Raw genomic sequence first — 57,671 nt, forward strand, 5'->3', positions numbered from 1 at the left:
CTATCCAGATGCGGGAGAAGCTGCCGAAGTGCAAGATTCTGCTGTTCTCCGGGCAGGCCGCCACGGCTGATCTGCTGGAGCGCGCTCGTTCGCAGGGACACGAGTTCGAGATTCTCGCCAAGCCGGTGCATCCGACGGATCTGCTGGCCAAGCTGCGTGGCTAGGGCGTTCAGGAGCTTGAACGCTTGAGGCCCTCGATCATCCTGCTGGCTTTCAACTCCGCCGATTCATTGCCGGCAACGCTGGCAAGCGTGGATGGATTGAGCGACGACGTGGTCGTCGTCGATTCGGGCAGTACGGATGATACGGTGGCCCTGGCCGAGAGGGCAGGCGCCAGGGTCCTGCACCACCCCTTCAAAAACTATGGGGACCAGCGCAACTGGGCGATCGACAACGCTTCTATTCGTTATGCGTGGCAGCTTCACCTGGATGCCGACGAACGATTGACGCCTGAGCTACGTGACGAGATCGCTGCGTTGCCGGAGCAGACCGAGTTGAGCGGCTTCTATCTTCCCCGGCTGCTGCAGTTCATGAATCGTATTTTGCGGCACGGGGGGATGTCCCCTACCTGGCATATGCGCCTGTTCCGGAACGGCGCAGGCCGTTGTGAGATGCGCGAGTACGATCAGCATTTTCTGTGCACAGGCGCTACAGCGCAGTTGCGGAACGTGATGATCGACGATCTGCGCATGCCTCTTACCGAATGGACGGCACGGCACAACCGCTGGGCCGATGCCGAGGTGCGCGAGCTGATGCGCGGCGAGAATGAAGGCCGGATACAGGGCAAGGCGACGGGAAACGTTCTGGAGAAGAAGCGCTATCTGCGCGGGCTTTATAACGACGCGCCGTACTTTGTGCGGCCTATCTGCCTGTTCTTCTACCGGTATATTGTGCGGGCGGGCTTTCTGGATGGGATGGAAGGCCTGATCTTCTATACGCTGCAGACGTTCTGGTTCCGGTTTTTGATCGATGCGAAGCTGTATGAGGCGCGTAAGCGGCTGGGGTAGAGCTTCGAGCAAATACCGAGGGTAGTCGCAGAACCCGAGCCCCGAAGGGGAGGTATATCCCAGGCTGGGATACGCCGCCCCTTCGGGGCTTGGAGCCGTCGCCTGTTCCGACTGAGATTCCCTCCATGCAGCTCTGAGGCCTGGACTTTCGTGGTGGAAAAGGTCCTAACGTTGTGGGCGAGGTCGAGTCCCTCGGGGTCCTTCGACTGCGCACCTCGCAAAAGCGCGAGGCGCTTCGCTCAGGATGACGATTCTGTGGGGGGAACTGAAAGAACATATATCTAAACTGACGCTGCAGGATGACGCTTACGCTCGCGCACAGGGACGGCAGGGTGGCCTCCGTAGACCGTCCAGGGGGCCAGGTCGCGTGTGGCGACTGAAGCGAGCCCCAGGACCGCTCCATCGCCTACGTTGACGCCGGGTCCGACGGAGGCCCGTGCGCAGATCCATGAATACTGGCCGAACGTCATGCGGTAGGAGATCAAGGGGAAATCAGGGTCGTCGTAGTCGTGCGTCGCTCCGCACAGGTAGCAGTCCTGCGAGAGGATGACGTGCGTCGCAAAGTGCATGGGGGAGGGGTTGTAGATCTCGGCTCCGTCGCCTGCGGCAACGTGATCGGCGCAGATGAGGTTCCATGGCGCCCAGACCTTCGACCCGGGGTAGAAGTGACAGTCAGGCCCCATCGTCGCGCCGAAGAGGCGCAGCAGAAGGCTGCGCCAGCCATGAAAGGGCCGTGGCGAAGGGCGGTAGAGCAGGAGCCAGCAGATGTTCCAGACCAGCCGCCGGGCACGATTGCCCACGGAGAAGGCGGGACGAGTGTAGGCATCACTGTGCTTTTCAGCGGAGATGTGTTCGGAGGCGCGATAGTCGGCGGTACGAGGCATAGTCAGCGATTCTCCCTTCGATCTTGAGATTGTGGCGATTGCTCGAAGACGCGGAGGATGATTTCGGCATTGCGGCGCATGTCGTAGCGTCCGGCAAAGGTGCGGCTGGCCTGGGTGCTCATGGCTTCGCGCTCGGGAGGTGAGAGTTCGAACCAGCGGGTCAACAGGTTTTGCGTGCCTTCAGGGGTGTCGGGCTCGACCAGGGCACAGCCATCGGCTGCAACGTCAGGCGCGATGTTGATCTGATTGGAGAGGAGCACGGGACGGCCGCAGGCGAGCGCCTCCGCCACCGCGATGCCGAAGTTCTCCTGGTGCGACGGAAGGATGAAGGCCTCACAGCCTTCAAGCGCTCCCCATTTGGCTTCTCCTGTCAGCATTCCAGGCCAATGGACACGGTCGGCGATGCCTCCACGCGCGGCGGCTGCTTGTAGGTCGAGGCCCCAATTGGAGGCATCGGGGCCGGCCATCACGAGATGCAGATCGGGGTCGCGGTCTCGAAGCGCAGCGAAGGCGTCGATGAGGAGATCGCAGCCTTTCTTGCGGTCGATGCGGCCGAGAAAGAGCAGGAACCGGTGGCCTTTCACTTCCGGGCAGATCTCGAAAAAGGCAGGCAGGGAAGACCCTGGCGCATACGGTGGCGGCTCTGCGCCGAGGGCTACGACCATCGGCTTCCATTGCGAGAGCCAGAAGCTTTGGCGAGCCAGATCACGCTCTACGGCTGTGGTGAACAGGACCCGAAAGGCGCTGCGCAGCACCCAGAACTCCACGAACAACCAGTACACCCACTTCTTGAGATGTTTGGCTGGGAAGGCACGCTTGAAGTAGGGGTCCAGCATGCCGTGAGCGAACACGACATACGGCTTGTGGCCGGAGAAGGCACGCCGCGCGGCGACGCTGTTGTAGCCCCAGAGTCCGTGGACCATGACTCCATCAAAGCGATCGCGATTGGCTTTGAGCCAGCTCACAAGTTTGGCTGAGTACCATCCGCCCGTACCCAGGGCGTGAACGGGAACGGAAAGCGCGCCAAGATAGGGCGCAGTGGGTTCATCGAGAGTTGCGATCTCGTTGGTATAGCCCGGGGGAGTGTAGCGAATCAGCATACGAACCGCCTCGGTGGTGCCTCCGGCTTCCGGACTGATGCTGCCGATGATATGCAGAATGCGCATGCTTTTGAAGAAACCTGAAGAGCTAAGAGTAGCAGCGGGTTGGAGCGCGAATGGGGGCGGCATCAGGCCCGGAGTTTGCGTGTGGTGTAGGCCAGGGCATGGCGCAAACCCTGGACATCTTCCTCAAAGCTCCAGCCTGCGATACTCCGTTGTGCGGCTTTTCCCATGGCTGCGGCTGTCTCGGGACTGGCCAGGACGCGGCTCAGTGCCGCGGTGAGGGCCAGGATGTCGCCGACAGGATAGCTGTAGCCTTCGACGCCGTTGGTTACGAGGTCAGGACCGGAACCGACATCGCTCGAGACGATGACCGGGCAGCTGGCAGCCATAGCCTCGTTTACGATCAGTCCCCAGGGTTCATGCCGTGAGGGAAGAACGAAGACATCGGCGAGATGGAAGTAGCGGGGAAGCACCGATTGGTTCTGGAACCCGGCAAAACGAACGTTGGTCAGGCCAAGATCGCGGCAGCGGGCTTCGAGGTTGGCGCGCTCCTCTCCGTCTCCGACGATGACGAGGTAAGGCTTATAGCCGCTGCTGTCGTGATCGCGAAGCAGTGCCGCGTAGGCTTCCACGAGATGGTCGCAGTGTTTGCGCTGTTGTAGCTTGGAGGCGAAGAGAATCACGGGATGGCCGGTTTCAATGCCGAGTTCCGACCGCAGTTGTTCTTCTCCGGCAACTGCTTCTTGCGCGCGACGGGCGAAGAAGGCGTTGTCGACGGCGTAGGGCATGAGGAACTGGGGCATCGCATGGCCGAGATAGTGACGCCAATAGCGAGCGTTGGCCGTGCCGATGGGAAGAGTCGCCGCGATGAGAGGTCGGAGGTCGCTAAAGAAAAGACTCTTGGCGAGGAGCTTCAACGGGCTGCGGCTGCGGTCCGCAAGCCAGGACTCCGCGCGTAGAAGAACGGGGATGCCGAGAGCGTTGGCCGCAAGGATCGCCTGCAGAGCATTGATGCTGGCATAGCCATGAACCCAGAGCGCGTCGAAGGCTGGGCTGCCATCGGCGTTGCGGAGACGCCTGTAGATGCCCCGGCTGATGGGACTAAGGGGAGAGACTCCGCCGGTGTCGCGTAGCTTGGGCAGAAACTCATAGCGGTAGCCTTCGAGCAGGGGAGTGTCCCACTCGACCTCCACGCCGAAGCCCTCATCCTTATAGCCGCGCACGGAGAAGTCAGAGCCGAACAGGACGGTTAGATCGATGTCCGGCTCCTGCGCGATACGGCGCAACAAAGGGGCCTGGTACTGGATCGGGTGGCTCACGACATAGGCGAGGCGGACTTTGCCCGAGGTTGTGAGCATAGATCGGAACCTCCAGATTACCGGTAAGCGATAGAGATCACGAGGCCAACGACTCCGAGCAAGGTCCCAAGGCTGCCATTTCCGATGGACGCCTTGAGGGCACTGTTGGGCAGGAAGACAATGTCGTTGGGTTGAAGGATGGGATCCGGAGCCTGCCCATAGAGGACCTTTTTCATGTCCAGCTTGACGACGGTGCGCTCGTTGCCGACGGTGCGGATAAGTCGCAGGTCGTTATATTTCGCCTCAAAAGCAGGGCCTCCGCTGAGCGAGGCGGCTTCCAGTAGCGTGAGCGGTGTGTTCTGCACCAGGGGAATCGAGTTGGGAGTCTTGAAGGCTCCGATTATATAAACGACCCCGACTCTGGAGATCACGATGGTATCTCCAGCGAAGACGGGAATATCGGCCAGGGAACTATGCGCCGGGTCTGTACCAAGATCGACGACGAGTGGCTCGTACAGGCCGGGACGATTGATTGTAATGACGTGGTTGGCGGTTGGAGGCAGGCCACCGGCTGCCGAAAGAACATCGAATAATCGACGCGATCCCTGGACAGGAATGGTTCCGTGAGCTTCTCCGATGACGGTAACGACAGCATTTGGCCCTTCCGTGACCTGTATCGTTACCTGCGGATTTTCGAACATGCCGGCGTCTTCAAGTCTCCGGGCAATCAACTCTTCGGCCGTCGTGATGGTCAACCCATCCAGGGAGACGACACCGATGAGTGGAAGCATCACTTTTCCGTCGGTTCCGATGCGGACAATGGGGTTATAGTCCGTTTGTCCGAAGATGTGGAGGGTGAGCAGATCTCCTGTGCCCAGTTGCTGATCGTGCGTGGCGGGATAGAGCAGAGCTCTGTCCGTGGTGATCGTCGTGGGCTTGTTGATGTCGGCCCCGCTAACAATTCCCGGCCCATTGAATTGGGCAACAGAAGGAAGCGCGAGAGTGCAGAGCAGAACGGCCAAGCCACCGCGGAGAAGAGACGAAATTTTCATTATTTTTGTCCTTTCCCGGTGGACTTGCCGGACTGAGATTCCCAACCGGCGGCATCCATGCCTGCGGAGCCGTATCCGGAATATCCGGAGTATCCGTAATAGCCGTAATACTCAGGCGAGTTGAGATCGATGGCATTGAGAGCGATGCCTGTGATGTGCACTCCGGCACGCAGCAGAAGGTCGCGAGCCCGGCGAATGGTGTGCTTGTTGGACTTGCCATGCCGCACGATCAGAACAACGGCATCCGCATCGCGGCCGAGAATGATGCCATCGGTGACCGAGAGCAGGGGCGGCGAGTCGATCAGGATGTGGGTGTAGATACCGCGGCACTTCTCAAGCAGCTCCGCCATCGTCTCCGAACTGAGCATTTCAGTCGGGAAGGGCGGAACCGGGCCGCTGACCAGAATGTCGAGACTCGGCATCTCAGGCACATTTTGGATAGCTTGTTCGAGGGTATGGCTGCCGGTGAGCACCGAGGTGAGACCGACTTTGCCGTTGAGGCCGAGACGATGATGCACAGTCGGCCGCCGCAGATCGGCATCGATCAGGAGGACGCGAACGTCACGCTGTGCGAACACGCAGGCAAGGTTGGTCGAAACGGTGGTCTTGCCTTCCGAGGGGGTCGCGCTGGTGAGGAGGATGACCTTGGGAAGTTTGCCTGCGGTGGAGAGCAGCAGCGAGGTTCGGAGTCCGCGGAACGCTTCGGTGAACTGTGATTTCGGACTCGAAAGTGTCGCCAGATTTCGTTGGATGACGCTGAGGTTCGACGTATCGATTCCGGTACGCCGCGCCCTGGGGATCAGGGCCAGCGAGTGCAGTCCGGAGACCGCCTCGATCTCGGCGACACTGTGCAGGTTGGTATCCAGGCTCTCCAGGATGAAACCGAGGATTGCTCCAAGCACGATGCCGATGATCGTATTGAGCATCATGATCGAGGATTTCGACTTGAGCGAGGGCTGTGCGGGAGGCACGGCCTGATCGATGATGTCGATCTCGGTGGAGTCCAGACCTGCCTGGACCCTGGCTGTCTGCAACTTCTCCAGGAGCCCTTCATACAAGGTGCGGTTGGATTCGAAGTCGCGCTGGAGAAGCGTATATTGCACGAGATCGTCGCGCAGTTTGTAGGCTTCCGACTTTTGATCTTCCAGGGCAGCCCTGGTCTGCTGCTCGTTCGCCTGTGCAGCAATGAAGGTCTGCTTGGCCTGGGCGATGACTCTGTCCTGCTCCTGCTTGATCGCCTTGTCGAGCTCCTCGATCTGTGCGTGGGCAGCCTTTACCTGGGGGTGGTTGGGGCCGAGATTTCCAGGTGCGGTCAACTTGGCATAGTTGGCCATATCTGTTTCACGCTGCGAGCGGAGGGTGGCAAGCTGGGTTGCCGCCACATTGTTCGTAGTGTTGGCGACGGTCTGGTCCAGGGAGTTGGGATCCATGCCGCTCAGTACGCGATAGCGCGATTCGGCGAGGATGCGTGCGATCTGCGCCGTACCGGCGGCGGTCGTCAACTCTTCCAGGCTGGAAGAGATTTGATTATGCGTGGGATCGATGGAAAGAACACCGATACGCTTCTGTAGATCGATGACCTGGTTCTGTGAGGTCTCGACCTGGTGCTTCAGTTCGTCCAGTTGACTGGTGAGCCAGCCCGAGGCACGTTGTGTCGAGGAGACGCGTGAAGTAAAGCTGCGCTTGATGTACGCGTCGATCAGCTTGTTGATGATGTCGGCTGATAACTTCGCGTTGAAGGTGCTGCAACTGATGCGGATAATGTCGGTTTTGGGAATGTTCGCAACCGAAACAATGGCCTGCATGCGGCCGATCGTCGCCTGACGAACGTTCGGGTCTTCGATGTTTACGTGGGGCGGCCGTTGGGTCATTCCCAGGAAGTCCTGGTTGTTGGCCAGATCGAGATCTTCCGCAACGGTAAGAAGAAGGGTGTCGCTCTTGAGGATTGCGACCTCGGTGGGAAGGCGATTCCCTCCGGCGCCGGTCGATCCTGCGATACGGTACTGGTCGGAGGAGCCGCTGCGGATCTCTATGTCACCGTAGGATTCAAAGAGATGGGGCTGCGTAGATCCCTTATAAAACCCATAGATCATGCCCAGCAAGGCGGCGGCCAGAATGACGTACTTGCGCTTCCTGATCGTCATCAAGGCTTCGGACAGAGTCGCGTCCGTAGCAGCGGGCCCCGCAGACGCGGCACGGCTGTCCGGTTCAGCGGAGAAGTTCTCGGGTCTCGAAGGAATCATCGTTTTCAGTCTACGCGAACAGTGGTTTATATCGCCATCATCTGCTATGAGAATAGGTTTGCCACAAACGGTTGCCCTCGGAAGCTCTACAATGACAGAAATACCTGATCGCTTCGATCCCTTTCAGGAAACCATTTTTACGGGCTATCTCACTATCCTTATGAGTCATTCCATTCAAATAGCAGTTGTCGGTTCCGGTTATGTTGGCCTTGTTGCGGCCATGTGTTTTGCGGAGATGGGCCACCAGGTCATCTGCGTCGATAACGACGAGCGCAAGGTTGCCGCGCTGCAGGGCGGCGATACGCTGATCCACGAGCACCACCTGCCTGAACTGCTGGAGCGTTACCGCAACACGCGGGTGCGTTTCACCACCGATCTGGCGGAGGCCACGAACGAGTGCTCGGCGATCTTTATCGCGGTGGGAACGCCTCAATCCGATAGCGGCGACGCCGACCTGTCGTATGTGGAGGCTGTTGCCAGCGAGATTGCTCGCCACATCACCAGCTACAAGGTGATCGTGGAAAAGAGCACCGTTCCGGTCTACACGAATGAGTGGATCCGGCGTGTTATCGAGCGCAATGGGGTCAATCGGGAGATGTTCGATGTTGTGTCGAACCCGGAGTTTTTGCGCGAAGGCACGGCGGTCGCCGACTTCCTGCATCCGGATCGCATCGTCGTCGGCGCCGATAGCGAACGTGCTGCGGCCTTGCTGAGCGCGATCTATGCTCCTTTGACCGAGGGCGACTACTACAAGAATGAAGGCGCTATCGCAGGCTGCTGCTCGACCTCGGCTCCGCCGCCGCTCCTGCAGACCTCAACGAAGAGCGCCGAGATCATCAAGCACGCGTCCAACGCATTCCTGGCACTGAAGATCTCCTTTATTAATGCGGTATCGAATCTTTGTGAGGCTGCTGATGCGAATGTCGAGCAGGTTGCTCGCGGCATTGGACTAGACTCGCGCATTGGGCCGAAGTTCCTGCGCCCGGGCATCGGTTATGGCGGATCGTGCTTCCCGAAGGACGTTGCTGCCTTCCGTTCCGTGGCGGAACAGATGGGCGTCGATTTCAGCCTGCTGAGCGAAGTTGAGAAGATCAACGTCGGCCAGAAGAAGCGTTTCCTGAGCAAGGTGCGTTCGGCTCTCTGGACGTTGCGTGGCAAAAAGCTTGCTGTGCTCGGGCTTGCCTTCAAGGGCGATACCGACGATATCCGCGAATCCCCGGCGATCGACCTTGTCGAGATGCTGCTGGCTGAAGGTTGTTCGGTGGTGGCTTACGATCCCGCAGCCATGAAGAGGGCGGAGGCTGAGCTGCCGGCAAGCGCGCAGATGCGTTATGCCTCGAATATCGATGAGGCGGCGGCAGATGCCGACGCGTTGCTCATCCTGACCGACTGGCCGGAGTTTGCCCAGCTCGATCTGCGCAAGCTGAACGCGACGCTGCGGTATCCGATCGTGATTGATGGACGCAACCTCTATGACCCGAATGTCATGTTCGATCATGGGTTCACGTATATGAGCGTTGGCCGTCCTACGATCACGCAAACCCATACCCGGGAGCAGTCCAAGGTTCCGACCTCAGCCGGTTCACAAAAATAAAAGCACTTGGAAGGAAAAGGGAAGGCCGGATGGCGTCTCAGACGATTCTTGTAACCGGAGCCGCGGGTTTTCTCGGCTCTCACTTGTGCGATGCTCTCCTGGCTGAAGGCAACGACGTGCTGGGTGTCGATAACCTGTGCACCGGCAACCCCGCGAACCTGGAGCACCTTGCAGGCGAGACTCGTTTTCGCTTTGAAGAACTGGATATCTGCAAGCCTTTCGACCTGGGGCGAGTTGATTTTGTGTTCAACTTCGCCTCACCGGCCTCTCCCGTGGACTATATGCGGTTGGGGATCGAGACACTGCTGGTGGGTTCGGCCGGTACGCTGAACACACTGGAACTTGCGAAGAAGTATGGCGCGGGCTATCTGCATGCGTCGACATCAGAGTGCTACGGCGACCCCGAGGTGCATCCCCAGGTGGAAAGCTACTGGGGGAACGTGAACCCTATCGGACCGCGTTCGGTGTATGACGAGGCCAAGCGCTTCTCCGAGGCTGCGGTGGCGGCGTATCACCGCTATCACGGCGTGAATACGCACCTGGTACGCATCTTCAATACCTATGGGCCGCGCCTGCAGGCGAATGATGGGCGTGTCATCTCCAACCTGATGATGCAGGCGCTGCGTGGTGAGGCCCTGACGATCTATGGAGATGGTTCGCAGACACGCAGCTTCTGCTACTGCTCGGACCTTATCGAAGGCATCGTGCGGCTGGCGAAGTCGGACGAACACCTGCCGACGAACATTGGTAATCCCGTGGAGTGGACGATCCTGGAGTGCGCGAAGGAGATCCAGGCCTTAGTGGGTTCGCACTGCGAGATCGCGTTTCAGCCCTTGCCGCAGGACGATCCAAAGCAGCGCAAGCCGGATATCACGAAGGCGAGGACGCTGCTGGGATGGGAGCCCAAGGTGCCGCTTCGCGAGGGTCTGGCGAAGTCACTGGATTACTTCAAGGCGTGTGTGGAGCGGGAGAAGCAATAGAGCGCAGCGAGCGAACCTGCTTCCTCCCGTTTTTAACTCGTGCTGGTACGAGCTAAACTTCTTGGCTCTACTCACTATGCGAGTAATCCGAACGAAGAACGGGAGACAGCAGGTTCGCTCGCTGCGCTCGGAATGACAACCAGAAAAGCAAAAGCAAAAGCAAAAGCAAGAGCAAGAGCAAGAGCAAGAGCAGATTGCCTGCGGGAATGACAACAAGAAAAGCAACAGCAGGAAAAACGCACCGCATTGCGGTTGCTGTATCTCCCCTCATAATTCATTCAATATTCTCCATTCTGATATCGACGGTTGTGCCGTTCCCCATATAAAAATGCCTAACCATCCATTTCAGGTTGTCAGGCTTCGCAGTGGATGGTTTCAGCTTTAACGCATGAATCCTTTAGAGAGAGCGTTGAGCGTCCGTAATTTCCCGGGTGTTCCGTAATCAATCTCAAAATAGAGGATTTTATGAATCGATTGGATAGGAAGTTCTGTTTCGGTCTGGCGCTTTTCGCGTCGGCGTTTCCAGCCTTTGCACAGACGCATACCCGCGGTGCAAAGATGACAGTCGACACGGCCGATCAAGCCTGTGTTCAGTTGCACGACAACAATAAGTGGACCTCCAGCATCACCGATCTTGACGGTGTTGGCACGAACTACACTTTGAGCACGTTTGTCGCGAATGGTCATCTCACCCTCGCTGCGCCGACGATCTCTTCGTCGGACCATCCGCATGCGACGGGCTACGGCAATGGCTTCAAATGGGATTCAACCGACGAGACGACGGGGAGCTGGTCTCCGCAGGGCTTCACCATCGGTTCGGTGAATGGCGACGAGATGGGTTTCGCTAGCTGGAACTGGAGTGGGGCAAGTCCGAGCCACGGAACCCGCCTGTCGATCGTCGATGTCGCCGACCTGAGCAATGTTGTCTATCGCGATATCCAGATGGTTCTGCCTACTGGCCCAGGGACCTATGAGGCGATCGCCGAGCATGCGGGCGGTATCGCGGCCTTTACGGGCGGGCGCTATCTCTACGTCACGGAAGGCTCCGGTTTCCACGTCTTCGACCTCAACAACATTCGCAAGGTAAACACGACCGCCTGCACCGCATCGGACGGCACTCCGATCTTTGGCAAGAACAGTGCCGGAGACTACTGCGCGGGCGGCTATGAGTTCATGGTGCCCCAGGTCGCTGAGTACTCTGTGCCCAGCACAACGGAGAGCGGTACTGCGATCTCGGCTACGTGCAATCCGAAGTTCTCGTGGGGCGGGTATGACTGGCGTCGCGCGACCAACTACCTGCTTTCGGGCGAGTACTGCGGAGCGGCTGCGGATGGCTCGGCCTGCAATGGCGACTCGAGCTTCCTGAACGGGCGCATGTACATGTGGCCGGTTGCGAGTACGGGTGAGTTAGCGGTCGATACGGCAGGCTATGTCTCTCCCTTCCGTGTGTACTACATGAACGAAAGCGACGTGCAGGGGATAGCTTCGGACAATAATCTGGACTCCGACGGGGTCTCCTACCCGACCGATACTTACTATCTTGCGTCAACGTATGAAAACGGCTTCATCTACCGTGTTGGCGAGAATGTTGCTACCGAAAGCTGGAGCTACGACGCCGGAACGGCGCCGTATCATCCGGAGGGCATGTATGCCACCAGTACTCCTAACATGTGGGTGCTTACCGAAGGCGGTGGCGGCAGCAGCGATCCGGCAGGGGAAGGCCGCTCGGTCTTCTATCTCCATCAGGGCGACATTCGATAAATGCATGTTGCGGCGGAACAGAGATGTTCCGCCGCAACGATTCGTGTTGATGGCCAGGCTTGTTCGTCCCCACCGAAGAAGGCAATTCAGTCGTTCCGGCTGCGCCTCCACTCTAGCCTCCGGCAGAGCGGTACAAGCTTTCAGTTCGACGTTTTACGGCACGGTTGAAACCGTGCCCTTCCGGTTCATGACATGGCAAAGTATTTGCATGCTAAGAGAGAGAATTTGTTGATGTGCTCTAGTAAACCGGTTGTCTGAGTGGTCTCAACTTCAGTCAGGCAACAAATTAATAAACAGTTTGAGCTTGCAACTTCTCCAAATGTGCGCGTATTGTGGTGCCGCTTCGAGCTTTAACCTGTCCATGATTTGAACTTCATGGCAGCACAGAAGCGAGAGCGTTCAGTGTCCTGGGCCCGGGACGCTGCGCCGCACCGTCTCACCAATCCATTTAGGAGAAGCACATGCAATCCATCTTTGGAACTAAGGTCTCTGCAATCGAACCTGCAACGCGCAGACGTTCGTACACTCGTCTCTTTCTTCTGCTAGGGGCAGCCGCGGCCATGCCTCTGTCTGTCTACGCTCTGAACCCGAGCGTGCCACCGGGAAGCAACTTCAATATGACCTATTGGGAGCTTCAGCTTCCTATCGGTTCCACTGGAAACCCCACCACCGAATCAAGCTCGGCGCTGCAGAATGGCTATGAGAATTTCTCGTACTTCTTCACCGAGAGCGGCGATGGAGCAATGGTCTTCAAGGACCCAGGAGTCAACTGTGTCACCACGCCTAACTCCGCGCATTGCCGCACAGAGCTGCGTGAGGTAAACCCCAGTAACGGCAGTGCCGCGAGCTGGAGCCCGAACGCCGCGACCAACCGTCTCAAGGCGACGCTTGCTGTCGAAAACGCTGGCGGCAAGACCGTTATTGGACAGATCCACATCGACGACAGCATCTCTTCCAAGCCCGTCTGCGAGCTGTACTACGACTCCAGTGGCAATATCAGCATTGGTGTTGAGCAGACTCGCTCGGGGGGCGATGAGGTTCTCACCTCACTCGGCAATGTCCCGGTTGGTACCCAGTTCAGCTATGAGATTGAATACTCTGGCAACCTGCTGAAGGTCGCTATCAATGGCAACTTTAAAACTCTTAGCACTTACTCGCTCGATGCTCCTAACAGCTACTTCAAAGCCGGTGATTATGGGCAGGATGCGGAAGCGTCTGATGTTCATTTTTTCGCTTTGACCATCGAGCACTAGAAGATAAGGCCTCGGGCTCAAACGCCCGAGGCCTTTTATCTCTATGCCTGGTTCGGGAATAAACCATGCAGTTGCGTGTTTCTCCATCAGAAGGTGGTCGTAATTACCTGCATCTGACGGGAAGAAGATGATTCTTCCTATCGGTCTAGATATGTTAGTCGTGGCTTTGAGTGGATCATTCCAGGAACCGGTTCGTTTTTACTGCTGTTCAGGGTTGATCTGACAAGACTCCGGCTTCGCCGATCGGGCTCTGATGCTTGGCTAAGTCGCCGTTTAAGCTGCGAAAGCCTGTAATCTTTTTATATCCGGCATCCCGCCGGTTTGAGCAAGTGGTGAGGACGGCGATGAGCGAGAGCGAAGGCGGATTTGAAGCTGAAAAGCTCTCGAACACTCCAAAGCTGAGATCGGGTGCCGCCCTTCGATGTCAGGGCCTGTTTTTAGAGGAATTTCATAGCGGCGTCGATGCCGTCCTGCCTTCTTCCGTAGATAAGCATGTAATCTTCCAGCTTAAGTCCGGTCCGACAAGGGGCGAGCGTCGCCTGGGGCGAGGAACGGTTGTCCCCTTTACGAAGAAACCTAAGACGATCACCCTCGTTCCCGCCGGACCTGTTCCAGCAGTCTCCCTGTTTACGCCTGCCGACTTCATCTACTGCGCGTTGGACCTGGAATTCATCGGTTCAATCGCCGAGGAGATGGACTGCCATTGTTCCGCCATTCCTTCCTTTCAATCCGGCGTTCATGAGGCCTCCATCGAAGCCATCCTCCAATTACTGAGCGAGGAGTTGCAAACAGGAGCTCCCTCAGGAGCTCTCTATGCTGACTCTCTTGCGCACGCGCTCGGGGTACGATTTTTGCTCGTCGATTGCGTTGTGGGGACGTCCGGTGTTGCGACCACCTCCGGTCTACCGCCCCATATCCTCACTCGGGTACAGGATCGAATCGAAGCCGAGCTTGGACACACTCTGACATTGGAAGTGCTTTCGCAGGAGAGTGGATACAGCAAATCTCATTTTCTTCGGATGTTCCAATTGGCAGTGGGAAAAACGCCGCATCAATATCTACTGGGGAGGCGGTTACACCGTGCTCAACAACTTCTGAAGCAGAAGCAGCTCCCCGTCGCGGAAGTTGCACTCTTGTGTGGTTTTTCAAGCCAGGGTCATATGACTGACACCTTCCGAAAGCAGCTTCAGACAACACCTGGCGAGTACCGTCGCAATTCATAGCAGGATTCTGGAACGACGGCACTTTGCCGGAAGATTCATCCACCCCTCTTTTCTATCTTCGGAACAGTTCGAGCAAGGGACTTTTCGTAAGTCATCTCAGCCTGCCCGAACGGAAGAGGATTGATGAATTACGAAACAATAAACCGCACCACAGGGGCGCATCCTGCAAACCGCTCGGCGCACGCTGATTCGAAAGTGGAGGAAGCAGTTGATAGAGCTCAGAGCCCATCGGTCGTTCGTGAGCTTGGATCGCTTGAGCGCTGGTTTTATCTGATGAACCAGAATCGCTCGAATCATTATTCGATTACTGCTGAAGTCTCGGGTTCAACAACCCCCGCTATGTGGCGAGAGGCTTTGAATCAGCTTCAGCTGCGGCATCCGCTCCTGAATGTCTTCATCGCCGAACGTGAGCGCTCGCAAATAAGCTTCATGCGAGACGATATTCAATCCATTCCGCTGACGGTGTTCGAACGTAGCACACCTCAACAATGGCAGGGCATTGCTGCCCAGGATTTGAGTGAACCCTTTGATGCCTCGAAGGCTCCCCTTATCCGGGCGACCTTACTCCACGGCAATGACCGTTGCGAGATCATGCTTTCCGTCCATCACTCCATTGCCGATGGGATGTCAGTCGCGTTTCTTCTGCGTGACCTCGTCTCCGCTGTTGCGGGCAAGGCCCTTGAAACACACCTGGTCCCGGCATCGCAGGGGGATCTGTTTGCCGACCCAGAGACAATGCCGGCTCCCAGTTCCGGATCGGCGGCTACACCGAGACCTGTGAGCTTCCAGGTGGTCGAGTCCTTTTACCCTCAGGTTGACGCTGTTCAATTCACGCAACAAGAGACACAGGCACTGATCGAAGCTGCAAGGCGGCAAGACACAACGCTTCATGCGGGAATCGCAGCTGCAGCCGTACTTGCGGGCCGCGCCCTCTCTCCGGTCTGGAGGCAAGACCCAGTTCGCGTCTTTTCTCCGATCAATCTCCGCAATATGCTCGGCTTGCAGGACGATTGCGTCGTAGCTCTCAGTGCGGGAATAACGGCGATGGATCCTTTACCTGACGACGATCTTTGGGCTTTGGCCCGCACCATCAAGCAAGAGCTGACACCTCAGCAAAGTCCTCAAGGAATCGCCTATGGTCTAGGATTCTTCGATATGGCCACGGCAAATGGTGCAGATTCCGCTGCGGTCTCATCGATATCAGCCGCGTCGATCGGTTTTGAGTTGATGGTGTCAAACCTTGGCAGGGTACCCTTCCAGGCTGATTTTGGGGATCTCACGATCGAAGCGCTTTGGGGGCCTGTTATCAATCAGGGCTACGAGGGAGAGCAAACCATTAGCGCTGCCACTGTAAACGGTTCGTTATGTCTCGTTCATACCAGTGCTTCTCCGATTGAGTCGTTGCTCGCGGCGTCAATAAAACTGCTTAGAGACGGATGTGGTTCCTTGCCTCAGGGCGGTGAGTAATTGAACGCGGTGGGTCGTTGGATTAGGAACAGCGACTTAGCTTTGACGATTGAATTCTAAGAGAAAACATAAATGCTCTCGGGCTTAATAGCTCGAGAGCATTTATGTTTCACAGCCCGGTCCTGTTGTTTTGCTCGATCAGGCGATGGGTTAATACAAATATCGGGAAAAATCTTTATCCCTTTTACGTATCCTGCATGGCGTAGCGCTTCAATCGATCAACGCCCTGCGAGATTCGGCTCGGTGTGCAGCCTGGGATGCCATGTAAGCTGCACGGCGATGGCCGTATCGTTTTGCGGGCCTGGGAGATATTGCGGTGGTCCGACGATGTAGAGAGGCGCCCCTGGAAGGACGAGCGGCACAGGAGCTTTCCAGCGCTCGTACTGTAGCCATGCGTTCAGTTCAATATCGTGGGGAAGCCGCTTTACGACATCGACCTTGAACTGGTTCTGTGTCGTTCCGCCGGGGATGAAGTCTTTCGGCGTCTTCTTGTTCAGATACTCAAGCTGCACCCACTCATTTCCGGAGAGGTGATAGGTGAGCCACGCCTGACCGCCTTTGGCCTCGCGCCCAATCCAGTCACCCATGATGAAGCCCTTGTTGGTGTAGCCCTGGGGCTGTTGACCTTCGTAGTAATTGAACTGGCCGGTCAGACTACGCAGGGTAGAGGTATCGGTACTGACACCTTCGATGCGGAAGTCGAGCTTCGGCATATGGGGGAATTGGGAGATGTAGACTCCAGGTCTGTAGGCAGCGCGGCGCGGGGCGCTGGGTGGGGTCACGTCGTCGTGCGATTCGGAATCCGTATAAAGCGTGACGTATTTGCGCAGGTAGGGAAGACGCCAGGAGAAATTGAAGGCAGAGAAGCGCGCTCCCGGATCGGCCGCGGAGTTTTTTTCCGCGACGGTCGTATCACTGATACTGAAGAAGCTTCTGAGGAAGGTGTGAATGTTGACAGGTTCGTGGCCCTCGCCACCCCAGATGACGGACCGTTGGAAGCCGATCTCGACATTTTTTGTGGGGCGGAACGAGAACATCTCCGAGTGGACCCACGGTGAGTTGTGATCGGTGTGCCCTTTCAGAGATCCCACAAAGAAGTCGTAGCGGATGGGACCCAGAAGGTCCGAAACCAAAGGTATATGCAATGGTTCGACCCGATTGATGCGGAAGGAATAGATGTTTTCGGCGTTATTGCTCCAGGCCATCGCGCCGCCCATGCCGGGCCCCAGCCAGGCGTCGGATTTGCCGCCGGAGATCTCATGGCCAAGCACATGGAAGGAGAGGGCGGCTTCCTGCAGGCGGAAGGGATTTTGTGCAGCGATCGGGCCCGTGGGAATCGTCGCCTGGTTCAGATTGAAGTCGGCGAGGGTAAGGTTGTTGTTATTGCTACAGCCTGAGTCAGGATAGGGAATCTCATCGATGCAGGAGAGTTCGCCTGTGAGAGCTGTGGAGTATCCGGCGCCGGAAGGAGCGTGCTGATACTCACCGCGCACGTAGAGCGAGAAGCGGCCCATCTCGTTTACGGAGGAGAAGCCCGTAATGTTGTTGAAGCCGGGCTCATAGGGCCGGCCATAGTCGTTCACGATCGTCTGGCCCAGGTGGAAGCTGTCGCGCAGAGACTGCCCGCTGATGCCCAGGAACCGCGTGTAGGCGGTCTCAAGGCCGTAGACGCGGCCACGGGTAAAGTTTCCGCCGGGAACCTCCGCGGCCAACTCTGCGTTCAGTTTGGCGAGGATCTCCGTGGCCTGGTCGTTGCCGTCGGCCATGATCTCAGGGGTCGATTTCTCGAGCATGTGGAGCAGGCTGCGCCGCGTCCAGGGACGCATGGAGATAAACGCTGAGTCGAGGTAGCCCATGGAGTAAAGACGCAGTGCCATGGGATAGACCGGGCTATCGACAGGGATGTAGGTCGAGCCCAGAGCGTCGATGAACTGTTTCTGTTTGGGCGGGGTGAGGAAGTCGTACGCCTCTATCGACGGCAGGGAGGCAACGGCGGCGGGGGCAGGCAATGCGACTTCGACGGGGAGCTGGGCGGCAGGGGCTTCAGAGGAAGCTGCTGCGGGAACTGCAAATGGTTGATCTGGTGCCGGGGCAGTCGACGTCGGGGCCGGGACCGTCAGGGTCGGAGAGGGCGAAGAAGGTACGGGAGCGCTTGCCGGAGCGGGTGGCGCAGGTACCGGGACGAGCGGCGTCGTTACGGACGGACTCTGAGGAGCCGGTGCGGAGGGCTGCGGCTGGTCTCCAAGGTTCTTCACCGGGATCGGCGCAGGCATGGAGGGAAGGCTGCTTGCAGGAGCAGGAACCGGCACGGGCACAACCGGGACGGACTGCGTTTGGGCGTGCGCGGAGGTGACTGCAATGAAAGCTATCAGCAGCCAGGCGAGCAGGCTCACCCGTCCCTGGAACCTTGGAAGAGACATGCTGTCAGTGTACCCGGAACGCACGAGTTTTCACCCTGAAGAGAGTTCGAACGAAGATTCAGGAGCGCGGTTTCTTCGCTGGCTTTGCCGGAAATAACCCGCGTGCCGCGAGGTAGCTCTCCATGCGTGCGATCGGCTGCATGGAACGGCTCTGCTTCGCGCCTTTGGGAGTGAGCACGCTCCAGATCACGGCCGGGCCGTCGCCGACGCGGGCCCGGATGGCGGACTCCTGCACGACACGATAGACCGCAACCGCGTCTTCGCCATCGACTGACAGCACGGGAAAGTGCAGCTTCTTTGCCAGCTTCGATACGGTCTGCCAGTTGAGCGCCGACGCGCCCTTACGGGCGGGGCGGCCTGCCGTGGTGTCTGAGCAGACCAGCAGCAGCGGCAGACGGGCGAGATGGGCATACTCCAGGGCCGCGGCCCAACCGGCTTCGGCAGAGCCCGCCGTGGCAAGCGCCATGACCATGCCATCCGAGCCTGCCGTCTGCAAACCCAGCGCTGCGGCGGCACAGAGGGTCAGCCTCGATCCCTTGGGCAGACGAAGATCTCCCTTCGGCTTGCCCATTGACTTTCCGGTGGCAGTGGCATTCGGCCTGGGCAGAGGAGCAAGAGCTTCGACGGTAGCATCGATGCCTTCGCCGGAGAGCAGGTCGCCGGGCTGCAGATGGATCGTTGCAGCCGCCAGCAGCGCCTCACGCGCCGGGCTGTCTTTGTGACGACGATCAAACTCGTTGCAGCGCAACATCAGCGCGTGCAACTCTTTCAACCTGCGATGGGGGAGGAGCGGATTTTCAGACAAACAGTGAGCCTCGTACGAAGGTTGAATCTCAAGTAAGACAGTATTACCAGATCGCAGTCAGGTTCAGGCGTGTGCGGCGCCTGAACCTTCTGTATTCAAGCCGAGTTCCGCGAAAGCCTTCTCCGCTACCTTTGGCTTCACGACGCCCTCGCGGGCCAGCTTCGACAGTGCGGCGGCGACGATGGACTCGGCGTCGACCTCGAAGTGGCGGCGCAGGTGCTCGCGGTTATCCGAGCGTCCGAAGCCGTCGGTGCCTAGCGAAACCAGGCGGGAGCCTAGCCACGGGGAGAGAGAGTCGGGCAGCGACTTCATGTAGTCGCTGGCGGCAACGATGGGGCCTGCGGCCTTGCCCAATGCCTGCACGATGTAGGGGGTCTTCTCCTTCTCGGAGGGATGCAGGCGGTTGAAGCGCTCGGTGTCGAGGCAGTCGCGGCGGAGCTCGTTGTAGCTGGTGACGCTCCAGACGTCGGCGGCGATGTTGTACTTCTCCGCGAGGATCTGCTGTGCGCGGACGGCCTCGTTGAGGATGGGGCCGGAGCCGAAGAGCTGAACCTGAGCGGTCTTCTCAGCCGCCTTGAACTTGTAGATGCCGCGCAGGATGCCCTCGCGAACGCCCTCGCCCTCGGGCATGGCGGGCATCGCGTAGTCCTCGTTGTACATCGTGATGTAGTAGTAGCAGTCTTCGCCGGCCTCATACATGCGGCGCAGGCCATCCTGCAGGACTACGGCCATCTCGAAGGCGTAGGCCGGATCATAGGTGAGGCAGGTGGGGATCGTGCCGGAGATCACGGGCGAGTGGCCGTCCTGATGCTGCAGGCCTTCGCCGAGCATCGTGGTGCGGCCGGCGGTGCCTCCCATCAGGAAGCCCTTGCCGCGTGAGTCCGCAAAGGCCCAGGCCATGTCGCCGATGCGCTGGAAGCCGAACATCGAGTAGTACATGTAGAACGGCACCATCGGAATCTTGTAGTTGGTGTAGGCCGTTCCGGCAGCGGTGAAGCTGGCCATGGAGCCTGCTTCCGTGATGCCTTCTTCGAGGATCTGGCCGCTCTTCTCCTCGCGATACTTGAGCAGCATGTCGGAGTCGTGTGGGGTGTACTTCTGGCCCTCGGGAGCGTAGATGCCCACCTGCGAGATCACGGACTCCATGCCGAAGGTGCGGCCTTCGTCGGGGACGATGGGCACGATCAGCTTGCCGATGGTCGGCTCCTTGAGCATGGCGCGCAGCATGCCGCCGACAAAGGCGGTGGTGGTGGAGACAGCGCGTCCCTTGGAGCCGCCCAGCCACTCCTTGAAGAAGTCAATTTTGGGGGCGACGAATGTGGACTTCGGTACTTCACGGGCAGGCAGATAGCCGCCCAGCGCTGAGCGCCGCGACTGCATGTACTGGATAGCCGGATCGCTGGGATCGGGGCGATAGAAGGTGGCGTCTTTGGCCGCAGCTTCGGGGATTGGAATATCGAAGCGCTGAACGAAGGCCGCGAGGCCCTCGTCGGTGAGCTTCTTCTCAGAGTGCGTCGCGTTGCGTGCCTGCGCGGCGGCAATGCCGTATCCCTTGACGGTCTTGGCGAGGATGACCGTGGGGCCGCCCTTGTGCTCCAACGCGCGCTTGTAGGCGTTGTAGATCTTTGCGGGGTCATGGCCGCCGCGGTGCAGCTTGCCGAGTTCCTCGTCGGTCTTGTCTTCGACGAGCTTCACCAGCTCCGGATACTTGCCGAAGAAGTGCTGGCGCAGATACGCGCCACCCTTGGCCTTGTAGGCCTGGAAGTCGCCGTCGACACACTCTTCCATGCGCTTGAGCAGCAGACCCTGATGGTCGCGCTCGAAGAGCTCGTCCCAGTCCGAACCCCAGATGACCTTGATGACGTTCCATCCTGCGCCGCGGAACATGCCTTCGAGCTCGTCGATGATGCGCTTGTTGCCGCGGACAGGGCCGTCGAGGCGCTGCAGGTTGCAGTTGACGACGAAGATCAGGTTGTCGAGGTGCTCGCGGGAGCCAAGCGAGATTGCGCCGAGCGTGTCGACCTCGTCCGTCTCGCCGTCGCCGACGAAGGCCCAGACCTTGCGGTCGGTCTTCTCGATGAGGCTGCGGTTCTCGAGATACTTCATGAAGCGGGCCTGGTAGATGGCGTTCAGCGGGCCGATGCCCATCGATACCGTGGGGAACTGCCAGAAGTCCTGCATGAGCCAGGGGTGGGGGTAGCTCGAGAGGCCGGGTTCGCCGCGAAGTTCGTGGCGGAAGTTCTTGAGGCGGGCATCGTCGAAGCGGCCTTCGAGATAGGCGCGCGCGTAGACTCCGGGCGAGGCATGGCCCTGGAAGTAGATGAAGTCGCCGGGCTGTTCGCCGTTGGCGCTGGGGTACTTGGCATGGAAGAAGTGGTTGAACCCGACTTCGAGCAGCGTGGCGAGCGAGGAGTAGGTGGAGATGTGGCCGCCGATGCCGGCGTCGTACTTGTTCTGCTTGTGCACCATCGCCATGGCGTTCCAGCGGATGAGGGCTTCGACGCGGCGCTCGAGCGAGCGGTCACCGGGGTAGGGGACTTCGTCGTGCTTGGGGATGGTGTTGTGATAGGGCGTCGTGACATCGCCGGTGGCGGAGACTCCCGCCTCGCGGGCGCGAGTGCGGAGAGCGGAGAGCAACGCGGCGCCTTGTTCCCAATCCTGGGCGACGACTTCGTCGAATGCTTCAATCCACTCTGCGACCTCTGCGGTCATGTCTGTCTTTACGGCCTCATCGACGTTTGTCGGCATTTATACAGTCCCCTTGTATGCAAACTTCCACTGTTACGATAAATGTTCCTTATGGGGATGCGCTAGGGAGTGGGGTCCTGGCGGGGCTGGAAGAGCCGGTATTCGCGCGTTAAGGTGGGGTTGGCTTCTGGCATTTGTCTTTTTTGTTGTCATTTCCGCAGGGAATCTGCTTAATGGCCTCCCCATGGCGCTAGACACTGACTGGCATGGCTGATGCTTCAGCCATGCCAGTTAGTTTTTGCTCGAGATTGAGATGTTGCCGGTGCGAGCAGACAGCAGATTCCCTGCGGGAATGACAACAAGAAAGACAACGACAACAAGAAAAGCAAAGCCAAGAACGTTCTAGGTCGAGTAGTCGGCGTTGATGCTGACGTACTCGTGGGTGAGGTCGCAGGTGATGAACTTCGACTTGCCCTCGGCCTGGCCTAGATCGAGATGGATGGTGTACTCGCGGTTGCTCATGGCGGCGTGGGTAGCGTCCTCGTCGAAGGCTGCATCCCGTGTGCCGTGGGCGAAGACCGGCAGGCCGCCGATGGTGACAGTGACGGTCGCGGGGTCGAAGGCAACACCGGCACGGCCAGCGGCTGCGAGCAGGCGGCCCCAGTTCGGATCGGCGCTGGACCAGGCTGTTTTGCAGAGCGGTGAGGTGGCGATGGTGCGCGCGATCTGCTGGGCCTCGGCGTTGGAGCGTGCGCCGGTGATCTCCAGTGTGACGACGTGGGTGACGCCTTCGCCGTCGTCGACGATGGCGTGGGCGAGGGAGTCGCAGACACTCCTGAGGGCTGCTTCAAAGGCGGGAACGGCTTCGCCTTTGGCTTCCACTTCGCTCTTTCCGCTGGCGAGCAGTAGCACGGTGTCGTTGGTGGACATATCGCCGTCGATTGAGATCGAGTTGAAGCTGCCTTCAACCGCCGGGGTCAGCATGGCGGCAAGATGCTCCGAGTTCGCTGCGAGGTCGGTGAAGAGGTAGACCAGCATCGTCGCGTGCGGCACGAGCTGCGGGCCGATCATGCCCGCTCCCTTGGCGCAGCCGAAGAGATTGACGGTGCGGTCCTCGATCTCGAAACTCGCATGGGCGACTTTGAGCTTGGTGTCGGTGGTCAGAATCGCGGTGGCGAAGGCTTCGGCGTGCTCGGGGGTGTCGCCGAGCAAGGCCTTTGCGGCGGGGACGGCGGCGATGAGTTTTTCTACAGGCAGCGGAACGCCGATGATGCCGGTGGAGGAGGGGAAGATCTCGTCGAAGACGCAGCCGAACTGCTCGGCGACGGCGATGCAGCTCTTGCGGCAGGCGTCGATGCCGGGCTCTCCGGTGGCGCAGTTGGCATTGCCTGCGTTGACGAGGACTGCCGAGACGCGGCCGCCGGTTGTGACCAGGTGTCTGCGTCCGACGGTCACGGGGGCGGCGACGACCTGATTGCTGGTGAACATGGCAGCTGCGCTGGCTCCGCCGTCGCAGACCGCGAGCGCGACGTCGGGCTTGCCGCTGGCTTTGATACCGGCTTTGACGGAGGACCAGCGGAAGCCGAGGGGGAGGGGATGGGAGATCGTGCTCATCGATATCACTGTATCAAGGGCGATGGCGGTGTTCGATGACGGTGATTGCAGTGGTAGAACTGGTGGGCCAGGAGTTGCGAGTCGCGAGATGCGAGTAACGAGGAGAACCATGCCCCGGCGTATACTCATTCGATAACACCGGGAATAGCGTGCCGCGGACGAATACGCGCGTTTCCGAGGGAGATTGGGACACATGAGCACCAACGGCAATGGGCACAGCAATGGCAATGGGCACTCACACGGCAACGATTACACCGTACCGATGCCGCGCAGGGATTGGGTCGTCAAGCGCAAGGAAGAGGCGGCGCGCACCGACGACTGGAACATGAGCCAGATGCACTTCGCGCGCAAGGGCATGATTACCGAAGAGATGGCCTACGTTGCGCACAAGGAAAAGATTGCGGCGGAGCTGGTGCGGAGCGAGATCGCCAAGGGGACGATGATTATCCCGGCGAACATCAACCACCCGGAGCTGGAGCCGATGGCGATCGGCGTCGAGAGCCTGTGCAAGATCAATGCGAACATCGGCAACTCGGCGCTGAGTTCGAATGTGGATGAAGAGCTGCGCAAGCTGCATACCGCTGTTCACTACGGCGCGGACACGGTCATGGATCTTTCGACCGGCGGGGATATCCCGATGATTCGCGAGGCGATCATTCGCCACTCGCCCGTGCCGATTGGAACGGTTCCGCTGTATGAGGCGCTCTCGCGGGTGAAGAAGGTCGAAGACCTCAACATCGACCTGTACCTCGAAGTGATCGAAGAGCAGGCGCAGCAGGGTGTGGACTACTTCACGATCCATGCAGGCGTGCTGATTCAGTATGTGCCGATGGTGTCCAAGCGCATCACGGGCATCGTGAGCCGTGGCGGCGCGATCCTGGCGCAGTGGATGACCGCGAACCATAAGCAGAACTTCCTGTATGAGAACTTCGACCGCATCACCAAGGTCATGGCGAAGTACGATGTCAGCTACTCGCTGGGCGACGGTCTGCGTCCCGGTTCTGTGGCCGATGCCAGCGACGAAGCCCAGTTTGCGGAGCTGAAGACGCTCGGCGAGTTGACCCGTCAGGCCTGGAAGGACGACGTGCAGGTGATGATCGAAGGCCCCGGCCATGTGCCGATGGACAAGATCAAGGAGCAGGTCGACAAGGAAGTGGAGCTTTGCGACGGTGCGCCCTTCTATGTGCTCGGGCCGCTGGTTACGGATATCGCTCCGGGCTACGATCACATTACCTCGGCGATCGGTGCGGCGATGATCGGCTGGCACGGCGCGGCGATGCTCTGCTACGTGACTCCGAAGGAGCACCTCGGCCTGCCGAACGAGAAGGATGTGAAGGACGGCATCATCGCGTACAAGATCGCGGCCCACGCGGCGGATATTGCACGGCATCGTCCGGGCGCTCGCGACCGCGACGACGCGATCTCGCATGCACGCTATACCTTCGATTGGGACAAGCAGTTTGCGTTGTCGCTCGATCCGGAGACGGCGCGCAGCATGCACGATGAGACGCTGCCGGACGACTACTACAAGGAAGCGGCGTTCTGCTCGATGTGCGGGCCGAAGTTCTGCTCCATGAACTGGTCCAGCAAGGTGGACAAGTTCAACGAAGAGGTGCATGGCTTGAAGAAGCCGGACCTGACGCAGATTGTTACGGAACAGATGGCGCTGCGGTAGTGAGGCAGAGTGTAGAGAAAACAGAGGCCCACGAGTCATATCGTGGGCCTTTTGCTTGCCTTTACCCTTCTTCTTGTCATTCCGAGCGGAGCGAGTGAACCTGCTGTCTCCCGCTTTTTGCTTGTGCTGCCACAGATGATATGCGGCAACAAGAACTGTGCCCTGCCAGATGCTTTCTGGGTCGTACGAAGGAAGAGCGGGAGGAAGCAGGTTCACTCGCTCCGCTCGGAATGACAACAAGAAAAGCAAGAGCAAAGTGACAACTGCAACAGCAAAGACAGAGGCACGCCTCAGCCGTGCTCGTAGTGGAAGAGCAGTTCCTGCTCGCTGTCTACCGGAACGCCATTGCGTGTTGCCGGTTGGAAGGTCCACTGCTGGATCACTGCGAGGACCGTCTCGTCGATGCCGTGTCCAAGTCCGCGAGCCAGCGATGACTTCGCGATTCGTCCTGTCTTATCGATGACCACGTCCACGACCACATCTCCGCGCGTACCCGAGGGAAGCTGCGACAGGTCCGGTTTCGGCGAAGGATGGACAACCACCAGGGCGAGGGTCGTATCGCCCTCTCCGAGGGCATCGGCTCCCGTAGACGAGCCTGCGCTCGTCGAGGCGGAGGTCGGGGCTGGTGTAACCGGGGCTGGGGTAGGCAAGGGGGTGGGACGTGGAATCACGGGTTTGTTCGTGGGCCGTTTAGGTGTCTTGAGTGCGGAGGGTGGAGCGCTGATGCCGGGGGAGTAGGTGAGCAGCAATCGGTGGCCGCTAGGATCGCCGGGCAGTTGAACAGGTTTGAGGTGCGGTGGACGGGTATAAAACAGCACGCCGAGAACGGACAGGTGAAACGCGACCGACGCTACCGCCCAATAGCTGTGCCGACGGCCCTGGAGCGGCAGTTCACCCTGTTGCAGCAGTGTCTTGCTGTACGGTTTCGTGTCCATTCCACCCCTCGAAGGTAGGGTACACCTGACGGCAGTGTTTGTAAGACTCCAGTAACAGCAGATCGTCAGCAGGGGATCGGGGTAAAACTGGGCAATAACATAGGGCCAACGGCCCGGCTTATCCCAGCCTGGGGCAAAACCCCAGGCTGGGATAAGCCGGACTGTCAACCCTCTAACGAGACACGGTTTCAGCGCTACGTGGCTTTCAGAGCCCTGCGGCTCCTTCGAGAATCGCCGCTGAGCGATTCAGTGCTGCTGCCAGTGCGTCGAGTTGTGCTTGCGTGCGGGCGTTGTCGGCTTCGTCGATGCCTTCGTTGACGCCGGGGATGACTACTGCTGCGTAGCCGGTGAACTCACCCGGAGCATAGATGGTGTGCTTGAACCACGGACGTTTCGGAAGGCCCGCGTCGTTGAGCAGGGCGGATTCGGCATTCCGGAGGGCTGCGTTCAACGGTGCGGCATCGACGCCCTGGGTGGGTGCGGATTGCAGCCGGTAGGCACGTTCGCCAGCCGCGGCAAAGCGTTTGGCTGCCGTGGCGGCGGCGCTGAAGTCCACCTGCATCTTTGCTTCTGTGGCACGGGTTCTTGCTTCGGTGAGATAGCTTCCGATCTCGCTGCCATAGAGCTTGTAGTCGTAGGGCAGGACGTCGGCGTCGGCCATGTGCAGCACTTCAAGGCCGAAGACGCGGGCCTGTTGCTGTTCGTAGACGAAGGTGGGATCGGCGTTGCGGATGAACCAGTTGTAGTCGTCGAAGGTCGAGTGGTAGACGCCGTAAGGGCCTTGCGAACCGATGTCGGTGGAGGGAACGCCCAGGTGCTGGATGAAGGGCGTGTAGTCGGAGCCGGAGCCCAGCGTGCCGATCTGTACGTCCTCAGCGTTTGCATCATGCCTGTTGCGGGCGGGGGCTTTGCGGCGGCCGGCACCCTCATGCTGATCGTTCAGCCATTGATCGTAGACGGTGCCGCCCTTGGGGCTGGGAACTTCGCGCGTGACCTCGCGGACGAACTCCTTGAGCGAGGGCACAGCTGAGGCGTCGAAGTTTGGGCCGGCGACGCCGACGTCCGTGTTGAAGTAGGCGACGGCGTGGGAGAGTTCAGCGGCGTGCATCTCGGCCCACTCGGTCGAGCCCATCAGGCCCTCTTCCTCGGCATCCCAGCTTCCGAAGACGATCGTCCGCTTCGGCTTCCAGCCCTGCTTGAGCAGTACGCCTAAGCCGTGCACGGTTTCGAGCATCGCGGCTGTGCCGCTGTTGGGATCGACCGCGCCGTAGACCCAGGCGTCGCGATGATTGCCCGCGACGACCCAGGCATTGGGATCGTCGCCGGGAATCTTGCCGATGACGTCCCAGATGGTGCGCAGCTTGTAGTCCTGTTCGAGATGCATGTGCACCTTCACCGATGCCGTTCCGCCGAGGTGATAGGTGAAGGGAAGCGCGCCTTGCCACTCGCGCGGCGAGAGCGGGCCGTCGAGATGCTGCAGGATGGGTGCGGCGTCCTGATAAGACAGCGGATTGGAGGGGATCGACGGCTGATTCATCTTGGCCGGATCGGTGATGCGCTGCGAATCGGGCAGGTCGGGGGTCGAGGCGATGCCGGGAGTCTCCGGATCGCCCGGATAGAGGGGGAGGAACTGCACGCTGCCACGTTGCACAGCAGAGGCTGGACGGAATGGCCCGCGAGGATAGGCGTCGCCGCGGGTGTAGCCGTCGTCGGCCGGATCGGAGTAGATCAGCACGCCCTTGGCGCCGCGCTGCTGGGCGATGTAGACCTTGACGCCGCGGAAGTTCGCGCCGTAGCGCACGAGCACGATCTTGTCCTTGACGCTGATGTTCAGGGCGTCGAGCTTTTTGAAGTCTTCAAGCGTGCCGTAGTTGGCATAGACGACCTCTGCGGTGACATCGCCAGAGGCCGAGGAGCCGTTGAAGGCGGGCAGGATACGGGGATCGTCCTGGAAGGAGTCGCCGCCGTACTCCTTGGGATCGACGTGTTCCGGGGTAGGTCCGGACATGAGTTTTTTGCCCTGGGCATCGAAGGCTTCGATCTCGATCTTGACCGGTTTATTCAGCAGCACGCGGAAGGGCACGATCTCGGTCTGCAGGCCAGCGGCTTTGAACTTTTCGGCGACATAGAGCGCGGTCTTGTGGTCTTCGGGAGAGCTGGCCCAGTGGGGTTCGGCGGTCAGCGTCTTCAGGTGTTCGCCGGCGAGTTTCGCGTCGGGCACGGGCATAAAGGCGGCATCCCACTTGGCCTGCTGTGAAAAGTCAGCGTAGCCGAAGACCCTGGGTGTCTGGGCAAGTGCCACGGTGGAGAAGAGTGCGGCGGCGCTGGAGACGAGAAGGAAGTTCGAAAAGGAGCGAGTCACGGTGGGTCCTTTAGGGGGATTTGCTTTTCTGCTTGTCATTCCGAGTGTAACGAGTGAACCTGCTTTCTCCCGTTCTTTGCTCTTCCTGCCCCGAAAACAGGCGTAAACAAGCAATATGGCGCCGTTGCCGCATAACTTTATGGCAACACTGGCGAAAAACGGGAGGAAGCAGGTTCACTCGCTCCGCTCGGAATGACAACCAGAAAAGCAAGAGCAAGAGCAAGAGCAAGAGCAAGAGCAAGAGCAAGAGCAAGAGCAACAGCAACAGCAACAGCAGAAGCAGCTGCAAAAGCGAGAGCAACAGTGCTTCGGGCGGCGGAGTATGTTTTAGGCCGTTACCGGCTGTCCGCAGAACTTGCAGCGGGAAGCAGCAAGCGGAATCTCGCTCAGGCACTGGGGGCAGGTCTTGGTCGAGGGCTCGGCTGGAGGCGGAGGATTGAACTTCTTCATCAGGTATTGTGTGGGCAGCACCATGAAGAAATAGACCACGGAGGCGATGAGCAGAAAGTTGATGATCGCCGTGAAGAAGGTGCCGTACTTGATCTCGCCGCCATGAGCGTGGGCGACGAGGTAGTCGAAGTTTGGCTTGCCGATGATCGCGCCCAACAAGGGGTTGATGATGTTGGTAGTCAGCGCGGTGACGATCGAGGTGAAGGCCGCGCCGATGATGACGGCCACCGCCAGGTCCATTACATTGCCGCGCAGGATGAAATCGCGAAATCCTTTGAACATGAGTCCTCCGTGGGTTCGGTTTTAGGGTAGAGATTTCCCGGCGAGTATACCGCAACGACTCGCGTATTCTTTGTAGATGCGTCCTGCCACCATGCGCGTACACCTGGTTTCGTTCGGTCCCCTGAAGACGATATTCCCTGAGGGGGGCGTGTGGCGAGAACTGCGTGTGGGGGAATCGGTCGCTGATCTGCTGGCTTTGCTGCGCCGCGAGGGTGTGGTTGCGGAGGAGATGCTGCGGTCGGCAGCCGTTGCGGTGAACCATGAGTATGCGGCGGAAGGGCATAGCCTCTGCGATGGTGACGAGGTGGCGATTCTGCCGCCTGTAAGTGGCGGGGCTGGGGATGGCTCAGGGGATCTCGTCCAACTGGTGAGGGAGCCGATGGACGCGGTGGCCATCACGAACAGGATCAAGGCTGGGACAGACGGTGCGGTATGCGTCTTCGACGGCATTGTGCGCGATAACACAAAAGGCCGTGCGACCCTGCATCTCGACTACGAGGCTTATGAGGAGATGGCGCTGCGCCAGATGCGCGAACTGCGTGAGCATGCGATCGCGAGGTTCGGTGTGCGCGAGGTGGCGTTGGTGCATCGCCTGGGGCGGCTGGTCGTCGGTGAGACGAGCGTGCTGATCGTTGTGGCGTCAGCCCATCGTGGAGCGGCGTTCGACGCGTGTCGCTGGCTCATCGACACGCTCAAGAAGACGGTGCCGATCTGGAAGCGGGAGCAGTTTGTCGATGGGGCCGTATGGGCCGACGGCGAGCCGTTTCCTCCGGATATTGGAGAGGCCAAACGATGAGGCTGGCTGCCATTGCGCTGGCTGCTGTGTTGTTGCCCGCCCTGGCAATGTCCCAGACGACTGTCCAGCAGCCTGCGCCCATTGAGCGTCATAATCCCGAAATTCCCACGCTTCATGTCGAGAGCCGCCTGGTCAGTGTGGCCCTCAATGTCGTGGATGAACAGGGTGCCCCCGTACCGGGTTTGAGCGCTGCCGACTTTGAGGTGGCGGAAGATGGCAAGCCGCAGCGCATCGCCAACTTTGACCGCGAATCCAGCACGCCGTTGGAGATCGTGCTCGCCATCGATGCCAGCGAGAGCGTCTTCAACGATGAGCATCTGGAGCGTGAGGCCGCGAAGAAGTTCATGGCGTCGCTGCTGCGCAAGCAGGACCAGATCGACCTGATGGACTTTGCCGACGACGTCGATGAACTCGTCTCTTTCACCAGCGATGTGCAGAAGATCGACAGCGGGCTCGGGCGGATTCATCACGGCGATGCTACGGCGCTGTATGACGCGGTCTATCTTGCAAGCCAGCGATTGGGTGAGACGCCCACCAGCGCAGGGCAGCGCCGCGTTCTTGTGCTCATCACCGATGGAGAAAATACGACGCATCATGGCAGCTACGACGCCGCTCTGGAGCAGGCGCAGCGTGCCGGAGCGATGATCTACGCGCTGATTATCGTTCCGGTATCGGCTGACGCCGGACGCAATACCGGCGGGGAGCATGCGCTGATCCAACTAGCCCGCGACACCGGTGGCAAGTACTACTACGTCGAGGACAAGCACGATCTTGCCCCGGCGTTTCAGCATGTTTCGGACGATCTGCGGACGCAGTACACGGTGGGCTATTACGCGCCGCAGAAGGGCCTTGGGAGAGATAATCTGCGGCATATTCAGCTCCAGTTGAAGGACCCGGCGCTGCGCGCTCGCTATACGCTGCGCTACCGAACGTCCTATTATGCGAACCGTTAGAGCAGTTCGCCGTACAATCAAGGGTATGGCGACGACGAAAAAGCGGCACAAAGGACTACCTGCGGGAGAGACGGGACAGGAGGCGCTTTACCTGAAATCGCTCAGCGAGCGACAGGTTCCGGTCTCCGTCAAGCTGCGCGACGGCGAGGTCGTCAATGGCTGGATCGAATACTTCGACGACATGATGGTGCGGCTCACGCGCGAAGGCAAGCCGAATCTCTTCATCTACAAGGCGCAGATCCGCACGATTACCGAGAGTGCTGGTGCAAGCACACGCCGCAGCGGCAATCGCGAAGCAGCGGCAGCGAACTAAACCCCGTTTCAACCAAGGCATCAAGGAGAGTTTGTGGCTGAGCTGGTCGGCATTGCAGAGTCCATTGCGCGTGAAGCAGGAGCGCTGCTGCGCGAGTTCTATCACCGCGGAGTTGCGGCGGAGTATAAAGGCGACGTCGACCTGGTTACCGAGGCCGACCGCGCGAGTGAAGCGCTGATCGTCGCCCGTCTGAGTGAGGCGCTGCCAGACCACGGCATCTATGGCGAAGAGGGCACGCGGCAGGCCTTGGAGAGCGAGTTCCGCTGGTATATCGATCCGCTGGATGGTACGACCAACTTTGCGCATGGATTTCCAGCGTTCTGTGTGATTCTGGGATGCGAACGCCGGGCCCCGGGACTGGCCGCCGGGGAAGATGGCGAGATGGTTGCCGGCGTGATCTACGATCCGCTGCGCGACGAGATGTTTTCGACCGAACGCGGTGGCGGAGCCAAACTCAACGGCAAGCCGATCCATGCCTCACGCACGAAGACGCTGCAGGAGTCGCTCGTAGCGACAGGCTTCCCGAGCCACAAGCGGCATCGCAGCCCGAACGTGCACTTCTACCAGGAGTTCACGCTGCGCTCGCATGGGGTACGGCGCGCGGGCTCTGCAGGGCTTGACCTGGCGTATGTTGCCTGCGGACGCCTGGAGGGGTTCTGGGAGTTCAAGCTGAATCCGTGGGACACCTCGGCGGGCTATCTGATGGTGGAAGAGGCCGGCGGCAAGATTACACACTTTGATGGCGGCAAATTTACGCTCGACAGCCGCGAGGTGCTCGCGACAAATGGGTTGATTCACGCGGAGATGCAGCATCTCTTTGAGGACCTGTTTGCAGGGAAGAACATCGAGCCGATTCCTACTCCGGCGGAGTTTGCGGCTCGCCGAATGGATGAAACTACCGATAAGTAGGCCCAATCCAGTCCGAGTTGTGAATTTCTTACGACTTTGGATGAGCTGCGTTTGTTGTTAGAATCGAGTTCTAAATTGAAGATCTGGTCGACACACTGACCGAGGAGAGCAAGAGACATGGCGTATGTAATCGCAGAACCCTGCATCGGAACCAAAGACACGGCTTGCGTGGATGCGTGTCCGGTCGACTGTATCCACCCGAAGAAGGACGAGACGGGTCACGGCGAGGCCGAGCAGCTCTTCATCGACCCGGTCGAGTGCATCGACTGCGGTGCGTGCGTTCCGGTTTGCCCGGTTTCGGCGATCTATGCCGGGGACGACCTGCCGGACAAGTGGGTCAGCTTCCAGGAGAAGAACGCGACGCACTTCGGTCGCTAAAGTTTTCGATTTGTGAGCGCGCGGCCCTCGGGTCGCGCGTTTTGTTGTTTGCCGTTATTTTTGTCGTTGCTTTTCTGGTTGTCATTCCGAGCGTAGCGAGCGAACCTGCTGTCTCCCGCTCTTTGATTGCACTGCCCATAAAACAACTGGGCACGAACTGGATGGCTGAGTTCGTGTTGCCGCATAACCTTTGTGGCAACACGAACGAAAAACGGGAGACAGCAGGTTCGCTCGCTACGCTCGGAATGACAACCAGAAAAGCAAGAGCAAAAACAAAGCAAAAGCCAGAAACGAACTATCAGAAGCAGCGATAAACACCCGCAGAAGCAACAAACGATACGATAGACCTGCATGGCAGAAGGCAGGCTCATCCCGCATCACGGCGAAGCGATCGTGCTGCGCACCTGGCCGTTTCATGAGGCGGACCTGCTGATCAGCTTCTTTACGCGAGATCAGGGAAAGGTCAAGGGGGTGGCGCGGCACGCCATGAAGAGCCGCCGCCGCTTCGGTGGCGCGCTGGAACCGGCGACACATGTCCGCGCCCACTACACGGAACGCCCAAGGCAGGAGCTCGTACGGCTCGACAACTTCGAGATCCTGTGGTCGCCCCTGACCGCGCCGGTGGACTATCTCCGCACCGCCGGGTTGCAGCTCGTCGTGGAAGTGCTTGAAGAGGCGATGCCGGACCTCGCTCCCGAGGACAACATCTTCCGGCTCGCGCTCGCGACGCTCACGGCCATGCAGGCGGATAGCGTGTGGCTGCCGGTCACGTATTTCTGCCTCTGGATGAACCGCCTGATGGGCTGGATGCCGGAGTTGGGACACTGCGCGGTGTGCGGGCTCGACCTGCGCGGGCAGACGGTGTGGTGGTCTCCGGCGGGCGACGGTGTGACGTGTCATGACGATCGCCGCTCAGGGAGCAGGCCGCTGAGTGCGGAGTCGGTGGCGGAGAGCTACAGGATTGCGCGGTCGTCGCTGCCGCAGCTTGCGGAGGAGTCCTGGTCAGAGGGGCGAGCGAAGGATCTCAGGGCGTTTGCGATTGGGACGCTGGAGCGGCATCTGGAGCGGCGACTACGAAGTGCTGTGGCACTACAGCGATGAACTTACAGATTGCGGTTCTTCGCTAAGCATTCCCGTCTATTCCAGGGCGTATCTATCGCTCCTAGACCTTCAAATTGCAATGTGGGGTCGTCTGATTGAACAAGGGTGAGGAATCGTCTTCCTGTGAGCATATGTGTACGAGAGGCGCGGACGCAGAGATCGAGAACGCTGAATGCCAGATCTTGATTTTCTGGAGAAGCGTTTGCGAAACGATCGAAGTGGCGGAAGACAAGGGATAGACCGCCAATAAAAGGTACCTCGAGATCCTGCAGACAATCGTTTAGTGCGTTGAAGTTTCGACCGTAATAGCTTGGAAATTCCAAGGTGTTTTGCAGTGAGTCATGCATGTCGGCAGGCGTCAGCCACGTTGAGCAATCAAAGCTTTTGACGGAGTACTCAAGTGCTTGCAGCTTCATCACATCCTCATTGAGAAATTCATGATTCAGGTAAAGGGAGATCCCGCCATCACGTAGTACTGCCCAATCCAGACGCGTTTCGTCTTTTGAATCAGAGATAAAAGCTGCCATAGGGCCAGCCTAGCAAAAGCTTCAGCCCTGAATGCGTTTCCGAGTAGATAAACTTTGAGGACGTTAGAATGGAAGCATTCGATCTTCCAAGAAGGTTTCGTAGATGCAAGCAGTTATGGCCAAGAAGGCGCTAACATTCCAGGAATTACTGTTCACTTTGCAGCGTTTCTGGGCCGAGCATGGATGCGTGTTGCAACAGCCGTACGACCTCGAGGTCGGCGCCGGCACCATGTCGCCCGATACGTTTCTGCGCGTGCTGGGGCCGAAGCCCATTAGCATCGCCTATGCGCAGCCCTCGCGGCGTCCGGCGGATGGACGCTATGGTGAAAACCCAAATCGGCTCTTTCGCCATACGCAGCTCCAGGTGATTCTGAAACCGCCACCGGAGCGGGTGCAGGAGCTGTATCTCGAGTCGCTCGTGGCCATCGGGATCGACCTGAAAGAGCACGACATCAAGTTTGAAGAGGACAACTGGGAGTGGCCGGTGGGCGGCGCGTGGGGCGTCGGCTGGCAGGTGATGCTCGATGGGCAGGAGATCACGCAGTTTACCTACTTCCAGCAGTGCGGCGGCATGGACCTCGACCCGATCTCGGGCGAGATCACGTATGGCCTTGAGCGCATCGCGCAGTTCCTGCAGGACCTCGATTCGATCTACGACATCGTGTGGTCGCGCGATCCCATGACGGGAGCGGAGCTTACCTATGGCGACGTTCGCCTGCACGAGGAGCAGCAGTTCTCGGCGTACTCGTTCGACTATGCCGATGTGGACAAGCTCTGGGAGCATCTGCGGCTGTATGAGACCGAGTGTCTCCTGCTGCTTGAACGCGCGAAGACGGTGCTGACGGAAGAGAATACCGATGCGCTGGCCGTAAAGCGCTTCCCGGTGATGGGAGCGTATGAGCTCGCGCTGAAGTGCTCGCACACGTTCAACCTGCTGGATGCGCGGGGTGCGATCTCGGTGACAGAACGTGTCGGTGTGATGGCGCGGATTCGCACTCTCATCGTCGGTGTTGCGAAGATCTATGCCGAACAGGGCAGGCTCGTTAGCGAGTCAGCAAGTCAGCAAGTCAGTGGGGCGGTGGCGTAGTGGCAGATTTTTTGTTGGAAATTGGATTGGAAGAGGTTCCCGCGCGCATGATCGCCGGAGCGCAGGCCGAACTCCTGCGCCGCGTGGTGGCGTTGTTGGGACGCGAACAGTTGATTGATGCTGCTCTGGCTAAAGAGGCACAAAGTGTTGAGCCTGTGACAGCGTTTCTCGTGAAACATGTCATTAGAAGCTATTCCACGCCACGTCGACTCGCCGTGCTGGTGTGCGGCGTGCGCGAGCAGCAGGCGGACATCACCGAAGACGTCACCGGTCCTGCGGTGAAGATCGCCTTCAAGGATGGAGTGGCTACACCTGCGGCTGAGGCATTTGCGCGGAAGTCCGGCGTTGCCGTGGCCGAGTTGCGAACGATCACGACACCGAAGGGTGAGTATCTTGCCGCGACCAGCGTGAAGAAGGGCCGCAGCGCTGCCGAGGTGCTGGCAAGTGAGCTGCCGAAGGAGATCGCAGGGATCTACTGGGCGAAGAATATGTACTGGCGCCCGGGCAAGCCGGAGCGGTTTGTGCGCCCTGTGCTGTGGATCGTATGCCTGCTGGGAGATGCGGTTGTGCCGCTGACCTTCGCGGGCAGGATGGCGGGCCGCGCGAGCTACGGTCATCGTGTGCTGTCGAGCGGCGAGCCGTTCGAGATCGTCGCCCCGGAGAGCTACCTTGCGCAGCTTGAAGGGGAGTATGTGATCGCCGATGTCGAGGCGCGGCGGCAGACGATTCGCAAGGCTCTGGACCACGTCACGCGCGCGGTCGAGGGCGCTCGCTGGCGGGAAGACGAGGAGCTGGTCGATAGCGTGACGCACCTGACCGAGTGGCCCGCGGTGCTGCTCGGCGGCTTCGAGTCGGCTTACCTCGAGCTGCCGGAAGAGGTGCTGGTGACGGTGATGCGCGATCACCAGAAGTACTTTGCGGTGGAAGATGCTGCTGGTAAATTAGCTCCACACTTTCTTGCGATCCTAAATATTGCGCTCGACGAGACGAATGAGCCGATCATCAAGCAGGGCAACGAGCGCGTGCTGCGCGCGCGGTTCAACGATGCGCGTTTCTTCTGGGAGTTCGACCAGCGTACGCCGCTGGCCGAGCGTGTGAAGCTGCTGGAGAACGTGACCTTCCAGAAAGACCTCGGCAGCTATGCGGCGAAGAGTGAGCGTGTACGCTCTCTTGCTGCGCAGCTTGCGAAGGTAGCTTCGTCGCGTGGGGCGACTGTTGATGCGAGTGCGGTTGACGAGGCAGCGAAGCTCGCGAAGACCGATCTTACGACGGAGCTGGTGAAGGAGTTCACGGAGTTGCAGGGCGTCATCGGCGGGCTGTATGCGAAGGCGCAGGGCGTCAGCGCGACCGTTGCGGATGCTATCTACGACCAGTACCTTCCTGCGTCGGCGAAGGATGCGATTCCTCGTTCGTTTGAAGGGGCTTTGCTGGGGCTGGCCGATCGTATCGACACGATCACCGGCATGTTTGCGCTGGGGATGGAGCCGACCGGATCGAAGGACCCGTTTGCTTTGCGCCGTGCGGCGAATTCGGTGGTGCGAATCCTGGCCGAGTCGGGTCTGCCGCTTACGCTGGCTGATGTGTTTGGGGTTGCGCAATCTGAGGCGGAGGTAGCTGCGAAGCTGCAGGCGTTCTTTGCGGAGCGTATCGAGTTCTATCTGCGCGAAGGGCGAGGACAGGCGTATGACGTCGTGAAGGCCGTTGTGGCTGCAGGAGCCGAGGATCTGAGGGATGCTGTGGCACGTGCCGAGGCTGTGACCGCTGTTCGCGGTGGAGAGGATTTCATCGCGGTCAGTGCGGCGTTCAAACGCATGAAGAACATCCTCGATCAGGCACAGGCGAAGGGTGAATCGATTCCTGCGAGCGTGGACACAGGGCTGCTCTCCGATGCCTCGGAGAAGGCGCTGGAGTCTACCGGCGGGCGTGTCGCAAGCGACGTAGAAGCTTTGCGGGCGAAGCGCCAGTATAGTGAGGCTTTGACTCAAGTGGCTTCGCTTCGGCCTGTCGTCAATGAGTTTTTCGAGAGGGTGATGGTCATGGCCCCGGAGGCTGATATTCGTGCGAACCGTCTGGCGTTGCTGGCTCGTACGGTTGCAGACTTTTCGCGCATCGCGGACTTCTCGGAGATTGTTGCGCAGGGGTAGATGCGCACGTGTGCATTTGTTTGTTTTTCGTCGTCATCCTTCGCTGTTGGCTCAGGATGACGACGAAAAACAAGCAACGACAAAGGCAATAGCATTTGTCGTTTGTCCCGGGGCAGTTGCGATTCACAGTGCGGCTACCTCCAGCGATTTAGAGTAGAGGTCAGTCCAACACTTCACAGGAGAACGATCATGCCGCTGCCAACCGACGAAAAGCTGTTAGCCCTGAGTAACAACCTCATCCAGCAGTTCGATACGATCTTTGGCGAGCATCCCAGTTTTCGTCCCGCCCATGCCAAGGGCACGATGCTGACGGGTACGTTTACGCCCTCTGAGGAAGCTGCTTCGCTCACCCGCGCGCCGCATGTCGTGCGCGAGTCGACTCCGGTGACAGTCCGGTTCTCGAACTCGACTGGGCTGCCGCTTGTGCCGGATACCGATCCCAATGCTGACCCGCGCGGCATGGCGATCCGGTTCAACCTGGCGGAGCATAGCCATACCGACATCGTGAGCCACTCGGTAGACGGCTTTCCCGTCCGCACAGGCGATGAGTTTCTGGAGCTCCTGCGGGCGCTTGCCAGTAGCGACCTTGCTGCGCCCTCCGATCCGAAGAACCCAAAGCCTATCGAGATCTTTCTGGGGGGACATCCAGCGGCGCTCGCGTTTGTGCAGACTCCGAAGCCCGCGCCTTCGAGCTTTGGCCGTGAGTCTTACTTCGGCATCACGGCGATGCGTTTCATCAATGCGGACGGTGTCGTGCGCTATGGCCGCTATCGCATCGTGCCGGAGGCAGGGAACGAGCACCTCGATGCCGCTGCTGTTGCGGCAAAGGGGCCGAACTATCTCTTCGACGAGCTGAAAGAACGAGTGGCGGCCGGTCCGGTGAGCTTCCGCATCCTGGTGCAGTTGGCGAATGAAGGCGATGTCGTCGACGATGCGACGATTCACTGGCCGGAGGACCGGAGGGTGGTTGAACTCGGCACGATTGCCCTGACTGCGCCTGTCACAGACGATGCGCATGAGCAGCAACGCATTATCTTTGACCCGATACCGCGCGTCGATGGCATCGAGCCTTCGGATGACCCTCTGTTGGAGCTTCGTGCGGCGGTTTATTTGATCAGCGGACGCCGTCGCCGGAGTGAGTCAGCGCAGTAGCGGGTTCGTATTGCAATGAGGTAAGACGTTTTGGTTTCAGGGCCGAAGGCCTGTCTCATATCAGCCCAGGGCAACGCCCTGGGTTATCGGAACCCAAAATGTAGAGGGCTGAAAGCCCGATTCATCGTGGTGACACTGATGAGTCGGGCTTTCAGCCCTAAAGATAGGGCTTTGCGCTGAGATTTGTGTGGCGTGTTTCCAGTGTCAGCTCTAGTTCAGTCTCTGCAAACGCGCGATCAGCTTCTCGGCAAGCGGCTCTCCGCTCTCCGTCCACAATAGGCGGCTGGAGATGCCGCAGTGCTTCTCGACCGAGAGCGTGAACGCGAGCAGCTTTTCGACGTTCTGTTTGATGCGGTCAGCGGCGTCGGTGTCCAGTTCTTCGTCTTCGAGCACCCAGGGTGTATCGAGTCCGAAGTCGACGCGGATGTGTCCGTTTTGTTCATAGCTGCCGTCATCGAAGTCCGGGCCGAAGCCCGTAATGCGCACCTTTGCCGGTTCCAGCCGCCAGGCGATGTCGAGGTCGCCGGCGGCATCGGGAAGCCAGAGCATCCAGCGCATCTCGAACTCGTAGGCCATGTCGTCGTGAAGCTGTTCAGTCGCTTCGGCTACCGCGTTCTCGATGATCGAGCCTTCGGTGTCGGCGGAGGTCTGCGCGCGCTCGTCGTTGACGTAGATGCGCTGGTAGGTGGGAGATTCGGTCCAGTTGATCGGATAGGTACTTGCGGCAGCCACGCGGCCAAACTCGCTGCCGGGTTTGCCGTCCTTCGCGATAACGGCGAACTGACGCATGACGCCGACGAGCGCATCGGGCAGCGCTTGCAGACGGAAGTTGGGAAACCACAAACTCAGGTAAAGCTGATCGGCCATACGTCATTTTAGCGGGATGGCGGTATGGGCGTTGGGGTTCCATCCGTTTCGGGGGTGTTTGCTTTCAGTTCCGAGCTTCGAGTTTCGAGATGCGAGTGGTCGGCTCCTCTTTCGAAACTCGTATGCCGGATCTTGCAAGGTATAGAGTCTCCATCTTCTCCGGGGGTGAGAAGATAAGTGCAGGCAATGAAAGCGTCTGTAGAGAGACTTCGATGGGTACTGGCAGGGGGAGCGGTCCTGCTGCTCGTCGTGCTGGCAGTTTTTCTCGGCTACGGACGCTACCGCGCGCTGCGCACCTGGCGGGACATCGTAAGGCGGTCCGGTGCTCACATCACGCATGAGACCGACGGCTTTACGTACTCGCAGTCGTTGAAGGGGCGGACGATCTTTACGCTGCATGCGGCCAAGGGCATTCCGCATGGCGATGGGAAGTGGTCGCTGCATGACGGCGTCCTCACGCTGTATGGCAAGACCCCCGCGGACTTCGACCGGATCTATGGCGCGGACTTCGAGTACGACGAAAAGACGCAGATTGTGCAGGCACTCGGTGAGGTCCATATCGACGTGCAGGCCCCCGGAGCGCTGGCGGCTGGAGGCAAGACTCCGGCTGCGAACGCCCCCAAGCCTCCAGCTACACCATCGGATGGCAAGTCTGGAGGAAACGACCACATCATCCACGTCCGGACCAGCGGTCTCAGCTATAACCGCGCGGAGGGAATTGCCACGACGGACCAGGAGGTGGAGTTCCGCTATGCGGGGCTGCAGTGCCTGGCGAAGGGGGCGATCTTCAACTCCGACGAGAGCATGCTGCATCTGCTGGCCGATGTGCGTCTGACCGGGGATATTCGCGGCGAGCCGATGACGGTCCACGCGGTCAAGGCGGACCTCAATCGCGAAAGCGACACCGTGGCTCTGGTACAGCCCGTTGCGCGCACCCAGGGGCGCACGGCGCGTGCGGCCAGTGCCTTGCTGCATCTGCGCAAGGATGGCTCGATCTCTCAGGCTGAGGCGGATGGCAACGTAGCGTTCGATGAAGGGACGCGTCACCTTACAGCTCCGCATCTCGAGGCGACGTTCAACACCGCCAGCCTGCCGCAGACAACGAAGCTGACGGGCGGCGTCGTGCTCTGGGATGACGATGCGCAGCAGCCGATGCACGGCAAGGCCAATGAGGTGGATACGAGTTTCAACGCGCTGGGTGCACCGACCAACATCGTCGCAACAGGCGCGGCACAGGTAGCGCTCAGCGACCACAAGGGAAGCGGGCCTGCACTCTCTCGCGAGATGCGCGGAGACCGCATCGTGGCGACGCTGGTGCCCATCGGGCACAAGACGGTGTCGAGGCTCAGCCAGGTTGTGGCTACCGGCTCGGCAATGGCCCGAGGTGACTCGCCGGTTGCGCCGAGCGCAGGCCATCCTCAGACGCAGGAGATCAAGTCCACCATGATTACGGCGGACAACCTGCGTGCCGACCTCGAACCGGGTGCGTCACAGAAGGCCGAGCTGCGAAAAGTCTTCGGCACGGGACACGCGCGGTTGCAGCAGGATGCTCCTCTGGGAGAACAGCAGACCAGCACCTCCGACACGATCGACATCGCATTTGCCTCGCAGCCCACGAAGAGTGGTGGCATGGCGACCGGGATCACCTCCGCGGTACAGAACGGGCATGTGGTGATCCACAGTGTCCCGGCGTTGCGTGCGGGAGCCGCCAAGCCCGAGCCGCCGTCCGATGCGAGTGCCAACAACGCCGTGTACGACGGAGCGACCTCAAAGCTGACCCTCACCGGCTCGGCCCATTACACACAGGGTGACACCCAGTTGACGGCGGCTACGATTGTCGCCAATCAGACGACGGGCGATGCGGATGCCCAGGGAAATGTTCTTGCCACCTTGCTGGGCGCGGAGACCTCCGCGACTGCTCAGGCGACGCATGTCACTGCCGACCACGCGCATCTGGTCCAGGCTTCACAGGCTGCTGATTTTTACGGCAATGAAGCGCATCCGGCACGGCTCTGGCAGGGGGCTTCGCAGGTTGAGGCCGCGACCCTGCAGTTCGACCAGAAGCAAAAGACACTGGCCGCTCGCCCGGCCTCTGCGGGGGGGCTGGTTCACGCTGTATTTGCCAATGCCAACCCGTCGCAGGCGAAGGGCAAGACTGCCTCGTCGGGTGAAGGGCAGGTGGTCAGGGTTGCGAGCCCCGCGATGGACTACTCCGATATTGCTCGCGAAGCGACGTTTTCGGGTGGCGTTCACATCGATGGCGCAACAGGGCAGGCGCGCTCGCAGAAGGCGGTTGTTTTCCTGAACCCTGCAGTGTCCTCGAAGGCCGCGCCAGGAGCGGCGAAGCCGGCGGGGCCGACGAATCTTCTGGGTGGTTCGGTCGAGAAGGTCGTGCTCTCCGAAGCGGTTCGGATCGATCAGCCGGGGCGTGCCGGTACGGGCGAGCAGCTGGTCTATACGACGGCGGATTCGAGCTACATCTTGACCGGAACACCGGCCAAACCGCCGCATATCGCGGATGTGAAGCAGGGCAACGTTACTGGTGCAACTCTGCTGTTCCGTTCGGACGATAGTACGATCATCGTTACAGGTGCCCCTCCGGGGCCGGCACAGAAGCATGGGCGTGTCCGCACCGAGACGGAAGTGAGGCAGTAGAGCGTGATTAGGACTCTGGCAACCGAGGAGATCGGCAAGGCATACGGTGGACGGCAGGTAGTTCGAGGCGTCAGCCTGGAGATACGGCAGGGCGAGGTCGTCGGCTTGCTGGGCCCCAATGGCGCCGGCAAGACAACGAGCTTCTATATGATCGTCGGCCTGGTACGGCCGGACAGTGGCCGCATCTTTACGGACGGGGCCGACATCACCCGCACTCCGATGTATCTGCGGGCGCGAGAGCATCGCATCAGCTACCTGCCGCAGGAGCCCTCGATCTTTCGCAAGCTGACGGTGGAGGAGAACATCCTCGCTGTGTTGGAGACGCAGCACAACACCTGGGAGGCGCGGCGCAAGGCCTCCGAGAACCTCATTCTGCAGCTCAACCTTGGCCATGTGCGCAAGACGCGTGGATACGCACTCTCAGGCGGCGAGCGCCGCCGTGTGGAGATCGCCCGCTGCCTGGCCATCAATCCGGCGTTTATCCTGCTGGACGAGCCGTTTTCCGGCATCGACCCGATCGCCGTGCTGGAGCTGCAACAAATCATCTTCGACCTGAAGGCCAGCGGAATCGGCGTGCTCATTACGGACCATAATGTCCGCGAGACGCTGAGCGTTACAGACCGTGCGTACATCATCAACGAGGGGCGTATCTTCCGCACGGGGACGCCGGGGGAGCTGGGGCGCGATCCTGAGGTGAAGCGGGTGTACCTGGGTGAGGGCTTTTCGATGGGTGGGGTTTGACGACGAAAACCCAGCAATAATAAAAGTAAAAGCAAGAGCGCCCAACGCTGTAGAATGGCCCTAGAATTGCTTACGGATGGTGGGTCCGAGGCAAAGTGCCTTCCGCGCGTATGCTTGGAGGGTTCGCGAGGTCGATCTTTGTTGTTACAGCCCAGACTGAATGTTCGAGTCTCGCAGCGCCAGGTGCTCACTCCGGGCCTGATGCAGATGGTCAGTGTGCTTGCGCTCAACAAGCTTGAGCTCAAGGACATGATCAACGGCGAACTGGTCGAAAATCCAGTGCTGGAGGAGATCGAAGAGTCCTCCGAGACGTTCGATGAACGTACAGCCCGTGAGGGAGATCGTGAGCGCAGTGCGGAAGACCTCGTGGTAGAGGGGGAGCGCACTGAAAAAGATCCCTTCGATGAGATCGACTTTGGGAGTTACTTCCAGGATTATCTTGATCCCGGCTTTCGTACCGCCTCCAACTTCGAAGACTATGACAGCGAGAAGCCGTCGTTTGAACACTTTCTTGCCCAGCCCAGCACGCTGAGCGATTACCTCACCTGGCAGCTGGGTTCGATGCCGCTGCGCCAGGAGCTTCGTACAGCCGTTGAGTTGGTGATCGGTAACCTGAACGAAGACGGATATCTCACCGCGAGCGATCAGGAACTCGCCGAAGCACTGGCTGGCAGTGAAGCGGGGCAGGCTGAGCTTATTCTGGTCGCCGAGGCGCGGGGTGTTGTCGCTCATCTGGACCCCATCGGCGTGGGGGCACGCGATCTGCGCGAGTGCCTGTTGCTGCAGATCGAAGCGTTGCGGTGCGAGGCGCTCCTTGTGGGGAAGCGTAATAGGGCTCCCGTTCCAGAGGATGCGGTGGCAACTTTCGACGCGGCTGCCCTGATTGCTGACCGGCATCTGTCGCTGTTGCAGAAAAAAGATATGCGCGAGCTGACGCGAGTCTCGCATCGCACGCCGGAGCAGGTTGCCGCTGCTGTGGATCTGATTCGCAGCCTCGACCCTCGGCCCGGCCAGCGCTACAGCAGCTCGGACACACGCCTCATCGAGCCGGATGTCGCTTTCGTCAAGCGTGGCGATGAGTATGTGGTGGTCATGAATGAAGAAGACCTGCCCGCGCTGCGGCTCAACCAGGGCTATCGCAAGATGCTGCGGGAGAAGAGCACGGAACGCGAGGTGCGGGAGTATGTGAAGGAGCGCTACAAGTCCGCTATCCAGCTCCTGCGCAACATCGAGCAGCGCAAGAATACGATCGTTCGCACCTGCGAGGCTATCGTGCGGCGGCAGCAGGAGTTTCTCGAGCGCGGTGTCGAGGCCCTGAAGCCGATGATGATCAAGGAGGTCGCCGAGGAGATCGGGGTCCATGCTTCGACGGTTAGCCGGGCTGTCGCAAATAAATATGTTCACACGACCCAGGGGGTGTACGAGCTACGCTTTTTCTTCACTGAGAGCGTGAACGGGCCGGAGGGGGGCGACCTGCCCTTGCTGTTGCTTAAACGCCGTGTTAAGAAGCTGATCGAGGACGAAGACCCACGCAAGCCGTGGACCGATGAATACCTCGCCGCGGAGTTGCAGCGCCAGGGAATCCGGGTTACCCGCAGGACGGTTGCGAAGTATCGCGAAGATATGCAGATTCCCAGCACCCACCAACGCCGTGTACGATGATCCGCATCTTACGGAGACGGTAGCTTCTAAAGCTGCCGGGACGAAGGGAGTTGTCCATGATCGTTGAGTACACCGGTCGCCAGACCGTAGTCACAGCAAAACTCAAGACGCAGGCAGAAGCGGGCTTGGCACGAGTCGCCAAGGTTGCCAATCGCTGTACAAGCACCCATATCATCCTCACAGAAGACAAATACCGTAAGATCGCTGAAATTACGGTGCAATGCCGCGGCGACCAACTGGTCGCAACCTGTGAGGCCGTCGAAATGGAGGTTGCATTGCATGACGCGCTGCAGAAGGTCGAACAGCAGGCCATCAAGCACAAGAAACGATTCGATACCGTTCGCGATCATCCCCGGCCCATTCCGCTTCCGCTAGAAGCGGTTTAGAACTTTCGAAGTAAGCCACGCGCCTCCTGTCCAGGAGGCGCGTGGTGTTTGCGGGCGATGGAGCTTCTCGCTAACGTTTTTTTAGGCTGTCGGTGCTAGGATGCACGCATGGCATCCAAGCGCGCCGCCAAAGCTTCGTCCAAACCGGCAAAAGAATCCAAATCGACTAAGAAACAAGAGTCCCCTAAACGTGAGCTGGTCATCCTGACGGGAATGTCCGGCTCCGGCAAGGCGTCGGCGCTGAAGGCGTTTGAAGACCTCGGCTACTACTCGGTCGATAATCTCCCGCTGGAACTGATTCCGCGCTTTGCAGACCTGGTATTGAAGTCCGCCGAGATCACACGCGCGGCGATGGTCGTGGATGTGCGCGAGGGCATCCGGCTCGATCGCTTCCCGGCGATCCTCAAGCAGGTGCGCAAGGTGCTGCCGGCTCGCGTCGTGTTTCTCGAAGCCAGCGAAGAGGCTATCGTGCGGAGGTTCTCCGAGACTCGCAGGCCGCATCCGCTGGGGCGCGGTGAGACCGTGCTGGCCTCCATCAGCGCGGAACGCAAACGGCTCGATCCGGTGCGTAATGTCGCCGATATTCTGCTGGACACCACGCGCTTCAACGTCCACGACCTGCGCGCGCATATCAATGCACAGTTTGAGCGCGGCGGCGGCACGAGCGATCGCAACCTGACGATCTCGGTGACGAGCTTCGGCTTCAAGAACGGCGTGCCGACGGATGCCGATCTCGTCTTCGACGTGCGCTTTCTGCCCAATCCGCACTTCGTTCCCGAGTTCCGCAAGTTGACGGGCAAGCATCCCAAGGTCGCCAAGTACATCCGGCAGTTTCCGCAGACCAAGGAGTTTCTCGACAAGGCTACGGACATGCTCACCTTCCTGTTGCCGCACTACATCAAGGAGGGGAAGAGCTATCTCACGGTGGGGATTGGTTGTACCGGCGGGCAGCATCGTTCCGTGATGATTGCCGAAGAGCTGAAGAAACGGCTGGGGGGCGCGGGCTACCGGGTGAAGACATCGCATCGCGATATGCCGCGTTAGGCCGTCGACGAAGGTACACTTTCTTTTGATGATGATCTTTGGCATTGCGGTCTGTAGGAGTTGCGCATGAGGCGCATCTGGCGGCTCCTTCGTTATCTACAGAAATATGCGCTGTATTCGGTGACGTCGGTTCTGCTGATGGCTGTGGTTGGTGCGCTTGCCGCGTTCCGCATTTTGCTCATCAAGCCGATCTTCGATAACGTCCTGCGCCCGGATGCGCCACCGGCGTTGGTGTTGCTCTTCCATATTCCTCACACCAGCATCACTGTTAACCTGCAGCACTTCGTCCCCAGTCACTTTCGTAACGCCTGGACGGTAGTGGCAGTAGCGTTGGTGGGCTCGGCCATCATCAAATCGATCTGCGACTATCTGGGTACGGTGCTGGCGAACAAGGCCGGCTTCGGCATGATTACCGATATACGCAACGACCTGTACGACTCGGTGCTGCGGCGCTCCACGGCCTTCTTTCAACGGCATTCCACTGGTGCTCTCATCTCCACGCTCATCAGTGACGTTGAACGTGTGCAGGCTGCCATGGCTACGGTGATGAGCGACTTTCTGCAACAGATCTTCACTCTGGTGTTCATGATCGGCGCGGTGATCCTTACAGGCGGACGTATGGCCTGGGTGCTTCTGCTGTTTGTGCCCGTCATCGTGTCCTCGGCGCGACGCATCGGCCGCAGTGTTCGCAAAACGACGCGCCGAGGCCAGGACAAATTAGCCGAGATTCAGAACATTGTCCACGAGACCATCACAGGCAATGGCATTGTGAAGGCGTTTGGCATGGAGTTGTGGGAGATGAACCGCTTCCGCAAAGCAGCGGACAGGCTGCTCACAGCCAACATGCGGTCGGTTGCGATACAGTCTATCTCCTCGCCGTTGATGGATGCCCTGGGGGCGGTCGCCATCGCGTTGTTGCTGCTCTTTGGACGGGATCGCATCATGCATCACGGCATGAGCGCCGGATCGTTCGTTGCCTTCCTGATCGCGACCTTCACACTTTACGATCCGGTGCGAAAGATGCCGGTCTACTACAACAACTTCCAGCAGGCGGTCGGCGCCAGCCAGGAGATCTTCAAGTTCATCGACGAGCAGGATGAAGTTCTTGAGCGCAAGAAAGCGATTACACTCAAGAGCTTTGGCGGGCTGATCGAATTTCGTGACGTGCGTTTCGGCTATGAGCGCGCCGGGGTGGCGAAGGAGGTGCTGCATGGCATCTCGCTAACTGTTCGCCGTGGTGAGGTCGTGGCGCTGGTGGGCCCGAGCGGGGCGGGGAAGTCGACGCTGGTAAATCTGCTGCCACGTTTTTTCGATGTGACAGGCGGTACGATTTTGCTGGATGAGCACGATGTTCGCGATCTTACGATTGCCTCGTTGCGGGCGCAGATCGGCAAGGTCACGCAGGAGACGGTGCTCTTCAACGACACGGTGCGAAACAACATCGCCTATGGACGCCCCGATGTTTCCATGGAGAAGATCGAGGCTGCGGCAAAGGCTGCACTGGCTCACGACTTCATCCTGCGTATGTCGGATGGCTACGACACGATGATTGGCGAACGCGGTGCGCGGCTCTCTGGTGGGGAGCGGCAGAGGATCGCCATTGCGCGCGCTATCCTCAAGGACGCGCCGATCCTCATTCTCGACGAGGCGACCTCTGCGCTCGATACGGAGAGCGAAGTCGCGGTGCAGGCCGCGCTGGCGAACCTGATGCAGGGCCGGACGGTGTTGGTGATCGCACATCGGCTCTCGACTGTACGCAGGGCCGATCGCATTGCGGTGATCGAGCGAGGAAGCGTGACCGAGCTGGGATCTCACGATGAACTGGTGGAGCTTGGTGGCATGTACAGTCGGCTCTATAAATTGCAGTTTGGGCAGGACGATCTTCTGGAGGCTGACCTGGGCGAGGTCGTTGCGGCTGAGGGTGAGGGTGTGGTCTGAAGGCCACGGCTCCCTCCGTCTCCGCGACGCTAAAGCGTCACGGAACGCGCTTCGCGCTGTATAACTTTGTTCGGCGATGAGCTAACGTCGGAACGCTCGAACCGGTACACTGTCAGGAGAACTTAGACCCATGGCTGGCAGGCTTGTTATCGATATGGCTGGTATTCTCTTTATCATTTCGGCGCCTAGCGGCTCGGGCAAGTCCACCCTCGTATCCGAGGTTCGGCGGCTTGTCGAAGGTCTCGAGTTCTCCATCTCCTACACCACGCGCCAGCCGCGCGGGTCCGAGGAGAATGGCAAGGAATACTGGTTCACGAATCATGCCGAGTTTGAACGCATGATCGACGCGGGCGAGTTTCTTGAGTGGGCCAAGGTCTTCGGCAGCAACTACTACGGCACGGCGGTCTCCGCGCTCGAACATGCCCGTACCCACGGACACGATCTGCTGCTCGATATCGATGTGCAGGGAGCGCTCCAGGTGATGAAGAAGGTGCCGGAGGCGGTCTCGATCTTTATTCTTCCTCCCAGCCCTCAGGTTCTGGAGATGCGTCTGCGCAATCGCAGCCAGGCTGAAGGTGTTACCGATGAAGCTGTCATTGAAGAGCGCCTTTCGCAGGCCCGTAATGAACTTCGGCATCTGTCGGACTACAAGTACGCGCTGATTAACGATCAACTGGACCAGGCGGCGTCCGAGATGCGTGCCATCGTGCTCCACCAGCGTGGCGAAGAGGGCGAGGTGGCGGAGACGGCGGCACGATGTCTGACCTCTGCGCACTCGGCCAGGTTGGACGCCGCGCTGACGAGCTTTCAGGTTTCGACGGCGATTGTGTAAGGTCTTCACCACCACACAATCGTGTTCGGAGCGTAAGATAACTGCATCCCCCCGGAGGTCCTCGTTATGGCTGCAAATGATGATCTGTTTCAGAACAAGTACAGCCTTGTGAAGGGCGCTGCACGTCGCGCTCGTCAACTGCAATCCGGTGCGCCGCCGCTCGGCGTTTCAACCTCGATGAAGGCCTGCCGCGTGGCGCAGGACGAGGTCCGAGCAGGCAAGGTCACCTACAGCGTCATGGCGAAGAAACCCACTCCTCCGACGGTACTATAGAGAGGAATGAGTCTTACTCCGCAGCAGCATCTCCGCGCCTATGTCGACTACCTGCGCGACCTCGGCATCTACGACCTTTATCGCCGCGAAAACCCTGCGACACTCTTGCCTGAATCGGTGCGTGAAGCCTTTGCCGCCGAGGCAAAGCGTGTGGCCGCGCCTGCACAAGCGCCGGTAAGACCTGCGACGCCTGTGCCGCGCAGCGTTCCTGCTGCGGTGCCACCGCGCGCTCCGGTGGCACCTCCCGTGCCATCTCCTGTACCAAGGCCGCCAGTTCCAGCCAGGGCCACCGAACAGCCTCCCGTGGCGTCTTATTTTGACTCAGAGCCTTCGCCGCTCAATCTTCCGCCGGAGCTCGCAGTCCCTATGCCGAAACCTGTTTCCTTCGATCAGCTTGCGCCGTTGCCCACGCAGATTCTTCCCGCTGCCGAACGGCCTGCGGCACTCGAAGCCATACGTGCCGATATCGGCGACTGCACACGCTGCCCGCTGGCCTATGCCGGCCGCCATACCATCGTCTTCGCGGATGGCGACCCCAATGCGAAGCTGATGTTCGTCGGGGAAGGCCCTGGGGCCGATGAGGATGCCAGCGGTCTCCCGTTCGTGGGCAAGGCAGGGCAGTTGCTCAACAACATGATCAAGGCGATGGGGCTTCAACGCGAAGAGGTCTATATCGCGAACATTGTTAAATGCCGCCCGCCGGGGAACCGGACGCCCGAACCGATCGAAGCCAATACCTGCTCGCAGTTTCTGCTGCGCCAGATCGACATTGTGCGGCCGCAGGTGATTGTGGCGCTGGGCGGCACGGCTGCGACCTATTTGCTGGGGGTGAAGCAATCGCTCAGCTCACTGCGTGGGCGCTGGCACAGTACTCGCGGCTCGAAGCTGGTGGTTACGTATCACCCGGCCTTTCTGCTGCGCGATCCGCGCCAGAAGGGCGAGGCCTGGAAAGATCTGCAGATGGTGATGGCGGAGATGGGCCTGAAGCCTGCGGCGAAGGCGTAGTTAGACCGTATTACTTTAGGGATTACTTGCCCCTACAGGACTGGGTGCCCCATTCTCGACGCGCAGTATTATGCGCGGCAGGGTGGGGTATGGACGCAAAGCGGGCCACAAACATTGGAATCGCGCTCTGCGTCAGGGGTATCGTGCGAAGCACGACTGTTTCTGCATGGAAGTGGAGATCTTGCCTCGACGGAAGAGAGCGGTCGTTTGCTACCGCAAACGATACCCCACCCTGCCGCGATAAAGCCGCATCGAGGATGGGGCACCTGGTTGTAGCCGGTTCTTAGTTCGCGTTAGTACCCGTTATCGTCGCTCGAACTGCTGTCGTCGGTCGAATCGTAATCGTCGTTGCTGGAATCATCGTCTCCGCTGTCGTCAAAATCATCCTTGTCGTCTTTGGAATCGTCATCCTTGTCCGTGTCGGCAAATTTAGAGACGCCGGAGTCCCGGTCCTTGCCGTCATCGCGGCTGGCATCGTGGTCCGGGTTGTAGAAGCTGCTGTCATCATGGCTGGAGGAAGCTTCGTGATGATGCTCCCCGCCTTCGCCTTCTCCGTAGTAGTTGTTGACGACCTCAGTGGGACGCCCCTCGCTGAAGCCATGCCCCTCGTGGCCTTCGCCGAAGCCGCGAAAGAGCGACTCTATGCCCTGGAACGCGACCTCTCCCGCAGCGACGCCGGCGGCTGTCTGCATGGCGCTGCGAAGGAAGCCGCCACCGCCGCCCATCGGAGATCCTCCCATCGGCGCGCCATAACCCATGGGTTGGCCATAGGCAGGCGGTTGCGGGTAGCCTTGCGGTGGGTAGCCCTGTGGAGGATAGGGCGGATACGCTGCCTCTGCATACGGTGGATAGCCTGGGTTGTTCACAGGCTGATAGGGAGTGGACGAAGCAGGATAGCCAGGTGCCTGGCCGGGCTGCGGCTGCTCATGCGATCCGCCGCCGAACAGGTTGCCAAGAAAACTTCCGCCGGACTTCGCAGGAGGAGGTGGCGGCGGCTGACGTAGTTCATCGAGCTCGGCCTGCATGTCCTGTAGCTGCTGCTGGGCCTGCTCCAGACCGTACTTCTGCACGAGCACGGTCTGCGCGAGTACGTAAACGGCATCGGGATAGCCTGCGAGCCCCTGCTGGAGCCGCTTCTCTGCGTCGGTGTCCTTCTCGGCGAGCTGCGTGCTGCGAATTCTCTGGACCAACTCGTCGATCATCTGCTGTTCTTGCACTGTCACGGGGCTACTCCTTGGTGCTGCTAAGGTTACGATGCGTTCTAGAGCCAATACGCACATTTCGTGCCGGTGGTTCATTGGTTCGACGTGCCGGGCAGAAAAGCGTTTGGAGCGTGCTGGTCTCTCCTGCTAAACTACACAACGAAGCAGTTTGGATGCCACCACCTGGTGTGCGCCGCTCTGTGATGTGGGGCTGTAGCTCAGTTGGGAGAGCGCCTCGTTCGCAACGAGGAGGTCAGCGGTTCGATCCCGCTCAGCTCCACCATTAAAATCAAGCAGTTAGCTTGAAAATCTGGGAACAATAAGAAAGCCCAGAGCCGCGAAGGAACAATAAAGGAACATTAGGCGATTTTTGCCTGCGGAAGTACAAGCGAAGCTACCCTTTCTCCAGCATTCCTCTTCTCATTCCCTACAGTCTGTGCGTATGTGCCTAGCGTCATCTCCGGTGTGTAGTGCCGCGTCAGCTCCATGCTCACACGAAGACTTGCTCCGCTGGATAAGAGTAGGGAAACATAGCTGCGTCGTAAGGAATGCCGCCCTAGCTTAGACTTCGTGATCTTCGCGCGTTCGATTGCTGGAACTACGTTCCTACGCCAGAGCGTTCCAGGCCAGAGTGGCTGCTTGCCGAAGTGGAACTCCGATGCAAACACCCAATCGTCTTTATCCGAATAGGAAGTTTGCTCGTGCCAAGCCTTGAGAGCTTCCAAGGCTTGCGGCGGGATGGGCAAAGGGCGGCGTGAGGAATCCGTTTTGGGTGGCCCCTCAACACCATCGACGTAGGAGCGCCGAACGTCAAGAATCTCAGGCCAACCAAAAGACCTGAAGAAGGCGAAGGCTGCTTAGCCTTCACCCCTTCCTTCGATGGAGCCTGCGAACCCGCAGGCTCCATTCTTTTGCCCGTCCTTCCCGCCCGGGGGTGTTGCTCTTGCCATGCAGGAGCAAGCTATCCCCTTCCACCCGACGGGCTTGGCTTGCGCTGAGTGCTTGCCTTCATCAGTGGATTCTGAACTTCTTGCTCTCGTCAGCGACGAGAGTAAGAAGTTCAGGAGAGCATTCGGAAGATGAAGAAAGCGGTTGTGCTTATTATCGACAAGAGTTCGGGCTACTGAATCGTTACCGCGACCTGCGCACTGCTTGTGTCTCCCACGCTATCGGCTACGGCCACGGTGATCGTATTGGTGAACGTAACGTCTACACTGCCCACAGAAGAGGTTGAGGCAGCATAGGTTGCGTCTCCTCCATAAGCTGCGGTGACACTCTGGACACCGATCGGCAGTGAGCTGGTGGAGAGGGTTGCAGAACCCGAAGCAAGGCTTGCAGTGCCGAGCGATGTGCCACCCGATGAAAAGGTAATGCCGCCTGTTGGTGTCCCCGTGCCTGAACCTGGCGTCACCTTCGCCGTCAGCGACAGTGGTGAGTTGAAGGCAGGTGTCGTGGAGGAGAGAGATACCGCCGTGCTGGTAGCGATCAAGGCTGGTGTGCTGCTTCCCGAGTTTGAGCCGTTATTACCGGAGCACCCACTTGTGAGGGAGAGCGAGAGCAGGGCCGCTATCATCAGCACCGTGAGATTGAACCGGCGTCGTCGGGGCAACAGGAGGATCAATAGTCCGGAAAGACTCACGATGGTCCCGGCACCCAGCCACTGACTGCTGTGTGTGGCCATTGCTGCCACTGGACTCGACTTTACGATCAACGGGGTGGCAGCCTGCAGCGTCAGAGTAGAGGTGACCGAGCCACCATTGGCGGCAACCGGCGTGCTGAACGTGCATGCCAATCCAGCCGGTAGTGTTGCAGGACAGGAGAACGATAACGATATGGGGTTGAGAGTTGCAGCGCCCTTAGGTGTGACCGTAACTGCCACGCTGCCGGTTGCGTTTGGAGCGAGTGTCAGAGTGGCAGGATTGATCGTTGCTGTAAACGGTGCAGCCAGGGTGACAGCAGGTGCGGAGACGTTGGAGGCGGCATAGTTGGAGTCTCCGGAGTAACTAACTGTGATGCTGTTCACGCCGGATTGCAACTGGCTGGACGATGCCGTGACATAAGCCGTGGCGGAGGGCATTGTTGTGGAAGCACCGGGAGTTAGAATCCTGGAACCTAATACCGCCCCCGTGGTGGCATTGGTGAACGTGGCGGTGCCGGTAGGGCTGACTCCGCCGCTGACCGCGGGAAGAGAGAGGGTGAAGGTTACGTATTGTCCTGTCTCTATCTTCGTTTCGCTGTCAGTGACGGACGCGCCGCTCGCAGTGGCCTGAGTGATGGTGACGGGCAGGCCATTGGATTGGCTGGGAGCAAAGGTCGCATCGCCTGCATAGTTGGTAAATAGCTGATAGGTGCCAACGGGAAGTTGTGTCGCGGGGATCGTTGCTTTTCCGCTGGCAAGTGTCGCTTCGGCTACGGAGTTACTGTTGAGAACGGTGCTGTTCGTCGTAACGCCTACATCTCCGCCGGGTGTGCCGGTGGCTGGTGCTACCGGTGTGACCGTTATATCCAGATTGATAGCGGTTCCGTACGGCACCGTGGTCGGGCTGCTGGACGTAACGGCAACGCTGGTTGGAAGGAACGTCGTCGCGGCGCTGCTCCATCCGTTCACCAGGTTCGCGGCATTGACGGAGCCCAGGCCGGTCGCGAGGTCGTATCCGGCTCCAGCGTTGTAGCCCGGCAGGATACCGATGTTATCTGTCGCTACAGCCGGAGTGCAGTCTGGCGATCCTTTGAGGCAGGGAACAGCGTTACTTCCCGTGGTGATGTCGTAAAACAGGCAGGCATTTCCCGTTGCAGCCGTGGACGAGCTGCAGGCAGCCGCGTTGCCGCTGTTCGCGTACTGGGTGGAGGCCAGCTTATACAGCACGTAATTCACGTTGCCCTGTTGCGAAGCTGTCTTCTGTTGTACGAGCGCCAGCATGCCGGCGAAGATCGGGCTGGCGAAAGATGTTCCGCCCGCCCCTTCAAGCTCATTGTTCACATCGCAGGTTCCAGTGGAGGTGGCATCGGATTGGCAGTAAACATAGAGGCTGCCCCACAATCCGTTTCCGGCCATGAGCGAGACGTCCGGCAGGTCGCGGACACCATCGCCCGGAATGCCCATCACGCCGCTCTGCCAGGCTGGCTTTGGATAGCCACCGGAACAAGGGGCTGTGGTGCTTGTGCCTACAATCGTGCAGTTGCTGGCACCGCCTGAACCGCCGATGGTGTCGAGGAAGGAATCGAACTCGTTGACATCGTTGCAGACTGCTTCAGAGGTGGCATCGGTTCCTCCATTGGCCTGCAGGGCTGCCAGAACTTCAGGGCTCGCGCAGCTGTTATTCCAGGGCGACTCTGGAATATAGGACTTGGCCGATTGCAGGGTGTTTGGGGCATTGGTGGAGTTCCAATACTGGCTCGGATTATTGAAACTGGCTGGGAAGTCCGTGCCTCCTACAGCCACGTTATAAGGGGTGGAGGCGATGCCGCTTACGCTCAAGCCTTTTACGGCATATTCTTCACCATCGTCGCAGACGGACGATCCTGAATCGCCGGCGGCGGCCAGTACGGTAATTCCCTGGGCGGCTGCCTGCTCCCAGATCAGGGAGTAGTACTGGTTGCCTGATGTTCCCAGATCCAATTCGCAGGCTCCATAGCTCACGTTAAGAATCGAAGCCAGATTGTTGTTGATGATGTAAGCCGCTGCCCCATCAATACCGCCGGACATCGCGGTGTTTGCTGCTACGACCAGGTCGATGGTGGCGTTCCTGGCGACGGCTCCGGCCCATTCCACATCCAGGTCGGCTTCGGATTCAACACCTCCACCAAGGAGACCTGGATTGGGACCGTAATAGATAAGGTTGAGCTTTTTGGGTGGTAGGCCGAAGGTCGTTCTGAAGTAATCCACGTCGGCGGGATTGATATCCGACTCGCTGACGATGGCAATGGTCTGGTTCGTGCCATCGATGCCTGCATTCCATAAAGGCAGCACGTTGTAGATGGTCGCGAGATCGTAAGGCCCGAGCGCCGTGAGATTTTGTCCCTGGCTTGTTGTTGTGAATTCCGGATGTACCTGCCGCGTTGTGACTGCCGGCTTCCAGCCGGACTTATCCCGCTTGATTAATTGCGATTGCGAGTGCATGGGATGCCGGGGGAAGTTATTCAACGAGGAGAAGCCGCTTACGACCGGTGCCAGCGCAGCGGGAATCTGCGGGTCGCTCGCGTTCGCCCAGTAAAGCTGGCCGTTGACTTTATAGCTATGGATCTCCGTGTGAAACGCAGCCTTCAATTGGGCGTGTGTTCCTGAAAACATGATCAGGTTTCGGCCCGGCATGGGAGCTTCGACGGAGAAGCCGTAGCTCTCAAGCCATTGCGTAACCTTCTGGATGTCCTGCGGCGCGGCTCCGAACTGCTTGCCGAACTGTTCCGGTGTCAGCCACTTGTGATAGCTGGGCGACTTAGGATTTTGCTGATCGTCTACCAGCTTCTTCAGGCTGGCCTGCGTGGCTTCGCTGCCTTTGAGCACAAGGATCGTCCGCCCCAGTTGAAGCGAATCTGACGCAGCGCCCTGATCGGCAGCCGGTTTAGCCAGGGGATGAAGACTGCCTTTCAGGGGAACGAGTTGGCTTTCATCGATTGCCTGAGTAATCAAAGGCGTCGCGACGCTCGTTTGAACTGGAGTCTGGGCCAGACCCAGCGTTGCCGCATATCCCAATAAAAAGAGAGCAAAGAACCTGTGCCAGAAAGCCGGAAGAAGCCGCATACTCGTAATTCTCCGAAGATATTTGTGCTGATAAATCGTTTGAAGGAATGTCTGGGTATTACAAACAGCGAGGCCTGAAGCCAGCTTCCAGGCCTCGCTTGTACGCGCTACTGGGTTACGGTGAGAGCAATCGTTTGGGTCTGGGTGATCGATCCGGAGGTTGCTGTCACGGTAAGGGTTGAGGTCCCAGTGGGAGTGCCTGGATATTTGTCCGGGTTGCTGTTGCCACTGTTGCCCCCGTTGCCGGAGCAGCCGTTCAGCATTGCAATCGATCCAAGCGAAACCAGTGCGAGTGCGACGATCGCAAGCTTGCCACGCCAGTGGCGTCGGCGCGGAACCAGGAAGAGCAGCAATCCAGCCAGACTGAGACCGCCTGTTCTTTCCATCCATGAACGGTTGCCGGCCTGGTACTGATTGTTCTGCGGGGTCGTCGCAAGAATGACCGAGACGTTGCCGGCCTGGTTAGCGCCCAGGGTCAGACTGGCTGGGCTGATCGTGCAGGCAGACGCGGTAGGCGCTCCTGAGCAGGTAAAGCTGACGACTCCGGTAAACGTGCCATTCGTCACCAGATTCAGTACCGCCGATCCGGTGGCTCCCTGCTGCAGGGTCATGCTGCTGGTGCTCGCTGTCAGCGAGAACATTGGAGCGCTGGGGGCTCCGACGTTCACCGTGGCGTTTGCAGTGGATGCGTTATGGAACTCATCGCCGGAGTAGCTCGCTGTCAGCTTATTGGTCCCGGCTATTAAGGCTATCGTGGTGAACGCTGCCGTGTTCCCGGATAGAGGGGCAGCGCCCAGCACAGTTCCGTTGGCGGAGAATGAGACCGAGCCGGTAGCCGTGTAACCCGTAACTGGTCCGCTCAGCGTTGCTGTCAGCGTCACCGGAGCACCCTGCGCTGGGCTGCCTGGAGTCGCTGACAGCGCCAAAGCATTCGCACCCTGGTTTAGAAACTCAGCGGTGTTGAAGAGTCCAGTTACCAGCAGGTCATTGCCTCCGGTATTGCCGAAGTTGCCGGTGAAGGTATACATGGAGTAGGGATCCTCGAACGACTCCGCCGAGTCCATCTCGGTGAGAACCGGGCCGAAGGATCCGTTCTGGTTCGGAAGAATCTGAACCAGCGGTACTGGAGGCGGTTGACTGAAGGGATTGCCGAGTCCGGCCGCGCTGTTGACGGTAGCCAGTGCAAGGTCGGGATAGCCGTCGCCGTTGAAGTCCGCATAGGAACCCCACAGCGCATAGAAGCCTGTATCGACCAGGGACGGCGTGCCGAAGATGAGGTACGTTTGCCCGTACTGAACCACCTGGCCCTGAGACGGCAGCAACAGAACGCCCATGGAATTGAGAGCGGTTGTGAACGACCCAGGTACGTATTGCCCCTCCGTGGTCAGCGTAAGGTCCTGCTGGCCATCGTTGTTGAAGTCGCCGGGTATGATGTCCGAAACAATATAGCCCACAGCGTTTTCGGTCAGATTGGTCGTGTTGAAGGTGCCGCTGCCATCGGCGTTATTGGGGACTGCGTAGATAGCGTAGAAGGCGCTTGCGCCGGTCAGGAAGTTGCCGTTATCCATGTCGTCGGCGGCGAGATCGAGGTTTCCGGAAGCGCCGCTGAAGTTGATGAGCTTCACCATGTAGAGCGAGCCTCCGAGCGGTGTAAACGTCGCGGTGTTGAAGGTGCCGTCAGCCTTGCCCAGGAAGGTGAAGAAGCCCGAGGGCGTTGTACTTCCTCCGCAGGTGGAGTCGCCGGCATAGGCGATCACGATATCGGGAATACCGTCGCCATTGACGTCGCCGGTATCCCCATATCCCAGAGAACAGCTGATGCTGGTGCCAAGATTGAGCGGAGTGGGCGTGCCGAAGCTACCGGAAGGA

The 57,671-nt window shown here is 59.4% G+C and carries 46 protein-coding genes and 1 tRNA gene (2 of these 47 only partly in view); 29 read left to right on the forward strand and 18 right to left on the reverse strand.

Going from position 1 to position 57,671, the window contains the following annotated elements; translation table 11 throughout:
* Together ACIX8_RS09290 and ACIX8_RS09295 are read left to right on the forward strand one after the other, a co-directional pair.
* On the forward strand, positions 1 to 164 hold the final stretch of the coding sequence (locus ACIX8_RS09290; protein WP_014265086.1) for a response regulator. It extends 217 nt beyond the left edge of the window; only the last 164 of its 381 coding nucleotides appear in the window; its start codon lies off the left edge, out of view; it ends in the stop codon at positions 162 to 164.
* Positions 165 to 185: 21 nt separating this feature from the next.
* Positions 186 to 1,007, forward strand: coding sequence for a glycosyltransferase family 2 protein (locus ACIX8_RS09295; protein ID WP_014265087.1), 822 nt, complete (start codon positions 186 to 188; stop codon positions 1,005 to 1,007).
* 281 nt (positions 1,008 to 1,288) lie between these two features.
* Here ACIX8_RS09295 and ACIX8_RS09300 read toward each other — a convergent pair whose 3' ends face one another.
* From ACIX8_RS09300 to ACIX8_RS09320, 5 genes are all read right to left on the reverse strand, one after another.
* The gene (locus ACIX8_RS09300; protein ID WP_014265088.1) at positions 1,289 to 1,891 is read right to left on the reverse strand and encodes an LbetaH domain-containing protein; all 603 of its coding nucleotides are present in this window, start codon (positions 1,889 to 1,891) and stop codon (positions 1,289 to 1,291) included.
* A gap of 2 nt (positions 1,892 to 1,893) precedes the next feature.
* Positions 1,894 to 3,057, reverse strand: coding sequence for a glycosyltransferase (locus ACIX8_RS09305; RefSeq protein ID WP_044176454.1), 1,164 nt, complete (start codon positions 3,055 to 3,057; stop codon positions 1,894 to 1,896).
* A 62-nt stretch (positions 3,058 to 3,119) separates the two neighbouring features.
* Complete coding sequence (locus ACIX8_RS09310; protein ID WP_014265090.1) at positions 3,120 to 4,352, reverse strand: glycosyltransferase family 4 protein; 1,233 nt, start codon at positions 4,350 to 4,352, stop codon at positions 3,120 to 3,122.
* A 17-nt stretch (positions 4,353 to 4,369) separates the two neighbouring features.
* The gene (locus ACIX8_RS09315; RefSeq protein ID WP_014265091.1) at positions 4,370 to 5,344 is read right to left on the reverse strand and encodes a polysaccharide biosynthesis/export family protein; all 975 of its coding nucleotides are present in this window, start codon (positions 5,342 to 5,344) and stop codon (positions 4,370 to 4,372) included.
* Positions 5,344 to 7,587, reverse strand: a complete 2,244-nt coding sequence (locus ACIX8_RS09320) for a GumC family protein (protein WP_014265092.1) — start codon at positions 7,585 to 7,587, stop codon at positions 5,344 to 5,346. The genes ACIX8_RS09315 and ACIX8_RS09320 overlap by 1 nt, the downstream gene beginning before the upstream one ends.
* A gap of 160 nt (positions 7,588 to 7,747) precedes the next feature.
* Here ACIX8_RS09320 and ACIX8_RS09325 point away from each other — a divergent pair, with 160 nt between their 5' ends.
* The 6 genes from ACIX8_RS09325 (at position 7,748) to ACIX8_RS09355 (ending at position 15,865) form a co-directional block, all read left to right on the forward strand.
* The gene (locus ACIX8_RS09325; protein WP_014265093.1) at positions 7,748 to 9,181 is read left to right on the forward strand and encodes a UDP-glucose dehydrogenase family protein; all 1,434 of its coding nucleotides are present in this window, start codon (positions 7,748 to 7,750) and stop codon (positions 9,179 to 9,181) included.
* Positions 9,182 to 9,210: 29 nt separating this feature from the next.
* Entirely contained in the window at positions 9,211 to 10,161 is a 951-nt protein-coding gene (locus tag ACIX8_RS09330; RefSeq protein WP_014265094.1) for a UDP-glucuronic acid decarboxylase family protein, read from the forward strand.
* A 465-nt stretch (positions 10,162 to 10,626) separates the two neighbouring features.
* Positions 10,627 to 11,922: a hypothetical protein gene (locus ACIX8_RS09340; RefSeq protein WP_014265095.1), complete on the forward strand. Its 1,296-nt coding sequence runs from the start codon at positions 10,627 to 10,629 to the stop codon at positions 11,920 to 11,922.
* 461 nt (positions 11,923 to 12,383) lie between these two features.
* The gene (locus ACIX8_RS09345; RefSeq protein WP_014265096.1) at positions 12,384 to 13,175 is read left to right on the forward strand and encodes a polysaccharide lyase family 7 protein; all 792 of its coding nucleotides are present in this window, start codon (positions 12,384 to 12,386) and stop codon (positions 13,173 to 13,175) included.
* A gap of 344 nt (positions 13,176 to 13,519) precedes the next feature.
* Positions 13,520 to 14,398: a helix-turn-helix domain-containing protein gene (locus ACIX8_RS24515; RefSeq protein ID WP_014265097.1), complete on the forward strand. Its 879-nt coding sequence runs from the start codon at positions 13,520 to 13,522 to the stop codon at positions 14,396 to 14,398.
* A 123-nt stretch (positions 14,399 to 14,521) separates the two neighbouring features.
* A complete protein-coding gene (locus ACIX8_RS09355) occupies positions 14,522 to 15,865 on the forward strand; it encodes a condensation domain-containing protein (protein WP_014265098.1) in 1,344 nt (447 codons plus the stop codon).
* A gap of 218 nt (positions 15,866 to 16,083) precedes the next feature.
* Here the strand turns inward: ACIX8_RS09355 and ACIX8_RS09360 are convergent, their stop codons facing one another.
* The 4 genes from ACIX8_RS09360 to argJ form a co-directional block, all read right to left on the reverse strand.
* The gene (locus ACIX8_RS09360; protein ID WP_223295495.1) at positions 16,084 to 18,285 is read right to left on the reverse strand and encodes a capsule assembly Wzi family protein; all 2,202 of its coding nucleotides are present in this window, start codon (positions 18,283 to 18,285) and stop codon (positions 16,084 to 16,086) included.
* 58 nt (positions 18,286 to 18,343) lie between these two features.
* Positions 18,344 to 19,090, reverse strand: a complete 747-nt coding sequence (locus tag ACIX8_RS09365) for a dehydrogenase E1 component (RefSeq protein WP_014265100.1) — start codon at positions 19,088 to 19,090, stop codon at positions 18,344 to 18,346.
* A gap of 63 nt (positions 19,091 to 19,153) precedes the next feature.
* Positions 19,154 to 21,838, reverse strand: coding sequence for a pyruvate dehydrogenase (acetyl-transferring), homodimeric type (gene aceE, locus ACIX8_RS09370; protein ID WP_014265101.1), 2,685 nt, complete (start codon positions 21,836 to 21,838; stop codon positions 19,154 to 19,156).
* A 342-nt stretch (positions 21,839 to 22,180) separates the two neighbouring features.
* Positions 22,181 to 23,392: a bifunctional glutamate N-acetyltransferase/amino-acid acetyltransferase ArgJ gene (argJ, locus tag ACIX8_RS09375; protein ID WP_014265102.1), complete on the reverse strand. Its 1,212-nt coding sequence runs from the start codon at positions 23,390 to 23,392 to the stop codon at positions 22,181 to 22,183.
* A gap of 193 nt (positions 23,393 to 23,585) precedes the next feature.
* Here argJ and thiC point away from each other — a divergent pair, with 193 nt between their 5' ends.
* Positions 23,586 to 25,067, forward strand: a complete 1,482-nt coding sequence (thiC, locus tag ACIX8_RS09380) for a phosphomethylpyrimidine synthase ThiC (protein ID WP_014265103.1) — start codon at positions 23,586 to 23,588, stop codon at positions 25,065 to 25,067.
* Positions 25,068 to 25,357: 290 nt separating this feature from the next.
* On the opposite strand, the gene ACIX8_RS09385 is transcribed toward thiC, so the two are convergent.
* The 3 genes from ACIX8_RS09385 to mscL all read right to left on the reverse strand — a co-directional run bounded on the left by ACIX8_RS09385 (position 25,358) and on the right by mscL (position 29,096).
* Positions 25,358 to 26,002, reverse strand: a complete 645-nt coding sequence (locus tag ACIX8_RS09385; RefSeq protein ID WP_014265104.1) for a TonB family protein — start codon at positions 26,000 to 26,002, stop codon at positions 25,358 to 25,360.
* Between the two features lie 205 nt (positions 26,003 to 26,207).
* Positions 26,208 to 28,364, reverse strand: coding sequence for a M28 family metallopeptidase (locus ACIX8_RS09390; protein WP_014265105.1), 2,157 nt, complete (start codon positions 28,362 to 28,364; stop codon positions 26,208 to 26,210).
* A 327-nt stretch (positions 28,365 to 28,691) separates the two neighbouring features.
* The gene (mscL, locus tag ACIX8_RS09400) at positions 28,692 to 29,096 is read right to left on the reverse strand and encodes a large conductance mechanosensitive channel protein MscL (RefSeq protein WP_014265106.1); all 405 of its coding nucleotides are present in this window, start codon (positions 29,094 to 29,096) and stop codon (positions 28,692 to 28,694) included.
* A gap of 148 nt (positions 29,097 to 29,244) precedes the next feature.
* Between mscL and ACIX8_RS09405 the strand changes: the two genes are divergently transcribed.
* The 7 genes from ACIX8_RS09405 (at position 29,245) to recO (ending at position 33,546) form a co-directional block, all read left to right on the forward strand.
* Positions 29,245 to 29,892: a molybdenum cofactor biosynthesis protein gene (locus ACIX8_RS09405; RefSeq protein ID WP_223295496.1), complete on the forward strand. Its 648-nt coding sequence runs from the start codon at positions 29,245 to 29,247 to the stop codon at positions 29,890 to 29,892.
* Entirely contained in the window at positions 29,889 to 30,845 is a 957-nt protein-coding gene (locus tag ACIX8_RS09410) for a VWA domain-containing protein (protein WP_014265108.1), read from the forward strand. Before ACIX8_RS09405 ends, ACIX8_RS09410 begins: the two co-directional genes overlap by 4 nt.
* A gap of 25 nt (positions 30,846 to 30,870) precedes the next feature.
* Complete coding sequence (locus ACIX8_RS09415; RefSeq protein WP_014265109.1) at positions 30,871 to 31,158, forward strand: RNA chaperone Hfq; 288 nt, start codon at positions 30,871 to 30,873, stop codon at positions 31,156 to 31,158.
* A gap of 33 nt (positions 31,159 to 31,191) precedes the next feature.
* Positions 31,192 to 32,067 (forward strand): inositol monophosphatase family protein, encoded by an 876-nt coding sequence (locus tag ACIX8_RS09420; protein ID WP_014265110.1) that lies wholly within the window; start codon positions 31,192 to 31,194, stop codon positions 32,065 to 32,067.
* Positions 32,068 to 32,184: 117 nt separating this feature from the next.
* Entirely contained in the window at positions 32,185 to 32,445 is a 261-nt protein-coding gene (locus tag ACIX8_RS09425; protein ID WP_014265111.1) for a 4Fe-4S dicluster domain-containing protein, read from the forward strand.
* A complete protein-coding gene (locus tag ACIX8_RS09430; protein ID WP_150110553.1) occupies positions 32,400 to 32,759 on the forward strand; it encodes a hypothetical protein in 360 nt (119 codons plus the stop codon). The genes ACIX8_RS09425 and ACIX8_RS09430 overlap by 46 nt, the downstream gene beginning before the upstream one ends.
* A gap of 37 nt (positions 32,760 to 32,796) precedes the next feature.
* Positions 32,797 to 33,546 (forward strand): DNA repair protein RecO, encoded by a 750-nt coding sequence (gene recO, locus ACIX8_RS09435; protein WP_014265112.1) that lies wholly within the window; start codon positions 32,797 to 32,799, stop codon positions 33,544 to 33,546.
* Between the two features lie 2 nt (positions 33,547 to 33,548).
* Here the strand turns inward: recO and ACIX8_RS09440 are convergent, their stop codons facing one another.
* Positions 33,549 to 34,073, reverse strand: coding sequence for a barstar family protein (locus ACIX8_RS09440; RefSeq protein WP_014265113.1), 525 nt, complete (start codon positions 34,071 to 34,073; stop codon positions 33,549 to 33,551).
* 103 nt (positions 34,074 to 34,176) lie between these two features.
* On the opposite strand from ACIX8_RS09440, the gene ACIX8_RS09445 reads away from it, so the two are divergent.
* From ACIX8_RS09445 to ACIX8_RS09455, 3 genes are all read left to right on the forward strand, one after another.
* Positions 34,177 to 35,160 (forward strand): glycine--tRNA ligase subunit alpha, encoded by a 984-nt coding sequence (locus tag ACIX8_RS09445; protein ID WP_014265114.1) that lies wholly within the window; start codon positions 34,177 to 34,179, stop codon positions 35,158 to 35,160.
* Entirely contained in the window at positions 35,160 to 37,304 is a 2,145-nt protein-coding gene (glyS, locus tag ACIX8_RS09450) for a glycine--tRNA ligase subunit beta (RefSeq protein ID WP_044176470.1), read from the forward strand. Before ACIX8_RS09445 ends, glyS begins: the two co-directional genes overlap by 1 nt.
* Positions 37,305 to 37,493: 189 nt before the next feature.
* Entirely contained in the window at positions 37,494 to 38,456 is a 963-nt protein-coding gene (locus ACIX8_RS09455) for a catalase family peroxidase (protein ID WP_014265116.1), read from the forward strand.
* Between the two features lie 210 nt (positions 38,457 to 38,666).
* Here the strand turns inward: ACIX8_RS09455 and ACIX8_RS09460 are convergent, their stop codons facing one another.
* Complete coding sequence (locus ACIX8_RS09460) at positions 38,667 to 39,323, reverse strand: hypothetical protein (protein ID WP_014265117.1); 657 nt, start codon at positions 39,321 to 39,323, stop codon at positions 38,667 to 38,669.
* Between the two features lie 186 nt (positions 39,324 to 39,509).
* On the opposite strand from ACIX8_RS09460, the gene ACIX8_RS09465 reads away from it, so the two are divergent.
* The 9 genes from ACIX8_RS09465 to ACIX8_RS09505 all read left to right on the forward strand — a co-directional run bounded on the left by ACIX8_RS09465 (position 39,510) and on the right by ACIX8_RS09505 (position 49,859).
* The gene (locus ACIX8_RS09465; protein WP_014265118.1) at positions 39,510 to 41,978 is read left to right on the forward strand and encodes an LptA/OstA family protein; all 2,469 of its coding nucleotides are present in this window, start codon (positions 39,510 to 39,512) and stop codon (positions 41,976 to 41,978) included.
* Positions 41,979 to 41,984: 6 nt separating this feature from the next.
* Entirely contained in the window at positions 41,985 to 42,719 is a 735-nt protein-coding gene (gene lptB / locus ACIX8_RS09470; protein ID WP_044178242.1) for an LPS export ABC transporter ATP-binding protein, read from the forward strand.
* A gap of 138 nt (positions 42,720 to 42,857) precedes the next feature.
* A complete protein-coding gene (gene rpoN / locus ACIX8_RS09475; RefSeq protein ID WP_014265120.1) occupies positions 42,858 to 44,381 on the forward strand; it encodes an RNA polymerase factor sigma-54 in 1,524 nt (507 codons plus the stop codon).
* A gap of 56 nt (positions 44,382 to 44,437) precedes the next feature.
* The gene (hpf, locus tag ACIX8_RS09480) at positions 44,438 to 44,767 is read left to right on the forward strand and encodes a ribosome hibernation-promoting factor, HPF/YfiA family (protein WP_014265121.1); all 330 of its coding nucleotides are present in this window, start codon (positions 44,438 to 44,440) and stop codon (positions 44,765 to 44,767) included.
* Between the two features lie 108 nt (positions 44,768 to 44,875).
* Complete coding sequence (gene rapZ, locus ACIX8_RS09485) at positions 44,876 to 45,811, forward strand: RNase adapter RapZ (protein ID WP_014265122.1); 936 nt, start codon at positions 44,876 to 44,878, stop codon at positions 45,809 to 45,811.
* 66 nt (positions 45,812 to 45,877) lie between these two features.
* Positions 45,878 to 47,749: an ABC transporter ATP-binding protein gene (locus ACIX8_RS09490; RefSeq protein ID WP_014265123.1), complete on the forward strand. Its 1,872-nt coding sequence runs from the start codon at positions 45,878 to 45,880 to the stop codon at positions 47,747 to 47,749.
* A gap of 130 nt (positions 47,750 to 47,879) precedes the next feature.
* A complete protein-coding gene (gene gmk / locus ACIX8_RS09495) occupies positions 47,880 to 48,581 on the forward strand; it encodes a guanylate kinase (protein ID WP_014265124.1) in 702 nt (233 codons plus the stop codon).
* A gap of 66 nt (positions 48,582 to 48,647) precedes the next feature.
* Positions 48,648 to 48,854 carry a DNA-directed RNA polymerase subunit omega gene (gene rpoZ / locus ACIX8_RS09500; protein ID WP_014265125.1) on the forward strand — a complete coding sequence of 69 codons (207 nt, stop codon included), beginning with the start codon at positions 48,648 to 48,650 and terminating at the stop codon, positions 48,852 to 48,854.
* 6 nt (positions 48,855 to 48,860) lie between these two features.
* Positions 48,861 to 49,859 carry a uracil-DNA glycosylase gene (locus tag ACIX8_RS09505; RefSeq protein WP_014265126.1) on the forward strand — a complete coding sequence of 333 codons (999 nt, stop codon included), beginning with the start codon at positions 48,861 to 48,863 and terminating at the stop codon, positions 49,857 to 49,859.
* Between the two features lie 293 nt (positions 49,860 to 50,152).
* Here ACIX8_RS09505 and ACIX8_RS24520 read toward each other — a convergent pair whose 3' ends face one another.
* Positions 50,153 to 51,082 (reverse strand): DUF2076 domain-containing protein, encoded by a 930-nt coding sequence (locus ACIX8_RS24520; RefSeq protein ID WP_014265127.1) that lies wholly within the window; start codon positions 51,080 to 51,082, stop codon positions 50,153 to 50,155.
* A gap of 186 nt (positions 51,083 to 51,268) precedes the next feature.
* Here ACIX8_RS24520 and ACIX8_RS09515 point away from each other — a divergent pair.
* A tRNA-Ala gene (locus tag ACIX8_RS09515) sits at positions 51,269 to 51,344 on the forward strand.
* 76 nt (positions 51,345 to 51,420) lie between these two features.
* Here the strand turns inward: ACIX8_RS09515 and ACIX8_RS26505 are convergent.
* The 3 genes from ACIX8_RS26505 to ACIX8_RS09530 form a co-directional block, all read right to left on the reverse strand.
* Positions 51,421 to 51,879: a tyrosine-type recombinase/integrase gene (locus ACIX8_RS26505; protein ID WP_083836649.1), complete on the reverse strand. Its 459-nt coding sequence runs from the start codon at positions 51,877 to 51,879 to the stop codon at positions 51,421 to 51,423.
* 302 nt (positions 51,880 to 52,181) lie between these two features.
* On the reverse strand, positions 52,182 to 55,802 hold the full coding sequence (locus ACIX8_RS09525; protein ID WP_014265128.1) for an Ig-like domain repeat protein: 3,621 nt from the start codon (positions 55,800 to 55,802) through the stop codon (positions 52,182 to 52,184).
* A gap of 107 nt (positions 55,803 to 55,909) precedes the next feature.
* Positions 55,910 to 57,671, reverse strand: partial view of an FG-GAP-like repeat-containing protein gene (locus ACIX8_RS09530; RefSeq protein WP_014265129.1) — the final stretch only. It continues 2,042 nt past the right edge of the window; 1,762 of the gene's 3,804 nt are visible here — the last part of the coding sequence; its start codon lies beyond the right edge, outside the window; the stop codon is at positions 55,910 to 55,912.

The organism is Granulicella mallensis MP5ACTX8, from assembly GCF_000178955.2.
Taxonomy (GTDB): Bacteria; Acidobacteriota; Terriglobia; order Terriglobales; family Acidobacteriaceae; genus Granulicella; species Granulicella mallensis.

Excerpts from the sequence above, each read along its gene's own strand:
- ACIX8_RS09300 (WP_014265088.1), bottom strand. The coding sequence starts at position 1,891 with ATGCCTCGTACCGCCGACTATCGCGCCTCCGAACACATCTCCGCTGAA.
- ACIX8_RS09305 (WP_044176454.1), bottom strand. The coding sequence starts at position 3,057 with ATGCGCATTCTGCATATCATCGGCAGCATCAGTCCGGAAGCCGGAGGC.
- ACIX8_RS09310 (WP_014265090.1), bottom strand. The coding sequence starts at position 4,352 with ATGCTCACAACCTCGGGCAAAGTCCGCCTCGCCTATGTCGTGAGCCAC.
- ACIX8_RS09315 (WP_014265091.1), bottom strand. The coding sequence starts at position 5,344 with ATGAAAATTTCGTCTCTTCTCCGCGGTGGCTTGGCCGTTCTGCTCTGC.
- ACIX8_RS09320 (WP_014265092.1), bottom strand. The coding sequence starts at position 7,587 with ATGATTCCTTCGAGACCCGAGAACTTCTCCGCTGAACCGGACAGCCGT.
- ACIX8_RS09325 (WP_014265093.1), top strand. The coding sequence starts at position 7,748 with ATGAGTCATTCCATTCAAATAGCAGTTGTCGGTTCCGGTTATGTTGGC.
- ACIX8_RS09330 (WP_014265094.1), top strand. The coding sequence starts at position 9,211 with ATGGCGTCTCAGACGATTCTTGTAACCGGAGCCGCGGGTTTTCTCGGC.
- ACIX8_RS09340 (WP_014265095.1), top strand. The coding sequence starts at position 10,627 with ATGAATCGATTGGATAGGAAGTTCTGTTTCGGTCTGGCGCTTTTCGCG.
- ACIX8_RS09345 (WP_014265096.1), top strand. The coding sequence starts at position 12,384 with ATGCAATCCATCTTTGGAACTAAGGTCTCTGCAATCGAACCTGCAACG.
- ACIX8_RS24515 (WP_014265097.1), top strand. The coding sequence starts at position 13,520 with ATGAGCGAGAGCGAAGGCGGATTTGAAGCTGAAAAGCTCTCGAACACT.
- ACIX8_RS09355 (WP_014265098.1), top strand. The coding sequence starts at position 14,522 with ATGAATTACGAAACAATAAACCGCACCACAGGGGCGCATCCTGCAAAC.
- ACIX8_RS09360 (WP_223295495.1), bottom strand. The coding sequence starts at position 18,285 with ATGTCTCTTCCAAGGTTCCAGGGACGGGTGAGCCTGCTCGCCTGGCTG.
- aceE (WP_014265101.1), bottom strand. The coding sequence starts at position 21,838 with ATGCCGACAAACGTCGATGAGGCCGTAAAGACAGACATGACCGCAGAG.
- argJ (WP_014265102.1), bottom strand. The coding sequence starts at position 23,392 with ATGAGCACGATCTCCCATCCCCTCCCCCTCGGCTTCCGCTGGTCCTCC.
- thiC (WP_014265103.1), top strand. The coding sequence starts at position 23,586 with ATGAGCACCAACGGCAATGGGCACAGCAATGGCAATGGGCACTCACAC.
- ACIX8_RS09385 (WP_014265104.1), bottom strand. The coding sequence starts at position 26,002 with ATGGACACGAAACCGTACAGCAAGACACTGCTGCAACAGGGTGAACTG.
- mscL (WP_014265106.1), bottom strand. The coding sequence starts at position 29,096 with ATGTTCAAAGGATTTCGCGATTTCATCCTGCGCGGCAATGTAATGGAC.
- ACIX8_RS09410 (WP_014265108.1), top strand. The coding sequence starts at position 29,889 with ATGAGGCTGGCTGCCATTGCGCTGGCTGCTGTGTTGTTGCCCGCCCTG.
- ACIX8_RS09415 (WP_014265109.1), top strand. The coding sequence starts at position 30,871 with ATGGCGACGACGAAAAAGCGGCACAAAGGACTACCTGCGGGAGAGACG.
- ACIX8_RS09425 (WP_014265111.1), top strand. The coding sequence starts at position 32,185 with ATGGCGTATGTAATCGCAGAACCCTGCATCGGAACCAAAGACACGGCT.
- recO (WP_014265112.1), top strand. The coding sequence starts at position 32,797 with ATGGCAGAAGGCAGGCTCATCCCGCATCACGGCGAAGCGATCGTGCTG.
- ACIX8_RS09440 (WP_014265113.1), bottom strand. The coding sequence starts at position 34,073 with ATGGCAGCTTTTATCTCTGATTCAAAAGACGAAACGCGTCTGGATTGG.
- ACIX8_RS09445 (WP_014265114.1), top strand. The coding sequence starts at position 34,177 with ATGCAAGCAGTTATGGCCAAGAAGGCGCTAACATTCCAGGAATTACTG.
- ACIX8_RS09455 (WP_014265116.1), top strand. The coding sequence starts at position 37,494 with ATGCCGCTGCCAACCGACGAAAAGCTGTTAGCCCTGAGTAACAACCTC.
- ACIX8_RS09460 (WP_014265117.1), bottom strand. The coding sequence starts at position 39,323 with ATGGCCGATCAGCTTTACCTGAGTTTGTGGTTTCCCAACTTCCGTCTG.
- ACIX8_RS09465 (WP_014265118.1), top strand. The coding sequence starts at position 39,510 with ATGAAAGCGTCTGTAGAGAGACTTCGATGGGTACTGGCAGGGGGAGCG.
- hpf (WP_014265121.1), top strand. The coding sequence starts at position 44,438 with ATGATCGTTGAGTACACCGGTCGCCAGACCGTAGTCACAGCAAAACTC.
- rapZ (WP_014265122.1), top strand. The coding sequence starts at position 44,876 with ATGGCATCCAAGCGCGCCGCCAAAGCTTCGTCCAAACCGGCAAAAGAA.
- ACIX8_RS09490 (WP_014265123.1), top strand. The coding sequence starts at position 45,878 with ATGAGGCGCATCTGGCGGCTCCTTCGTTATCTACAGAAATATGCGCTG.
- gmk (WP_014265124.1), top strand. The coding sequence starts at position 47,880 with ATGGCTGGCAGGCTTGTTATCGATATGGCTGGTATTCTCTTTATCATT.
- rpoZ (WP_014265125.1), top strand. The coding sequence starts at position 48,648 with ATGGCTGCAAATGATGATCTGTTTCAGAACAAGTACAGCCTTGTGAAG.
- ACIX8_RS09505 (WP_014265126.1), top strand. The coding sequence starts at position 48,861 with ATGAGTCTTACTCCGCAGCAGCATCTCCGCGCCTATGTCGACTACCTG.
- ACIX8_RS09525 (WP_014265128.1), bottom strand. The coding sequence starts at position 55,802 with ATGCGGCTTCTTCCGGCTTTCTGGCACAGGTTCTTTGCTCTCTTTTTA.